Consider the following 57,671-nt stretch of genomic DNA (forward strand, 5'->3'; position numbering starts at 1 on the left):
TAACGCCGCTAAAGCATAAAGTTGCGCCGCTAACCGAAGGAAGAACGCCGCTAAAGCATAAAGTTGCGCCGCTAACCGAAGGAAGAACGCCGCTAAAGCATAAAGTTGCGCCGCTAACCGAAGGAAGAACGCCGCTAAACCATAAAATTGCGCCGCTAACCAAGAAAAGAACGCCGCAAATCCCGAATTTCCGCCGCTATTGATTTCACACACAGAAAACATTTGTTGCTGTTGCTACGTTACACTTCGCTTTCGCACCCCTTCTATACATGACACCTTAATTCCATTGAGGCAATAGTTATCACTAAAAAGTTGAAGCCAATATCATATTGGTTTCAATTTTTTTCATTAAAAAAATTTTTGACACTGACTAAACAAAAGTTTATAATATAAACAAATATAACAAAAGGTGATGCTATGAATGAAAGGGAACAGGCGGTCCTTGCATTAATTCGCCAGAATCCGTTTATGTCTCAACAAGAGATGGCCGATAAGATGAATCTGTCTCGACCAGTCCTTGCTAATTTAGTATCGAGCTTGACGAAACAGGGGAAAATTGTAGGCCGTGCGTATATTTTGCCTGAGGAAAATGAAATCATTTGTATCGGTGGAGCCAATCTTGACCGAAAATTTCATGTGAAGGGGAATGTCCAGTTCGGTACATCCAATCCTGTAAGCTCTTCATTTAGTGTAGGTGGTGTAGGACGAAACATTGCTGAAAACTTAGGCAGATTAAATCATCAAGTAACATTGCTGACTACTGCCGGCAAAGATGCTGATTGGCAAGTGATCCAAGAAGCTTCAGAGCCATTTATGAATTTACGTTATGTGGAGCAGTTACCAGACGCTTCAACTGGTTCCTATACTGCGATTATGGATGAGCAGGGCGAGCTAGCATTAGCGGTAGCAAATATGGAAGTATATGATCTTTTATTGCCAAGTTTGCTAAAAAAACATGAGGCAATGCTCATGAACGCAGGCTGCTTTATTATGGACTTGAACTGTCCAAAGGAAACAGTGGCTTACATACAGCAGGTTGCAATTGCCCGAGACATTCCGTTTGTCATCGTACCGGTATCTTCGCCAAAAATGAATCGATTACCTGATACGTTGCAAGGTGTAACATGGTTTATTTGTAACACAGATGAAGCAGAGACGATTGTTGGTCATAAAATCGAAAACTCTGTGCATTATGAAAAGGCTTTACAGCAACTTCTTACATTAGGTGCTGACCAGGTAATTATTACAGCGGGTAGCAAGGGTGTGTATGCAGCTTCCGTTACAACGAAGCCAAGTCATTACGCGGCGAAAGCTATAGAAAAAATTGAAGATGTAACAGGTGCCGGGGACGCCTTTGTAAGTGCTGTAATCCACAGCTGGCTTACTGGGCAATCCTTTGCAACATGTATTGATGCAGGCTTAATGAATGCCAAAAATACGCTTGCATCCCCATATACAGTAAGACCAGAGCTATCAGTTGATTTGTTAAACAATGAAATGGAGGAATAACAACATGAAAGAATTCATCGTATTATCAGAAGAAGTAAAAGCAGGACAAGCAAAAGGCTTACCAATCGTAGCATTAGAATCAACAATTATTTCTCACGGAATGCCATATCCACAAAATGTTCAAACAGCACGTGAAGTAGAACAAATTGTTCGTGATAATGGTGCAGTACCAGCAACAATTGCTTTAATCGATGGTAAAATTAAAATTGGTTTATCAGATGAAGAACTTGAAATGTTTGGTAATGCTCAAGGCGTAGCAAAAGCATCTCGTCGTGACTTAGGCTATCTTTTAGCAACAAAAAAATTAGGAGCGACAACTGTAGCAGCAACAATGATCTGTGCTGAGCTAGCTAATATTGAAATTTTTGTAACTGGCGGTATCGGTGGCGTACACCGTGGTGCAGAAACAACAATGGATATTTCAGCAGATTTAGAAGAATTAGCTCAAACAAATGTTGCTGTAATTTGTGCGGGTGCTAAGTCAATTTTAGATATTGGTTTAACTTTAGAATATCTTGAAACAAAAGGTGTACCAGTTGTTGGATACGGTACAGATGAGCTACCAGCATTCTATACACGCCAAAGTGGTTTTGATGTAAACTTCAAGATTGATACGCCAGAGGAAGTGGCAGAAATGCTACGTGCCAAATGGCAATTAGGCTTAAAAGGTGGAGCTGTCATTGCTAATCCAATTCCAGAGACTGAAGCGCTTGAGAATTCATTCATTACAGGAATCATTGAAAAAGCTTTAGTAGAAGCAGAAGAAAACGGTATTCACGGTAAAAACGTGACACCATTCTTACTTGGAAAAGTTAAAGAATTAACAGAAGGTAAAAGCCTTGATGCCAATATTGCATTAGTAAAAAATAATGCGATAGTTGGGTCAAAAATTGCTGTAGCGTATAATAAGTTAAGCTAAATAACTACGGATATAGAAAGAGACCCTTTGCGGAATATTGCATTCGCAAAGGGTCTTTTTATTCATTTCCTAGAATATATTTCCCATTTCTCACATTGTTCACGAGAATAACTAAACAAAATGACACAGTTACTTTACAATAGCCCATAATATTTTATACAATTAAGTTTATATCTAATCTGAAAAATTTGACGAGCAAGGTGGACATGTTATGGCGAAAGAGCAAATTTTGACTCCCGAGGACGTTTTTGAGTTAGTCAAATCCTACATGAATGAGGAAAATGTCGCATTCGTGAAAAAAGCATATGAATTAGCAAGGGATGCCCATATTGAGCAATTCCGAAGCTCAGGTGAGCCGTATATTATTCATCCTGTGCAAGTAGCTGGTATTTTAGCTGAATTGCAAATGGATCCTGCAACAGTTGCGGCTGGTTTTTTACATGATGTTGTCGAGGATACGGATTTTACGCGTGACGATTTGGTTCGTGAATTCGGCGAAGAGGTTGCGGTGCTTGTAGACGGTGTAACAAAGCTAGGGAAAATTAAATATTTATCTAAAGAAGCGCAACAAGCAGAAAATCATCGAAAAATGTTTGTAGCTATGGCGCAGGATATTCGTGTCATTTTGATTAAACTGGCAGACCGCCTACATAATATGCGCACGTTAAAGCATTTACCTGCCGAAAAACAACGCCGTATTTCTAAAGAAACGCTTGAAATTTTTGCACCACTTGCGCATCGTCTTGGAATTTCGACTGTTAAATGGGAGCTTGAGGATACGGCACTTCGTTATTTAAATCCACAGCAATATTATCGCATTGTCAGTCTTATGAAGAAAAAACGTGATGAGCGTGAGGCATATTTAGATAATGTAATGGGTGAGATGAAGTCACAGCTTACAGATGTTGAAATTGAAGCAGATGTTTATGGTCGCCCAAAACATATTTACAGTATTTATCGTAAGATGGTGTTACAAAAGAAACAATTCAACGAGATTTATGATTTATTAGCCATTCGTGTACTTGTCGATAGTATTAAAGATTGCTATGCCGTACTTGGGATTGTGCATACATTATGGAAGCCAATGCCAGGACGTTTTAAAGATTATATTGCAATGCCAAAACAAAACCTATATCAATCCCTGCATACAACAGTAATTGGTCCTTATGGTGACCCGCTAGAAGTTCAAATTCGTACGAAGGAAATGCATAAAATTGCCGAGTACGGGATTGCAGCGCATTGGGCGTATAAAGAAGGTAAAAAAGTTGATAATGAAAAACAAAATGTCGACCAAAAATTAACGTGGTTCCGAGAAATTTTAGAATTCCAAAATGAATCTTCTAATGCTGAAGAGTTTATGGAATCTTTAAAATTTGATTTATTCTCTGATATGGTCTATGTCTTCACACCGGAAGGAGATGTCATTGAATTACCAGCAGGCTCTGTACCTATCGACTTCGCATACCGTGTGCATTCAGAAGTTGGAAATCGTACAATTGGCGCGAAAATTAATGGTAAAATGGTGCCACTTGATACACCGTTAAAAACGGGAGATATTATTGAAATTTTAACGTCTAAGCAATCATTTGGTCCGAGTCGCGATTGGCTGAAAATAGCCCAATCCTCACAGGCGAAAAATAAAATAAAGCAGTTTTTCAAACGTCATCTTCGTGAGGAAAATATCATCAAAGGTAAAGAGATGATAGAAAAGGAAATCCGTGCTCAAGGTTTTGATGTAAAAGAAACAATGTCAGCAGACAATTTGAAGCGAGTTTGTGAAAAATTCAACTATACAAATGAAGAAGATTTATATGCAGCTGTTGGCATGAATGGAATTACAGCTCAGCAAGTTGTAAATCGCCTAGCTGAAAAACGTCGCAAAGAGCGTGAACAGGAAGAAGCGCTAGAGAAAATTGAACAAAAAATGAAAAACCCTATTCCACAAAAACGGACAGAATCGGGTGTTATCGTAAAAGATATCGACAATATGCTTATTCGACTTTCACGTTGTTGTACGCCAGTTCCTGGAGATGAAATTGTAGGCTTCATTACGAAAGGAAGAGGTGTTTCAGTACACCGTGCGGACTGTCCAAATATTCAAGTTGATGATGAGCAGGAGCGCTTAATAGAAGTTGAATGGGAACATGGACTTACTCCAGAGAAAAAAGAATACCCTGTCGATATTGAAGTTTCAGCCTTCGATAGACCAGGAATTTTAAATGAAATCATGCAAATTGTTAGCGAAACGAAAACGAATATTTTAGCAGTGAGTGGTCGTGCAGATCGTGATAAAATGGCAACGATTCATTTAACGATTTCGATTTCAAATATTTCGCATTTGCATAAAGTAGTGGAACGTATTAAGCAAACACCTGATATATATTCAGTACAACGTGTTATTAACTAATTGGATGGTTGGGCAGAAGCAACTTTGTTATGTACCGAAAATGGAACTTCTGGTGCATACAATAGGAGAATTGAGGTTTTAAAAAATGAAAGTAGTTTTACAACGTAGTAAAGCAGCCTCTGTTACGGTTGACGGAAAAGTAACGGGAGCTATTGATAGCGGTTATGTTCTTCTGGTTGGCATTACACACGAGGACACGCAAGAGGATGTTGAATATTTAGCGAAAAAAGTAGCAAATCTCCGCCTTTGGGAAGATGCTGATGGAAAAATGAATCATTCTATTTTAGAGCATGGAGGGGCTATTCTATCCGTCTCACAATTTACATTGTATGGAGATGCGAAAAAGGGGAATCGTCCAAGTTTTACAAGTGCCGCAAGACCAGAAGTTGCAGAACCGTTATGGGATGCTTTTAATAATGCCTTATGTGAACACAGTTTACATGTAGAAAAAGGAATATTTGGTGCGATGATGGATGTGGCGCTGACAAATGATGGCCCTATCACCATACTTCTTGAATCTAAATAAATGGTACATTTCCTATGATTCCTTCATACATTAAATAGTATGGTTAGTTTTGTAGGAAGGAAGTGTATTAAGGATGACGCAAATAGGAAGCATATCAAATCCATATTTATATGAAACTCTTAATATGATGATTGGTCAGGCAATTGTAGTGCAAACTAAGAAAAATAATATTCAGCAAGGAAAATTAATCTCTGTATTACCTGATGATATTGTTTTAGAGGCTAACCGTACGCCATTATTCATTAGTATGAAGGAAATTGTATGGGTTACGCTAGCAACAATGAAAAAATAAGCGCATAAAGGACCTCTATACACTTAGAATGTGAGTTGGAGGCCTTTTTTCGTTTTAGCAAGTGTAAGTACTTGACAGTGAGTACTGAAGGTAAACACCAAATACCATAACTTAGAATTGATTCAGTTCCATGGCTAATAACTTCTATCGAGGAAGAGTTATATAAAACAATCCCTTAATGAACTAGTAAAAAATAAATAAGCTGCAAGGGAAGTACTAGTCTACTGTCCTTTGCAGCTTATTATTAATTTATCAACCCATTATGCAGAGGTATAATGGATTTTTATTGATCTCCGTTAAAGTAATTTAAAATACCTTGGTAGATACCGAGAGTAGCTTGTTCACGGAATTTAGCGTTTGTAATAACACGTTCCTCACTACCATTACTTAAGTAGCCTAGCTCAATGAGGGCAGCTTGTTGACGATTTTCTCGTAGAACTAAATAATTTCCTTGTTGGGTACCACGATTCTTTAAATCGATTTTATGGGAAAGTCCTTTATTTATTGCCTCTGCAAGACCTTGTTGATTACTGTTCATATAATATGAGGTGAAGCCATTAATGGAGCTATCGTCTGTTGCATCATAATGAATACTGATAAAAGCATCTGCCTCATACTGGTGCGCAATTGATACGCGTTTACGGAGTGCAACATATTCATCAGATTCTCTAGTCATGACAACATTTGCCCCAGCAGCACTCAACTTTGAAGCAAGAAGAGATGCCGTTTTCAATGTAACTTCCTTCTCATTTGTGCCTCGTTGTCCGGTAGTGCCGTGATCATTTCCTCCATGTCCAGCATCTACGACAATCGTTAGCCCATTTAAAGTACCTTTCTTGCGTGGTTCAGATTTATCTTTTTTTATAGCAGTAGTAGCTTTGCTCGACGAAGTAGTAGTAACGACCCAGTTCGCTACAAATGCAGTTTTGTCATCTACTTGTATTTCATAAAAATCATTTTTAGCACCTACAATAGGGTAGGTTTCACCAGCATCTACACGTGCAACAACATCAGCAGTTGTTGTTGAATCTGTCCGTAGGTTTGTCCCATTATAAATGATTGTGACAGATTCAAGCTCTGAGGAAGAAGAAGCAGATTTTGATGTCGTTTTTTCTTTATTTGAAAAAGTACCATAAAAGCTATAAACCCAACCTGCTTTATTATCGTTATATTGAATTTTTACCCAGTTATGTTCTTGAGCCAGCACTTTAAAGGTTTGTCCATTTGAAGCTGTTCCTATTTTTTTAGCATTTAAGTCGTGATTTTGGCGCACATTAAGTGAATCCACTAAAACTGTAAATGTTGTATCTTTGTTGATTTTTTTTGTAGATACCTCAACTTTAGGTTCATCAGCCTCAGCCGTAACCTTTTTTTCAGGTAGGTCATTGATTGTAACATAGTCAGTAGATACCCACCCAACTAGTCCGTTCCAATCTATTTTTGCCCATTCGCCATTTTTTTCAATGAGTTTAGCTTGGCTGCCTATTGATAATTGTCCAAGAACTGCTGAAGATATGTCAGGCTCAGTACGAATATTTAGACGATCGACTTGTGAAATCAACGTTTTATCAACCGTTTGTTTATCATTTATTGAAGCTGTTAGCCAAGATGCTACCCAGCCTTCGTAATCGCCTGCTTTTACTTGAATCCAGTCACCCTCACGACTAATAGAAGTTAGCGAATCACCCTCATCTAATGTCGTAATGATTGGATAAGACAGTCCAGGTCCCTCACGTAAATGAAGAATCGTTCCAGTTACTTTTAAATCACTGGTGTCTGCTAGTGCTCTTTGAATATTATTCATACTTGGAATCGCGATCATTAACACTAGTACGAAGATGATACTAATATTTAAAAGTTTTGTCCTCATCAGATTCCTCCTATCTTGTGCTATTTTACCATGCTTTAGTAATAGAATTCGTGGGAAAAAGGTAATGGAATTTGTTATTTTATCGAATGTATTGTAAAAAAAATAAAAACAGTTGACATTGCCTTTTGTTGTGACTAACATAAAGGGTAATCAAAAAATGATTAACCGCTTATGACCAAGCAAGTAGCATATACCTCTATTGGAGAAGAGAGGGAAAGACCTAGGCTGAAATCTTTCCTACAAAAAAGTATATTGTGAATAACACTTGAGAGGCTTTTTTCTGAAAAGTAATGCTTAGTAGGAAAAAACGGAATCGGCCGTTATCCGATTAGGAGGAGGACGCATGAATTTGATGCGTCAACTAGGGTGGAACCGCGGAAGCTTGTACAGCTCTCGTCCCTTGCAAAACGCAAGGAGGCGAGGGCTTTTTTTGTGGACAAAAAACGAGGGAAGTCCAGAAGACAGCTTGCTCATAAGCAATTTATAAAGGAGGTTTTTCTATGAGTTTTAAAGTGCCACGAGGGACACAAGATATTTTGCCTGGTCAATCAGAAAAATGGCAAAAGATAGAAGCGGTTATCCGTGATATCTGTCGTGTCTATCGCTACAATGAAATTCGCACACCAATTTTTGAGCAAACAGATTTATTTGCACGTGGTGTCGGTGAAACAACAGATGTTGTTCAAAAAGAAATGTATACTTTTGAAGATCGCGGTGGCCGTTCGTTAACATTACGTCCGGAGAATACAGCTGGTGTAGTTCGTGCTTATGTTGAGCATAAAATGTTTGGTGCACCTGATCAACCAGTAAAGCTTTCATATTTAGGACCAATGTTCCGTTATGAACGTCAACAAGCAGGGCGCTACCGTCAATTTGTTCAATTTGGAGTAGAAGCAATTGGTTCAGCTGACCCAGCGATTGATGCAGAAGTTATTGCACTAGCAATGGATGTCTATGAATCAGCAGGTTTAAAGGATTTAAAATTAGTCATTAATTCACTTGGTGACAAAGAAACACGTGATACACACCGTACAGCACTGTTACAACACTTCGAACCACATATTCATGAGTTTTGTTCAGACTGCCAAAATCGTTTACAAAAAAATCCACTGCGTATTTTAGACTGTAAGGTAGACCGTGAGCACCCATTGATGCAATCTGCACCTGCATTAACTGATTTCCTAACAGAGGAGTCAGCAGCTTATTTCGCTCAAGTTAAAACATTTTTAGATGCATTAGGAATTTCGTATGAGGTCGATCCAAATCTTGTAAGAGGTCTTGATTATTACAATCATACGACTTTTGAAATTATGTCAACGGCTTCTGGCTTTGGAGCAATTACTACACTTTGTGGTGGGGGTCGCTATAATGGCCTTGTGCAAGAAATTGGTGGACCGGAAGTACCAGGCATCGGTTTCGCATTAAGTATTGAGCGTTTGTTACTTGCGCTTGAAGCTGAAGGTGTTGAATTAGACACAGCATCAGGACTCGACGTGTATATGATTGCTATGGACGAAGAAGCGAAGCTAAAAACTGTGGAATTAACAAGTACCTTCCGTGCTAAGGGCATTTCCACAGAAATGGATTATTTAGATCGCAAAATGAAAGCTCAAATGAAATCAGCAGACCGTTTAGGTGCAAAATATACGATTGTTTTAGGCGAAACGGAGCTTGAAGAGCAAGTAGCTACTGTTAAACATATGGAATCAGGTGAACAACAAAAAGTAGCGTTCTCAGAGTTAGTGAACTATCTATTAAAACAATAAGCGAATCTGTTAAAACATAAATCGTTTATAAATCAATACAGGATTATCTGTTCGTCATTTGGACAGATAATTCATCTAATGAACTGCTAATTTTCCTTGGCATCCATTCACTACTTAGTAGGAACTGTATGCTACATAAGTAAAACTAACGGTTCATCACCGAAAATGGGGGATGACATTTTATGAAAACGTATGTCATGTGGATAAATCAACCCTAAGTTATGGTGATGAGCCAAATAAATTTTGGAGGAATTAAATAATGGCAACAAGAACACATGCTAGTAATGAACTTTCAGAAGCATTAAAAGGCGAAAAAGTCGTACTAAAAGGTTGGGTACAACGTCGTCGCGACTTAGGTGGTTTAATTTTCATTGATTTACGTGATCGTACTGGAATCACTCAGGTAGTATTTAGTCCTGATGTTGCAGAAGCACATGCTCTAGCCGATAAAGTGCGTAGTGAGTACGTAATTGAAGTAGAAGGGACAGTTATTCTTCGCGCAGAAGATCAAATTAACCCAAATGTACCAAACGGCAAAATTGAAGTAGAAGCAACAAAATTAGTCGTTATTAATACGGCAAAAACAACACCATTCCAAATCGAAGATCGCACAGATGTATCCGAAGATTTACGTTTGAAATATCGTTATCTTGACTTGCGTCGTCCTGTGATGTTTGACACTTTCAAAATGCGTTCAGACGTTACTCGTACAATTCGTAACTTCTTACAAAACGAAGGCTTCTTAGAAGTAGAGACACCAATTTTAACTAAATCATCTCCAGAAGGAGCTCGTGACTATTTAGTACCATCACGTGTTCATGAAGGTGAATTTTATGCACTACCACAATCACCACAGCTATTTAAACAATTATTAATGGTGTCTGGTTTCGAAAAATACTTCCAAATCGCACGTTGTTTCCGTGATGAAGACTTACGTGCTGACCGTCAACCAGAGTTTACACAAGTTGATATTGAAACAAGCTTTTTAACGCAAGAAGAAATTATTGAAATGAACGAACGCTTAATCCAAGCAGTTATGAAAGAAGTAAAAGGTATTGATATCCCTGCTCCATTCCAACGCATGAAATATCAAGAAGCTATGGATCGTTACGGCTCAGATAAACCTGACGTACGTTTCGGCTTAGAACTAGTTGCTTTAAATGATATTTTTGATGGCTGTAATTTCAAAGTGTTTGCTGATACAGTAGCACAGGGCAAGCAAGTAAAGAGTATCAACATTAAAGGCGCGGCAGACAAATACTCTCGAAAAGACATGGACGAACTAACAAAATTCGTTGGTATTTACGGAGCAAAAGGTCTGGCTTGGTTAAAAGTAACGGAAGAAGGCTTAAACGGACCGATTGCAAAATTCTTTGACGAAGCTTTAGCAACTGCATTAATCGAACGAATGAAAGCTGAAGTGGGCGACATTTTAGTATTCGTTGCTGATAAAGCATCTGTTGTAGCAGCATCTTTAGGTGCACTTCGTACGAAATTAGGTCAAGATTTAGGCTTAATCGACGAATCAGAATTTGCATTCCTATGGATCACAGATTGGCCATTATTAGAGTACTCTGAAGAAGACGGTCGCTATTATGCAGCGCACCATCCATTCACACGTCCATTTGATGAAGATATTCCATTAATGGAAACTGATCCTTCAGCTGTCCGCGCGCAAGCATACGATATCGTATTAAACGGCTATGAGCTTGGTGGAGGCTCACTACGTATTTATGAACGTGAATTACAAGAAAAAATGTTTAATTTACTTGGTTTCACAGAAGAAGAAGCAAGAGCTCAATTTGGCTACTTATTAGAAGCATTTGAATATGGTGTACCGCCACATGGAGGTCTAGCATTTGGTCTTGACCGCTTCGTAATGCTACTTGCTGGCCGCACTAACTTACGTGACACAATTGCATTCCCGAAAACAGCAAGTGCAAGCTGCTTATTAACAAATGCACCAAGTGAAGTTTCTCCAGAACAATTGAATGAGCTAAATTTAGCAATTAAAACATTTAAAAGATAATGAATACTCCTAAATACCTAGATTCTCTAGCGAAATTTGCTGAGAATCTAGGTATTTTTTGCGTTTTCGCAAGGATGTAGATTTTTTTAAAGAAAATAGATTGAATTATCAGACAAAAGGTGCTATTATTACTGTAATACGAATCCTGATGTGTTTGTCTAATTGCTAGCTCTACTTAACAGTTTTGACCGAACACATTAGAAACGGGAGCCTTCATTTTGTAGTCGCAAACAAGCCCCACGCGGAGCGGGACGTTTAAAGCTGCAAAGCGGGCACCCCCCTGCGAATTGCGGGTTCAAGACGAATGTTTCTTGGCATAACGGCACAATCGGGATTCGTCATACATAGTAAATAACCACAAAGAGGAGCATAAAATTAGCTCCTTTTTTAGTGCGAAAAAATGGTTATTCAAAAAGACAACTGCATAGGATGATTTATAATAGAACAAATTTGTTAATTGTAGAGGACAAATGACAATGATTCTTGGCTTGAAAATGCATGAAGTGAAAATTGTGCCCTATGATAATGAATGGAAAAATGAATTTATACGGGTTCGTTCCGAGATTATAGAACGAATATCCAATTTGATCGTATTCAACATATTGGTAGGTCTCATCGGACGCCCCCAGGAAGCTTTGCTCGAAAGCGAAGCGTCAGCGACAATGTTTTATCCTGTGCGAAAGCGAAGCGACAGCGACAGCAACAAAGCGCCCAGTCGGAACAGAAATTAACCCCAAGTTATGGCGATAAAACTAAAAAATTTAGAAAATATAAAAAATACTTTTTATTTTTGTAAAAGTGTCATATAATTGGTATAGACAACTATACCAAGTTGAATGATAGCTTGGTAACTTCAGCAAGCTCCTCAAAAAAGATTAGGGGGTGATCTATTTGAAGCATACACTTTTAATTTCCAATGTTACGATAGTCAATCATGATGAAGCACCGTTTAAGGGCGATTTATTCATTGATAATGGTAAAATTATCAAAATAAGTCATAACTTATCTGATCAGGCTGAGCATTATATTGACGGCAAAGATAAAAATTGGTTACTACTACCTGGCTATATTGATATGCACATACATGGCTCTGCGGGGCATGATGTGATGGACGCTACACAATTAGCATTACATCAAATGGCACGTTCTTTAGTACAAGAAGGCGTTACGGGCTTCCTTGCAACTACAATGACGCAATCTATAGAAGCAATTGAAAGCGCTTTATCTAACGTTGCTCAATTTGAAAATAATGATGATGAGGCAAGCTTATTAGGTATACATGTAGAGGGGCCATATGTATCGAAAAAACGGGCAGGAGCTCAGCCAATAGAATACATTATTTTACCGTCTGCTGAGCAATTTACATTCTGGCAGAAAATAAGTAAGCAACGCATTAAACAAGTTACAATTGCGCCTGAGGTAGAGGGAGGCTTTACGTTTATTGAATCGTTAAAAGATTTAAATGTTATTGCTTCCATTGGCCATTCTGACGCATCAATTGAGGAAGTGGATAAGGCAGTAGCATTGGGAGTAAGGCAGGCTACACATTTATATAACCAAATGCGCCCTTTCCATCATCGCCAACCGGGTGTCGTTGGTGCAGTGCTATTAGAAGATCAGGTGAAGACTGAAATTATAGCTGATTTCGTGCATAGCCATCCTCAGGCTGTAAAGCTAGCGTATCGTATGAAAGGAGCGAATGGTATTATTTTAATTACAGATGCGATGCGGGCAAAAGGCTTACATTATGGTGATTATGATTTAGGTGGTCAAACCGTTCATGTTTCTAAGGATGGGGCTCATTTATCTAATGGGGCTTTAGCGGGCAGTGTGCTAACGATGGAGCAGGCAGTAAAAAATATGAAAGCAGTTACCGATTGCTCATTGCAGGAAATTGTCGCAATGTCCTCTACGAATGCTGCTAAGCAATTACAGCTTGCAACTAAAGGTCATATTGCAGAAGGATATGATGCAGATTTTGTATTACTTGATGAACATTTAAATGTACAAAAAACTATTTGTCGCGGTAAAGTTGTATTTGAGGAATGAAAGTAAAGAGGCGATAAGGATGGTGCAACACTTGTTAGATAAAAATTCTCATATACCTATCTATATACAAATAGAGGAAATCATTAAACAACGTATTTATTTAGAAGAATACAAAATCGGTGAAAATATACCTTCTGAGCGAGAGCTTTCTATGCAGTTTGATGTTAGTAGAATGACTGTTCGTCAATCAATTACAAATTTAGTGAATAGCGGATTACTGTATCGTGAAAAAGGGAGAGGTACATATGTAGCTAATCCAAAATTAGAACAACCACTAAAAGGATTAACAAGTTTCACAGAGGATATGCGGGCTAGAGGGATGGAACCAAGCAGTAAAGTTTTACGCTTTGAAAAAATCGTACCACCAGTTGATATTGCTAGAGATTTAATGTTAGAGCCGGGCGAAGAGGTATTCTTCGTTGTTCGAATCCGTAGTGCAGATTCCAAGCCAATGGCAATCGAAAGAACGTATATTCCTGTGAAAGTATATCCAGAATTAGATGAAAAGAAAATAATGGGGTCATTGTATGCGTTAATCGAAGCAAAATTCCATCAAAAAATTGGAAATGCTATTCAGCAAATGGAGGCAGCTATTGTTCCAAAAGAAGATAGTAAATTTTTGCAAATTAATCATACTGCACCTGTGTTAATTATTAAACGTACAAGTTATTTATCTGATGGAGTTCCGTTCGAGCTTGTGCGAAGTACTTATCGAGCTGATCGATACAAATTCATTAGTGAAATTAAAAGGTGATCCAATGGATGAATATTTTCTGAAAATTCAAAAGTTAATGCAGGTCGTGAGGGAGCAAGAATATGCCCAAATAAAAGAGGCAGCACAATTAATTGTCAAAAGGCTTCAATGCGGAGGAATTGTCCAATTATTTGGTTGTGGCCATTCTCATCTTTTAGCACAGGACGCATTTTATCGCGCGGGAGGACTTGTACCTGTACGTCCTATCATTATTGAACCTTTAACTTTACATGCAGGAGCAATGACATCATCTAAAAACGAGAAGGACCCGACTATCATTGAACGGTATAAAGATCATTTTGATTTTCATGAAAATGATGTTTGTATTGTTATTTCTACATCCGGAAGAAATCAAGCACCGTTAGATGTGGCTTTTTTAGCGAAAAAAACAGGAGTGCTGGTCATGTCCCTGCAATCTCTTGCCTATTGCGAACAGCCGACCCGTCATCAAAGTGGACAGCGCTTAGAGGATGTAGTAGATATAGTTATCGATACGCATATACCAATAGGAGATGGTTTGCTGCATCACCATGATATACAGTATGCACCATCCTCTACAGTGATCGGTTCATTTATTTTAAATGCATTATTTAGTGAAATCATTGAGAGTATGGCTTTATCTGACGAAATATTACCAGTTTTTAAAAGTAATAATGTTGACGCTGATTTGTCTCATAACGAGGCTATGATTACCAGTTATCAACATCGTATTAACTTTAAATGACATGCGGAGGGATATAGATGAAGAAAATGTTTAAAATAACTGCGCCAGAGGGACTACATGCTAGACCAGCAGCATTACTGGTAACGGCTGTAACACCGTTTGAGTGTGACGTTCAGTTAACGTATAAAGAGAAATCGGTCAATTTAAAATCGATTATGGGCGTTATGGCACAAGGGGTAGCACCTGGAAGCATTGTAGAAATTTCAGCAGAGGGATCTGATGTCGAGAAGCTTTTTCAAACAATAACAGAAGTAATGGTTTCAAAAGGAATTGGTGAGGAATGTTAGAAATACAAGGAATTGCTGTTTCTCGAGGCATTGCCTTTGCAAATGCATATTGTTTAAAGGAACCAGATCTAACTTTTGAAGAAGTTAAGATTACTGATGTCCATGCTGAACTAGAAAGATTTAAGGCAGCTATTGTAAAAACGAAAGTGGAGCTACAAGAAATCCATGAAATAGCTCAAGAGAAATTCGGTGCTGAAAAGGCGGCTATTTTTGCGGCACATCTATTAGTGCTAGAAGATCCTGAAATGCTTGCATCTATTGAAGCGAAAATTCAATCTGGGGTGAATGCCGAATTTGCATTAAACGAAGTAGCGAATTTGTTCATTGCAATGTTTGAAGGGCTTGATAATGTCTATATGCAGGAGCGAGTCGCAGATATTCGAGATGTATCTAAACGGGTATTAACCCATTTGTTAGGGGTTGAAATGGTGGATATGAATCGTTTAACCTCTGATGTTATTATCGTTGCTAAAGACTTAACACCGTCCATGACTGCGATGCTAGATACAACGTATGTAAAAGGGTTTATAACGGATATTGGTGGCAAAACATCTCATTCTGCCATTCTCGCACGAACGTTAGAGATTCCAGCGGTAGTTGGGACGAAAAATGCCACGGAAGGTATTCAACATGGAGCACCCATTATTTTAGATGGGACAAATGGCAAGATTTTTGTCAACGCTTCATCGGAAATAACTAGCTTTTATTTGCAGCAACAACATTTATACAATGAAGAGAATGAAGAACTTCTTCGCTATCGTTCATTACCAAGTTTGAGTGCGGATGGATTTTCAATAGAAATTGCAGGGAATATAGGAAACCCTGAAGATGCGGATATGGTCATCAATGCTTGTGGAGATGGTATCGGCCTGTTTCGAACAGAGTTTTTATATATGGAACGACAGGAGCTACCAACTGAGGAAGAGCAGTTTCAAGCATATAAAAGTGTACTTGAGAAAATGCAAGGCAAGCCAACGATTGTTCGAACACTAGATATTGGTGGCGATAAAAATCTACCATATTTAAAGCTTGCTGATGAGATGAACCCTTTTCTTGGCTATCGAGCAATTCGAATTAGTTTAACTCAACAAGAAATGTTTCGTGTACAGATTCGCGCATTACTAAAAGCAAGCGCTTACGGCAATTTGAAAATTATGTTTCCAATGATTGCTACATTGGACGAATTTAAAATGGCGAAGGCAATATTACTTGAAGAACAACAAAGTTTGAAGAGTGATGGATACCTTATATCTGAAAAGCTAGAAATAGGAATGATGATTGAAATTCCATCGGCAGCCATCATTGCAGATGTATTTGCAAAGGAAGTAGATTTTTTCTCAATCGGTACAAATGATTTAATCCAATACACGTTAGCAGCGGATCGCATGAACGAAAATGTTTCTTATTTATATCAACCGTATCATCCTGCTGTTTTAAGACTGATAAAAAATGTCATTGATGCAGCACAGCATCATGGAAAATGGGTAGGTATGTGTGGTGAAATGGCTGCAGATGAAATAGCGTTACCGATTTTACTAGGATTTGGATTAAATGAGTTTTCCATGAGTGCTTCCTCTATATTAAAGACTCGTGCACATCTCGCTAAGCTTTCTAAACAGCAGCTAACACCACATAATGAGCGCATTTTACTACTGTCTACGGCCTCAGAGGTCGAAGAATATGTCAAAAATAATCTATTAAGTTTATCTTGAATTGTACGAATATTCAGTACTGAAAAGGGGTGATCTAGCGTATGGAAATAAAAATAATACCTCCAAAAGATTATTTACAAATACATCAATTAAGAGATTATTGTTTTCCTAATAAGTATACGGGTGCGCGGCGCGATGATTTTCACTATTGGATTGAGCATAGCACAACATTGGGTGCTTACGATAAACAAAAAGTAGTTGGACAGCTATTCGTATTGCCACTAAATATGACAATTCATGGTGAAAATTATAAGATGGGCGGAATTGGTTTTGTTGCAACATATCCTGAGTATCGGCAACAAGGTATTATCAAAAAGCTTATGACAGAAACCCTGAAGAAAATGCGAGAGAATGGGCAGAGCATATCTGTGTTAGCACCATTTTCGGTATCCTTTTATCGTTACTTTGGCTGGGAATTATTTTTTGAAAAGCTATGTTACACCATTCCGCAATTGCTGTTTCCTTCTTTCGGGAAGCAGCTGGACGTAGTAAAACGTATGAGCTTTGAATGGCCAGATCGTGATCTTTTTCAGGCGATTAAGGATTTTCATAATGCACAGGCGCCTTTCAATAATGGAAGTATGCTGCGAGATGATGCTTGGTGGAAAAGGATAGAGAGAAGGATGCCTGATAGTCATTTTGCGGCATATTTTAAGGATGATAAAATTGCAGGTTATATTCGCTATATCATTCAGGATGGAACGTTTGAGATTCATGATTTTATAGCTGAAGATTTACTAGCAGAACAAGCGATTTGGCGTTTTATAACGTCTCATGCAGCGAGTGTGAGTAACATTAAAGGAGTTACTTCAAACAATCATCAATTTGGTTTTTATTTTAAAGAACCACAGTTTAAAAAGGAAGTCGTTCAGGATGTGATGGTAAGAATAGTAGATGCTTTGATGTTCATGCAACATTATCCGTGGGGCGATATTCAGGAGCCGTTATATATTCAAATTGAAGATATATTTTGTAGCTGGAATGAGCACGCATATAAAATAAATAAAAGTGGAGATGTCTCGATAATTGAGACAAATTCTAGCCCAAAAGTGCATATGTTAACATTACCAATTAATCTTTTTTCAGCGATGATGGTGGGCTATCTTTCTGTAAAGGATGCTGCCTTGTATGCAAATGAAGAATTGGCTGAAGACATTATTGATCGCTGGCAGCAAGCGTTACCCTCTAATAAACCCGCATTCTATGAATACTTTTAAGTCGTGTAAATGTTGAAAAAGTAGGTATGAATGTAGTTGGTTCTGAAAAATTAAATTTTTTTGAACTTTTTTCTGGACTATACCAGTAAGGTGAATCCATTCTGTAGTCTGTAACAGAGTTATAGCCCAATTTTTAAAGTCTTTCTATAAGGGAATAAATGGTGTAAAAAGTATATTGTGGTATATACCAATTGATGCTATTCTCATCATAAGAAAGCGATTTCATAGTTAAAAAATCATAAAAATAAAGTTAGTTAAAAAGACGATCTTATCATGAAAAGGAGTGCTTTTATGAAAAACATTATGCTAGTTTGCGTGGCGGGAATGAGTACTAGTTTATTAGTGTCAAAGATGCAAAAAGCTGCACAAGAACAAAATATTGAGGCAGATATTTATGCGATTGCTGAAGGTGAGGTTGACAAAGTATTAGCTACTAAAACGGTGGATGTGCTGCTACTGGGTCCACAAGTACGTTACTTAAAAGGAACATTTGAAAAAAAATACAAGGCAATGAATTTTCCGATTGATGTCATTAATATGGCGGATTACGGCATGATGAATGGCGAAAATGTTTTAAATCAAGCGTTACAGTTGATTGGTTAAGGGGGCAGCGACAATGGAAGAAACAGTTTTGATGGAATCCATTATGGGACTGATTGTGCATAGTGGTAATACGAGAAGTGAATGTATGGAGGCTATCCAGCTAGCAAAAAATGGCCAGATTCAAGAAGCAAAGGAAAAAATACAGTTAGCTAACGAAGCATTGATTGAAGCGCATCATTCTCAGACGGCTCTACTGTCACAAGAAGCAAGGGGAGAAAAAGTAGAAGTATCAATGTTGTTAATTCACGCACAGGATCATTTAATGAATGCCATCACGTTTCGTGATTTAGCAACTGAAATGATTGAGTTGTACGAACGAATCAAAGGGGAATAGCATCAAGCCTTGATGTCACAATAAAAACGTAAAGGGAGTGTGTGAAATGTTCCGTTTTTTAGAAGAAAAATTTGTACCAGTCGCAGCTAGAGTAGGGAATCAGCGTCATTTAGTTGCCATTCGAGATGGATTTATTACAATCATGCCATTGACAATTGTTGGGTCACTTGCGGTTCTTGTTAATAATTTGCCTATCAAATTCTATCAAAATGCGCTCGATGCCATCTGGAAGCATGAAACTTGGACACAGTGGGGCGGCAATGTTTGGGGAGCAACATTTGGAATTATATCTTTGTTATTAGCCTTTACAATTGCTTACCATCTTGCGAAAAGTTACGACAAGGATGGACTTTCTGCCGGTGTAATCAGCTTTTCAACTTATTTGACGTTCGGTACCTTTGGTGAAGGTGGATTAACAGGGTTAACGACAGGTACAGGTGGTATATTTATTGCCATTATTATTGCATTGTTGTCAACTGAATTATTTTGTAAATTGACTGGCAATCCTAAGTTACTAATTAAAATGCCGAATGGAGTACCACCGGCTGTTTCAAAATCTTTCGCCACATTATTACCTGCTATTATTACAATTGGTTTATTTGCTCTAGTTCGTACAATTATTTCGGCAGGCTTTGATATTCCTGATATTGTCGGTTCGTTCTACTCAGCCGTTCAAGAGCCGTTTATGGGCTTAACGAATTCATGGGTTGCGGCATTACTTTTAGCATTTATTCCTACGTTTTTATGGACATTAGGTGTTCATGGTGCTAACATTATCGAACCGTTTATGCAAACGATCAATTTACCAGCTATAGAAAAAAATGTTGAAGCAATTTCATCTGGGGAAATAGCGCCATACATCGTCAATAAACCATTCTTTGATGCCTTCATCAATATGGGTGGTTCCGGTACGACAATAGCACTTATTATCGCCATTTTCATTTTTGCTAGAAAGAATAAGCAATATAATACCGTCGGAAAGCTGTCCGCAGCACCAGGTCTTTTTAATATTAATGAACCATTACTTTTCGGTCTTCCAATTGTGTTAAACCCAGTATTATTCGTACCGTTTATTTTGACACCAATGGTGAACGTAACCATTGCTTTCTTTGCAACGAAGTGGGGCTTTGTGCCAGCAGCTACGGTGTCACCACCATGGACAACGCCACCGATTATTAATGGTTTCTTAGCAACTCAATCTTGGCAAGGAGCTGCCCTTAGTATTGTCTTAATTGTAGTCGCGGTATGTATCTATTTACCGTTCATTTCAATGGCCAACCGCATGGCAAAGCAGAATGAACTACGGGCTGCTGAAGCAGAGGCTCAAAAAGAACAGCAAGTTACAAAATTAGAGAGTCAAAAAGTAGAAGTGTAATTGTGAGCTAACGGAGGTATTTAAATTGAAAAGATTAGGGATTTCACTATATCCTCAGCATAGTACACTAGACGATATGAAGCGATATGTTCAGCTCGCTCATGACAATGGTTTTGATCGAATATTTACATGTCTTATGTCCTTAAATAACGATGAGGAACGACAAAAATTACAACAAATCAATAAATTTGGGCAGCAGCTTGGCTTTGAAATTTCTGCTGATATTGCACCAGCTGTTTTTGAAGATTTAGGCTTAACGTATAAAGATATCGGTTACTTTAAGGAGCATTATCATTTAGCGGCATTGCGCTTAGATATGGGTTTTTCTGGCCAGGAAGAAGCGTTTATGTCGCTCGATGCAAGTAATTTAAAAATAGAATTAAATATTAGTAACGGTACTAAATATGTAGAAAATATAGTATCCTATCAACCGAATAAAGATAATATTATTGGCTGTCATAATTTTTATCCGAGACGTTTCACAGGTTTATCACGTCAACATTTTTTACAAACATCTCAAAAATTTAAAGCAAATCATATTCGTACAGCAGCCATGATTTCATCACAGCATGCTATGTTCGGACCTTGGGAAGAAACGGAGCATGGATTGCCTACATTAGAAGAGCATCGTCATCTTCCAATTACTGTGCAAGCAAAGGATTTATGGCACACTGGTTTAATAGATGATTGTATTATCGGCAATATGTATGCTTCTGAGGAAGAAATACGTGCGTTAGGTCAATTAAATCGCCATAAGCTAGAGCTGAAGGTTGAGCAGTCAATTGAAACGTCTATTTTAGAAGAAGCCATCCTTTTTAAGGAGCCCCATTTTAATCGTGGTGATGTTTCGGATTATGTGATCCGTAGTACGCAATCTCGTGTTAAATATAAAAATGGTGACTTCCTTGTACATGATACCCACCTATTAAAATTGGGCGATGTGACAATCGATAATAATTTAGATGTACGTTATAAGGGTGAGCTCCAAATTGTTTTAAAGGAAATGCCGAATGCCGGATCGACAAATGTTGTGGCAAGAGTTGTAGAAGAAGAACAATTTTTATTAGCACATATTCAGCCTTGGGCATCATTTGGCTTTACGAAATGATGTTAGAAGAAGGGGTTAAGCCATTAGTAGATAGTGCTTAATCCCTTTTTATCGTTAGCAAGCAGTTGTTTTCTGAGCGATAGCTAAGGTGAAATTGACGAGAAAGGAGTAAGGATATGTTTGTATTAGCGATTGACGGTGGTGGAACGAAAACGTCAGCAGTAATTTGTGATGAACTGGGCAATGTTTATGCTAGAGTAGTAACGACTCGCAGTAACCCAACAGCTATGGGTATTCAAATTTTTAAGTCAACGATTCATGATATACTACAAAATTTGCAACAACAAAATCCGCAAGTATTTGCTGCTATCGATAGTTGTTTTGCTGGCATGGCTGGAGTTAAGGAGCTACAGGCTGAAGAAGTTGTAGAATCGATAGTACGTCAATACGTTCCTAAGACAGCTCATGTGATTGTTGATAATGATGCTCTAATTGCACTTTATGCAGGCACACTTGGGCAGGCAGGTATTGTGCAAATTGCAGGGACAGGCGCAATTACAATGGGCTACGATCGTGAGCAACGCTTTCATAGGGTTGGTGGCTGGGGTTATCTTTTTGATGATGAGGGCAGTGGCTATGATTTAGGTATTCAAGTGCTGAAGGCTATTTTTCAAAGCTATGATGGACGCGGAGACCCAACAGCTTTGACAGATGTAATATTGCGTTATTTTTCTGTAGAAAATGTACCACAATTAATAGAGTGTATATATGGAGAAGAGCATCCTCGGACAGCGATTTCACCGTTAAGTAAATATGCTTTTGATGCGGCAGAAGAAGGTGATCGTGTTGCTATTCAGATCATTGAGGATGCTTGTAAGAAATATTATGTGGCGATTAAAGCATGTTACTCTCATATGACTTGGGAGGAAGGGGACGTGCCTGTCGTATTAGTGGGTGGCGTTTTTAATAATGAAGCGTATTTTTTACCGAAATTACAGCAATTCGCACAGGCTGACGAGATACCATTGCAATTTATGGCACCAGTTTTACAACCGATCGGTGGGGCGGTAATTGCGGCTTTTAAGCAAATAAATGCCCAGCTCGGCTTAGATTTTGTGGCATGTTTCTCCAAAAATTATGAACAAGAATGATCGTGTTGAGACTAAAGGCAATTGGATGGCGATTTATTCAATTGCCTAAATTTTTTACTTTAAGCTGTAAACATTTAGATTTTTAGTGGCTTAATTCAAACTTTACATATTTAAAAAGTATTTTAACTTCTTTTAGTGGATGTCACGGAATCGGGAAGGGGTTACTAAAGGATGTTAGCCTAAAATCATTGCATTCATGTGATAACGGCTAATTGACCTGCATCACACCGCTACGCTTTCGCGCAAAAAACATCCGCAGGCTAAAGCACAAAGCCAATACCAGACGCATTGTTTATCTGTACGAAAGCGAAGCGACAGCAACGATTATGCCGAGGCATAATTGATTTAGTAGGAATACTTCATTTTTTTAGTTATAATTTTTACTTGATGAATATCGTAATAAAATGTAAGATAGGTTTGATTTTATCTTAGTATTTAACTAGGTTTACTAATAAAGTGATTAGTGGGTGTATTATCCATGATCACCAATCGGGCTTTAACGGGCAATGTATATTACTGCCAGTTAAAGCGTACTAAAAATTCAATAGACGGAGAGTGTAAGGATGTTACATCAATTTTCTCGTAATGAGCTCGCAATAGGAACAGAGGGACTCGAAAAATTAAAAAATACAACGGTAGCCATTCTTGGTGTAGGCGGTGTAGGTTCATTTGCTGCTGAGGCTTGTGCACGAAGTGGTATTGGCCGCATTATTTTAGTGGATAAGGATAATGTAGATATTACGAATGTTAATCGTCAATTAGTTGCCTATCTTTCAACGGTCGGAAAATCTAAGTCAGGTGTCATGAAAGAACGTATTGCTGATATTAATCCAGAATGTGAAGTAATTGATATGCATATGTTTTACACGGAGGAAACATATGAGGAATTTTTCGCACAGGGCATAGATTATGTCATTGATGCGAGTGACACTGTGATGTATAAAATTCATATTATGAAGGAATGTCTAAAGCGTAATATTCCGATGATATCTAGCATGGGTGCAGCCAATAAAATGGATCCAACTCGTTTTAAAATTGCAGATATTTCCAAAACGCATACGGACCCATTGGCTAAAGTAATCCGTACAAAATTACGTAAGGATGGTATTCATAAAGGAGTAACGGTTGTGTTCTCAGATGAGAGTCCTATTGTTGTTCGTCCAGATGTCGTAGAGCATGTCGGAAAACCGGATGCAGTTATCCGTAAAGCAAAAATGCCTCCATCTTCCAATGCCTTTGTTCCTTCAGTGGCAGGCTTAATTGCTGCCAGCTGGGTAGTGAATACAATCTTAAAAGATGTAAAAATTACACGTGTACAAGGCTAATACAACTTTGAAAAATCTGTTATGTCGATAAATATAACTTCTTTCAGCAATTATTTCTGTAGCGAAAGCGAAGCGTTAGCTACAAGTGTTTTTGTACCGAAAGAGTAGCGACAGGTCCAGAGAAGTATTCCACCTCTTTAGGTGGTGAGAGAATGCTGTTCTAAATCACTTTTCAGCGGGTACCCGAACATTCGCAGAAAGAAGTTAAGCCTCCGGCGGATGTCACTGAATAGGAAAGAAGTTACTGCGCTTTCGCACAAAAAACATCTTCTGGCCTAAGCACAATAGCCGATTTCGGACGCAATTATGCCGAGGCATAATTGCTTAAGTGAGGCGATAAATTCAAAAACTTTCATCGATAAATTAACAATAATTTTTTCGATAAGCTTAAATAATTTTTAGATAAAATAAAAGTGGAACGAAATCACCCTTAGTAATGGTGATTGGCCATTTTATGGAAGTAGCTGTCTCGTTTGAAGACAGCTACTTTTTCTATGTTACAATAGGAACGTTGTAAAAAAGGGATCTACGATATTTATTAGAATATCTATACAATTTATGTGGAAGAGACATATTACGACTCCTTCAACATTTGCTGTAGAACCTATAAAAGGAGGCGTTTTATTATGGAGCAAATCTATCAAATGGAATATAGGGGCTTAAATCTATTCGATGAAATTAGTACAGTAGAATTAGCTATTGATGAAGAAGGGCAAACAATTCACATTTTTGATGTTGGACAAGTTGTTAGTCCTATTTTTAATTTTGATGTTTCGGCCTACGAGCTATCAGATGGTTTTTATAAAATGGCGGATATACTTCGACATAAACGTATATTGACAAATCAACAGCCAGGTAATGAACTAACACTTAGTGAGTGGTTAATTACAAATACGGCCTATTTTTATATGCCACAAAAAAGAATAAAAAAATATGCTCAAGGAAGTATTATAGAAATTATTGATCGAACGAAAGAGCAATCTTTATTTGATGATTATGTACAAAAAATATAATTCTACCAAAATAGTTCGCATTCGGTGCTCAAAATGCTAATAATTCACTAAATTGTCTTATTTTTTTCATGTACCCACTTCTTTATTTAGTTTATTGCTATAATTTTAATAACTCCAATAGATAATAAAAAAGTTTGTTTGGATGTGCAGGACTGCCTAGGGGAGTAGGAATGACGTTTAGAAAACAAATGACAATATGGGAGAGTGGGAAAATGAAAATTCAAGTAATTCGTGATCATTTAGACATTGTAAAACTTCAAGAGAAAATGAATGATATTGTATTTGACTATTTGGATACATCTAATAATTATCCAAAGGCTATGAGAGAACTAAATCCTTTATATACACAAGCTACAACATTTTATAAAGAGTATTTAGACAATAGAGCGGGTGAATTACCAAATGCCAATACATATTGGCATTTGTTTATAGATTGCTGTGCAAAGCTATGCTACTTTTTAGCGGCATCAACGTATTATTCATCCAATGAGTTACAAAAAACACCTGAAAAAGTTGAGCAATTATTAACGATTGCTGCCTATTCTTTACCTAGCATTGACCAAGAAGAGAATGAACAATTATTATCGGCAATTTTTGCGCTTTATCGTGAAGTAGTAGGGGATGAAGAGAAAACATCATCATTACGAAATGCTGTGCTTGAACAAAAAGGTGCAGTCAAACAATGCTTACAACAATTAAAAGTATTTGTTGATAATGAAATGACGAAATAATTCAAGAGTGCTTGAACATTTTTTTAAAATAATATAGCAACTAGAATCTGCTTACTTTTTGCGGTTGATTCACCAATTCTTACAGTACTCTGCTTTGTGAGGGTGATTGGGTTTCAAGTTCTTAAAGTATTGCAGATTTTTTTTGTAAATGTTAATAGATTATTGTGCGAAGACCGTGAAGTCCGTTATTGTAGTGATAAAAAAGGACTTTTTACTTAAAAGGTATTTATAGATTTTTGTCGAAATATAGTTAAAAATTGCAAATCTATTTGCAAGCATAATGGCTCAAGCATCAATAGTAACGGAATTAACTATACGTTATGGTGATGATAAAGATTTATTCCATGCTGTATGAATTTATAGGAAAGGGGCAGTTCAATGTTAATAAACGGTATCGACATCGATTTGTCGAAATTAGAAAAACCGCTCTTATTAGTAAGTGAGAGTGAGGAACTTCTATTTCAACAGCTTATACAAGAAACACTTGAACATGAGCTTACCCAATATCAATTAGCCTTATCAACAAGGAAATCTATCTCATTAGTTAGGGATTTTTGGTTCGCTATGTATAAAGATCGAGAGAAATTATATATCAACAGCGGACATGCGCTCTTGTATCCAATTCGTTTAATCATATTCGAAGTTGTGACACAAGACGACTCCTTTAAACGTTTGTCGAAAAAATCTTTTGGAGATGAGTGTCTGTCACTTATTTATGCCATTGTCCTATTACAATTTGTCTTATTGTGGATAAAGGAACGTTTTAGTGATAACAAGGAAGTATATGAGTCATTAAAATTTTTATATAGAACAACTGATAATAATATAGATGATCAATCCTCTCCATCAAGAGAGCAATCAATTGGTCAAGCAATTGCTGTAAAAGCAATTCGTTCTGAAGTACGGGAGAACTCCCAGGAATTTGCTAGTCTACTCTATCAAACCTATAATTTTCTTCATTATTTACATGATATCGAAAAGGGCAAAGAGGAGAAAGAAACGACGAGACAGCCATCGATGAAAGATGTGGAAGATACATTGAACCGATTTTACGAAACACGCTACACAACAAATAAGGCAACCTTCACAGGATGATTGTTTAGTAGTCTGTCCTGTTTTTTTAGAGAAAGGGTAATAAGATAAAAAAATAAGGCGCTTCTTGTTAAAATTGAAGTGCCCTATTTTCATAAAAAAACGATCTTATATGTTTTTCAGTACTCTTATTACTTTTTATCCTTATGAAAAGATTTAAGCTTTTCGTAGATCCCTGCCATTCGTTTTTCTTCACCCGCAATAACAGGTTTATAAAATTCTGTGCCTACAAGCTCATCCGGTAAATATTGCTGGTCTATCCATCCACCAAATGTTCCGATGGGGCTGTTGTGGGGATATTGATAGCCTACATGACCTAAATCTTTTGCCCCTTCATAGTGAGCATCGCGTAGATGATGTGGAATATCGCCTGTTTTTCCTGCATGAATGCTGGCAATGGCGGCATCAATCGCTACAATTGCAGAATTGGATTTAGAAGCAAGGCACATTTCAATAATAGCACTTGCAAGCGGAATACGCGCCTCTGGTAGTCCTAGACGCTCTGCCGCTTGTACAGCCGCAAGCATATGCGGTCCTACTTCAGGGTTGGCAAGGCCTATATCTTCATAAGCCATAACTAGTAAGCGTCGACTAACAGCTACTAAATCACCTGTTTCCAATAAATGAGCTAAATAATACATTGCTGCATTCGTATCACTTCCACGAACTGATTTTTGTAACGCAGATAGCAAATTATAAAAATGGGATCCTTTTTTATCACCATAAACGCCAATTCTGCCAACAAGATGCTCAATGATATGATCAGCAGCGATTGTTTGACCGTCTACTTCATCACTTGCATAATAAATTGATTCAAGCAAAGTTAATGCCTTCCGTGCGTCACCATTAGCTGCTTCAGCAATTTGATTAATTTGATGATCTGTTAATATAAAGTGATATTTACCTAGCCCGCGTCTTTCATCAGAAAGTGCTTTTTTTATAAGCTCGATTATATTTTCGTTCGTTAAACGTTTTAGTTGATATATTTCTCCACAACGTGAGCGGATAGCGGGATTGACATCATGGTACGGATTTTCCGTTGTCGCTCCAATTAACACGATCGAGCCGTTTTCAACATGTGGCAACAAAGCATCCTGTTGTAATTTATTAAAACGATGAATCTCATCCAAAAAAAGAAGGACTTTTCCTGTGATTCTAGCTTCTTGTACAATATCCTCGACGTCTTTTTTACCAGCACGAGTAGCATTAAGCGCGAAAAAGGGGAGCCTCGAGCTTCCTGCTATGGCATTCGCTATTGACGTTTTGCCGATACCTGGCTCACCATATAGCAGCATGGATGGAACATGTTCATTTTGAATCATTTTATAAAGAGCGGTGTTAGGACCGATAAAATCCTGCTGTCCTTCAATTTCATCGAGGGTTAAAGGACGCATGCGATAAGCGAGTGGTTCATTATGCATTAAAATTCCCCCTTTCAACTGTTTTCAATGATTTTTGTTTTTTGTGCTTAGAATGAAGCGTTATATAGTATTTTACCTAATTATTTTAAGGTGCAATTAATAGTATATCATAACCTTCCGAGTGTATTTCCGAGTTCTTCGAGAGGAGATTATGATATACTGTTGGTAGTATTTTTGACTAGACTATTTGAGGGTGATAAAATGAAAATTTCTACAAAGGGCCGTTATGGTCTAACGATTATGATTGAATTAGCAAAGCATTATGGTGAAGGGCCTATCCCACTACGCAAAATTGCTGCTGAAAAGGATCTTTCTGAGGCATACTTAGAGCAGTTAGTTTCACCATTACGTAATTCAGGCTTAGTGAAAAGTGTACGCGGTGCATATGGTGGGTATATGCTAGCAAATCCACCAAGTGAAATTTCAGCGGCTAATGTTATTAGCGTGTTAGAGGGTCCAATTCAACCAGTAGAAGGTATTGAAAATGAAGAAGCACCTCAGCGAGAGTTATGGCTCCGCATTCGTGATGCTGTGAAAAATGTATTAGATACAACGACAATTGAGGATTTAGCTCAATATACTGAGGAAAATGTAGCGGAAGGCTATATGTTCTATATTTAAAATTAGGCTAAAGCACATCTCTCTACCCAAAGGTAGAGAGATGAGTCTTTAGCGCTTTTCGTACAAAGGAGTTTTCAACATGAATTCATATATTTATCTTGATCATGCAGCGTCATCACCAATGAATGACAAAGTAATAGACGCTATGACTACAGCAATGCAACAGGTTTATGGGAATGCATCAAGTATTCATGGGATAGGTCGAGAGGCACGTAAATATTTAGATAATGCACGTGAAATACTTGCCCAATCAATTGGTGCTCAGCCTGGAGAAATTATTATAACAAGTGGCGGAACAGAGGCGGATAATACGGCTATTTTTGGTACTGTTTATGCACGGGCTGCTGAAGGGAAGCATATCATTACCACACAAATTGAACATCACGCGGTGTTACATACTTGTGAAAAGCTTGAGCGAGATGGCTTTGATGTGACATATTTGCCGGTTGATGGGAATGGCCGTGTTTCTGTAGAAGATGTGCGAAATGCATTGCGAGAGGATACAATTTTAGTAACGATTATGTACGGCAATAATGAAGTTGGTACGATTCAACCGATTGCTGAAATTGGTGACTTGTTACGTAAACATAAGGCTATTTTTCATACAGATGCCGTTCAGGCATATGGTTTAGAGTCAATTAATGTTGCTGATCTCCATGTTGATTTACTAAGTGTTTCAGCTCATAAGATTAATGGTCCTAAAGGTATTGGTTTCCTATACCAAAAAGCTGGGACACCATACACTAGTTATGCATTTGGGGGAGCACACGAGAAAAAACGTCGTGCAGGTACTGAAAATGTGCCTGCAGTGATTGGTTTTGCGACTGCAGTGCAAATTGCAAATGAGTTGCGAGAAGAAAAGCGCGCACTATACAATCGCTTTAAGCAAATTTTGCTGGATGTTTTCACGAAAGAGAATCTAGCATTTCATATGAATGGAGATTTAGGTAATACGCTCCCACACGTTTTAAATGTAAGTTTTTCTGGTATGGAAGTAGAGTCATTCTTAGTAAATCTTGATATGGCGGGTATTTGCGTATCGAGTGGTTCTGCGTGTACTGCTGGTTCCATTGACCCATCACACGTTTTAGTTGCGATGTTTGGACAAGGGACAGAGGAATTACGTAACTCAATCCGCTTTAGCTTCGGTCAAGGTTTAACAGATGATGATGTACAACATGCCGCAGAAAAAACAGCAGCGATTGTAAAAAGATTAGCCAAAAAATAATTTATTAAAATTATACATTTAATGGAATTTGAATAAAAGAAAAGGTGACCAATTATGAAAGAAACACGTGACCCCTCACAAATTCGTGTTGTAGTCGGCATGTCGGGTGGGGTAGATTCTTCGGTTGCTGCATATTTGTTAAAACAACAAGGATATGAAGTAATCGGGATATTTATGAAAAACTGGGATGATACAGACGAAAATGGCGTTTGTACAGCTACAGAAGACTATGATGATGTTATTAAAGTATGTAATCAAATCGGGATTCCATACTATGCAGTGAATTTTGAAAAACAATATTGGGATAAGGTTTTCACATACTTTTTAGAAGAGTATAAAGCAGGACGCACGCCAAATCCTGATGTAATGTGTAATAAGGAAATTAAATTTAAAGCGTTTTTAGAGCATGCGATGAATCTGGGAGCTGATTATTTAGCGACAGGTCACTATGCTCGAGTTGATCGTAGTGGCGAAGGCGAAGTTAAAATGCTTCGAGGCATTGATAATAATAAAGATCAAACGTATTTCTTAAACCAATTATCGCAGGAACAATTATCGCATGTAATGTTCCCAATTGGACATATTGAGAAAAAAGAAGTCCGTAAAATTGCGGAGGAAGCTGGGTTAGCTACAGCGAAGAAAAAAGATTCAACAGGAATTTGCTTTATTGGAGAGCGTAATTTCAAAGAATTTTTAAGTCAATATTTACCGGCGCAACCTGGTAAGATGGAGACAATGGATGGTGTCGTAATGGGCCAGCATGATGGATTAATGTACTATACGCTTGGTCAACGTCATGGTCTTGGAATTGGTGGCGACGGTGAACCTTGGTTCGTGTTAGGGAAAGATTTGGAGCGCAATGTGTTACTAGTTGGTCAAGGCTTCAATAATGATTCGCTATTTTCAACTTCACTGACTGCTGTGAAAATGAGCTATAGTTCGACAAAAAAATTGCCCGGGAAATTTTCATGCACAGCAAAATTCCGTTATCGTCAAACAGACACACCAGTAGAAGTGGAAATTTTAGAGGACGGACGTACACATATTACGTTTGCTGAGCCAGTACGTGCGATTACACCTGGACAAGCTGTGGTACTATACGACGGTGAAGAATGTTTAGGTGGCGGTACAATCGACGAAGTATTTAAAAATAATGAAAAACTAACATATGTAGGTTAATTTGCAAAAAGATTGCTTATACTCTTTCCTAAAGCGTATAGAGTTTAGGCAGTCTTTCGCTACATAGAGATGAGGAATAACAATGGATTTTAACGAGCAGGGCATTCAAGCGTTTCAAGAAAAGCGCTACGAGGATGCTGCACAACTTTTTACACAAGCGATTGAAGCAGAGCCTGAAAACCCAATTGGTTATGTGAACTTCGGAAATCTTTTAGCGGTCTTAGAGGATACTGAACGTGCAGAACGTTTTTTTCAAAAAGCAATTACAGTTGATGAAACGGCAGCAACTGCTTATTATGGTTTAGCAAATTTATATTATAATGCGGAACGATATGCAGAAGCAGCAAAGCTTTATGAGCAAGCACTAAAACATAAAATTGAAGGCGCAGATGTGTATTATATGATGGGCAAATGTTTTGAGCGAATGGAAAATCCGAAGCTTGCACTGCCATACTTACAACGAGCTTCAGAGCTTGCACCAGAAGACACACAAATTCGTCTAGCATATGCCATCGTGCTATGTGCGCTAGAAATGTTCGAAGAAGGTAAAAAGGAATTAGACTATTTGATCGAACAGGATTGGAATAACGCAGATGCACATTATAATTTAGGTGTACTATATGCGGTATCTACTGAGCAAACAGAAGATGCTATGTACCACCTAAAACAAGCCTTTACATTACAGCCAGAATACGACCAAGCACGTTATATTTATGATATGATTGCTCAGCGATTTAACTAAAATAATTTGAAAGGATGCCGAAACTAGTTCAGCATCCTTATTTATTTTAGTCTTCGTCATCTTCTGAAAGATCATCAAATGGTAGTTGATATATATATTGTGCTAAATGTGCAATTGGAGTAGTTTCTAAAATTGATGATTCTGTGTCGTTCGCTTTTAGAATATTGATTTCTTTATTAAGTCGCTCCATTTTTCGATCCAACTCAGCTACTTGAATAGCAGCCTCCTTCAATTCAAAACGGATATGTTCAGGTACTTCCTTGTTGTATTTGTAATAGATTTTATGTTCAAGGCTGGCCCAAAAGTCCATTGCAATTGTACGAATTTGAATTTCGACATATACCTTTTCCATACGATCGGACATAAAAATAGGGATTTTTATAATAAGATGCAAGCTTTGATAGCCATTTCCCTTTGGATAGGCAATATAATCCTTTACATCCACAACTTCTATATCATTTTGTGCCTGTAGCATTGCACTCACTTTATATATGTCTTCTACAAAGGAGCAAGTGATTCGAACACCTGCAATATCACGAATATCTTCTCGAATCACTTCAATAGATGGCTCAAGGTTCTTTTTCTTGACCTTCAATAATATGCTTTTCGGTGATTTTACGCGAGTTGATAAATGCTCTATCGGGTTATATTCATGAATTAGCTTAAACTCTTCTTGTAAAATAGTTATTTTCGTCTCAATTTCCTGCAAGGCAAATTTATAGACTAAAAAGAAGCGTGTTAATTCTGTTTGTAAAGTTTGTAAAGTGGTTGCTTCAAGTTCATTTTTCATACTTCATAAAATCCTTTCTTTTAGTAGTAACTAAATTATTTAATATTCAATATTAGCTTAACAAAAATAGTTACTAAATAGAAATAAGGGCTCCGAATCTATGTATAATATTCTTGATTCATAAATTTACTTTGTAAAAACAAAAAAGGGGTATCTAGTCCCCTTAGTAATTAAACGACAATTTCAGCATTTAAGTTGTATTGTTTATTAAATTCAAATATTTTTAAATCGATATAAATACCAACATAAGGCTCTGTTTCTTGATTACATAAGAAGTCGCTTGTTGTTTTTATAGATGTTGAAAACGCAAGTAGCATTTGTTCATCATCTAGTTGTCTATGCAACGAAAGAGAATTATCCTTTGTAGTTACCTTGAAATTTTTACCCTCTATAATGCGTTCTAAATTTGTTTCTTGAAAAGGAAAAACATAATCCTTATATATTAACTTCACAATAACTCGCCTTTTTTGCAATAATTCACCACATCTGAATAAGGTAAATCTCCACCAAAAATTGAAAGAGCGCTACCGATTGTCACATGAAGTCTACCATTTGCGATATTTTCAAATTTTTTTAAGTCGTCCAAAGAACGAACCCCACCAGCATATGTTGTTGGAATTGTTGTCCAAGTGGCTAAATCATGCACTAAGCTTTCTTGCATACCGCCTTTTTTTCCTTCCACATCAACAGCGTGAATAAGTAGTTCATCACAGAAATTTTCGATAAATGCAATAGACTCGGCATTTACTTCAAAGTCACTAAACTTTGTCCATTTATCAGTAACAACAAACCATTTTCCATCGCGCAGACGGCAGCTTAAATCGATGACAAGATGTTGTTTACCAACAATCTGTACTAATTGCTTTAGTCGATCTAAATGAAGCTTACCATCATAGAAAATAAATGATGTGACAATAACATGGGTAGCTCCCGCATCAATATACTTATTTGCATTTTCCGTGGTGATGCCGCCACCAACCTGCAACCCTTGAGGATATGCTGCTAATGCTACTAATGCAGCTTCTTCGTTTCCATCACCTAGCATAATGATGTGACCACCTGTTAATTGATCTTTAGCAAACATTTTTGCATAATAACTAGAGTCATGATTTGAAATAAAGTTCTCGATAACTTCTTGATCTTTATGACCTAGTGTGCTGCCAACAATTTGTTTTACTTTGCCATCGTGTAAATCAATGCAAGGTCTAAATTCCAATAGTTTCACAATCCTTCCGTGCGACAAATTCACCTATATCATAGCATGGAAAGGATGATGAAAACCGTGAAATGTTTTTTATCAATACAAATTTAACTTCTTTCAGCAAATGTTTTATGTAGCGAAAGCAAAATGTCAGCTAAGAGAAGTCTCCCACCTCTATAAGTGGTGAAACAAGGGTTTTAATCCCTTTACAGCGGGTATTGAAACATCGCTGAAATAGAGGAATGCATGCTTAGAGCTTCACATCCTGTGAAAACGCCAGAATGACCAACATCTTGCCGCTGCCGCTTCGCTTTCGCGCAATAAACATTTGTTGTTTGTTGACCTAAAGTGAAGCGGATGTCACGAAATTATACCTAGGCATAATTGATTAAAATGGATTAATATTGATTGAAATTTATTGAATTCTCTTTTTAAACGATTTTTCACGTTATGGTGTGGTAAAATAATATGGTTGAAATGAACACGAAAGGACGAACCGAGAATGGCAGAAAACCTGGATTTATTTGAACTAAATAAATTTTTTATACTCGGACGCCCAATCGTCTCTATCTTCCATAATGCACAAAATATGTATTCGATTGTTCGTGTGAAAATTCAAGAGACCAACTTACAGTATGAAGATAAGGAAATAATAGTTGTTGGATATTTTCCGCCGTTACAGATGGATGAACAATATCGTTTTACTGGTTTATTGAAACAACATCCAAAATATGGTGTGCAATTTCAAATTGAGACATTTACAAAGGAAGTACCAGCAACAGAGCAGGGCATTATTCATTACTTATCGAGTGATTTGTTTGTTGGAATCGGAAAAAAAACTGCTGAAACAATCGTAGAGAAATTAGGAGCAAATGCGTTACGTCTTATTTTAGAGGACCCAAATGCTCTTGATGCTGTGCCTCGTTTATCTGCTGAAAAAAAAGAGGTTATCCATCGTACCATTGAACAAAATCTAGGCTTAGAACGAGTGATGATCCAACTTAATGAATGGGGTTTCGGACCACAGCTCGGCATGAAAATTTACCAAACATATCGAACAGAGGCCGTTGAATTATTAACTGAAAATCCATATCGCCTGATTGAAGATGTAGAAGGTGTTGGTTTCTTTCGTGCCGACGAGCTAGGTGCAAAATTAGGAATTACTGGCAATCATCCAGACCGTATTAAGGCGGCGATTTTACATACTCTAAATACAGCAGCTTTATCGGATGGGCATGTGTATTTAGATGCAGAAAATGTTTTACCACTAGTAAAAAATATGCTTGAGCAAAGCCAACGAGAGGAAATTCCCTTTGAGATCATTTCTAAAGCTTGCATCGAATTGCGCGAGGAAAGTAAAATTTGCGGGGAAGAAACAAGGCTATATTTACCATCTCTATATTTCTCAGAAGTAGGAATTGCATCAAAAATATTAGCTTTAATCGAACGTAACAATAAGGCTGAACATTTTAGTAAGGACGAAATACGTAAAGCGATTGGTGAAACAGAAGAATTTCTTAATGTCACATATGCTGAAACGCAAGCGAATGCGATTGAACAAGCACTAAATTCCGCCGTTATGATTTTAACTGGTGGACCTGGGACAGGTAAAACAACTGTTGTTCGGGGTGTGGTAGAAGTGTATGCAAAGCTACATGGATTATCAATGAACCCGAAGGAATATGCACAAAAAGAAGAACCTTTTCCGATTATTTTATGTGCTCCAACAGGACGTGCAGCCAAGCGTCTATCGGAATCGACAGAACTTCCAGCAATGACAATTCATCGGTTGCTAGGCTTTACAGGTCAGGAAAAAGAGGAAGAAACTGAGCGTGAGGTAACAGGAAAACTCATTATTGTAGACGAAATGTCGATGGTCGATACTTGGCTCGCGCATCAACTATTAAAATCCTTGCATGAGGATGTACAAGTCGTTTTTGTAGGAGATCAAGATCAGCTTCCACCAGTAGGACCAGGACAAGTGTTAAAGGATTTGTTGGCATCCGGGCAAATACCTACTGTGGAATTGACAGATGTTTATCGACAAGCAGAGGGCTCAACGATTATTGAGCTTGCTCATCAAATTAAACGTGGTAATATCACAAATGACCTAACATTAAAAACGTCTGACCGTTCATTTATTAAAGCCTCCCCAGATCAGGTAGCAAGCGTTGTCACTCAGGTTGTGAAAAGTGCGGTTGTGAAAGGTCAAGAAATCCGTAATATCCAAGTGTTAGCACCTATGTACAAAGGTCCAGCAGGAATAGACAATTTAAATAAAATGATTCAAGAACTTATTAATCCAAACGATACTGGTACTAGAAAAGAGCTCGTTTTTGGTGATGTCACATATCGCATAAAGGACAAAGTTTTACAGCTTGTCAATCAACCAGAAAGCAATGTTTTTAATGGTGATATGGGTGAGGTAATTAGTATTATTAAGGCAAAGGAAACAATTGAGAAACAAGATTTGCTTGTTGTGTCATTCGACGGTATTGAAGTAACTTATCAACGAAGTGATCTCAATCAATTGACACTTGCCTACTGTTGTTCTATTCATAAATCGCAAGGCTCTGAGTTCCAAACAGTTATTATGCCGGTTGTACGAGGTTATTCTAAAATGCTGCGTCGTAATTTGTTATATACAGGTATTACGCGTGCTAAAAATTTCTTAATTTTATGTGGCGAGCCGGATGTGCTAGCAGATGGCTTACAGCGTACGGATGATTTACAGCGCTTTACGTCTCTCCGTGCAAGACTCAATCCAATGGAAATTGTAGAGGTAGAAACGATTCCATTAAACGAAGATTTACAACAAGAAAAACAATCCATTGATTTCAAACTAACGGTAGAAACAGAACCATATATCCATCCATTGATTGGAATGGAGGGTGTCTCGCCGTATGATTATTTAGATAAATGAGTTAATATCATAAATTTAATCCCTTTAGCACCAAGAGTTCTGAAACAATAGATTGGGCACCTCCTCAATAAGATCTTGGAAAATATGATTTATGAAATTAATACCAATAAACTTTTATTGGTTGGAAAATCGTCTAATGATTGCAGTAAAAGATAATTAAAAATTTTTTGAGGTGAATAAATTGAAACGCTTATTATTATTGCTTCTATTCATGATGCTATTACCTTTTGCAGAAAAAGCATATGCAAAAAATACTGTCATCCAAATGAATGAGGAAGCAACTGTCTTTGATAATCGTTCAGGCTCACTAATTCAGGTGGGGACATTATCTGCAGGACAAACTTTTGAAGTAACAAAAGATTATGGAGCCAATTGGTGGCAAATTCGTTGGGCTGGTTATTATGGTTATGTTGAAAAACGTTATACAACCGTTGTTCCAGCAACAACTTATAAAAACACAGTCCCAACTGTTGCTAAAATAACGGATTATATTGTCGCAACAAAGGTTGCACCGATTTACGATAATACTGGCAGTAAACTTGTTCAATTTGCTACATTGTCAGAGGGAGTTCGCTTCCCTATATTTAGCGGAATGGGTAATTGGTATGGAATTGCTGTGAACGGACGCTTAGGCTACGTACATAGTAATTTTGTAGTGAAAGAAAAAGGTCAAAATTCAACAAATACAAATACAAATACAAATACAAATACCACAAAGCCTGTTGAAGGACCAACTACAACTCCTCCTCCTCCTAGTAAACAAAATGGCTATATAGAGGCGTTAGAAAACGTAATGCTTTATGATTTCCGCCGTGAAGAAGAGATGGCTATTGCTACGTTAATAAAAGGGCAACAGCTAGAAGTTGTAGATTCAATGGACCCAATATATGTTCAAGTTCGTTGGGGGAAATCATATGTTTATGCCGAAAAATCAAAGGTGAAATTTTTAAATACTCCTTCATATAAAAATGTTGGTAAGGACAATGACATGAAAAATGAGTATTTCATCCCTACTTCTGCAAACAGTGAGATTTATGATAATAAAACAAAAGCGATGCAGCCATTTGCTAAACTAGATACAAATCGCCGTTATCCGATATTGCGGAAAGAAGGGGCTTGGTACGTAACAGTACTTGGCGGCCGTGAAGGATATATCCATAGCTCTAAAGTAGCGATTGATCGTGGCGTTCCAGTAATGATGTATCATCATGTATTAAAAGAGCATGAGCTTGGGCGTTTCAAAAATTTAAGTACTACGGTAACAGATGTTCAATTTACAAAAGAAATGCAGTATTTAAAAAGTAAAAACTACGAAACCATTACTGTAGATGAATTATGGCGTTTTATGCGCAATGAAATTACACTGCCTGCCTATTCAATTGTTTTGACTTTTGATGATGGCCTATTGTCGACACGTGAATATGCGTATCCTGTACTTAAAAACAATGGCTTTAAAGCTACACAATTTTTAATTACGTCCCGTAATGAAAGTGCGAAAGATGGGCAAATTTTTAATTATAATGATTTACAGCCCCTTTCACGTCAAGATATAACAAATATGCAAGATGTTTTTGCGTTTGATTCACACACTTACAATTTACATGTTTTAGAAGGGAATAAAGGCAAAATGCTTCTAACCCCTTATCGTGAGGTTGTTCAGGATTTACAGCGTAGTATAGCAATTATTCCGAATGCTAAGGCTTTTGCTTATCCGTTTGGGCAATATAATGCGAATATCATTAATGCGGTAAAGGAAGTTGGATTCACAATGGCATTTTCAACGAAGCATGGCTATAACAATCCGTACGATGATGTCTATCAAATTAAACGCTTATCTAGTAATCAACAAACAACAAATGCGCAATTCCAAAAAATGGTTCTCCCATACGCGCAGTAAAATTTATAAAACCCGATCAATTCTGAATTGATCGGGTTTTTTGTGCGATTTTTTAACTTCTTCCAGCGGGTGTCCAAACATCTGCTGCTGACGCTTCGCTTTCGCGCAAAAAACATCTGCTGCTGCCGCTATGCTTTCGCGTGGCAATTGATTTAGTGAATACCAACTAAATGATGTTTAACGACTTCATATGCTTGGCAAACATTTTTAAATTGATCTTTTTCTTTGGCAATCATATCTGAAGCAATAGAAAATAAAAGATTTTCTTCATTATGATCCTCCATTTTATTCATTAAAGCAGCTTCCATTTCCGCAACATATGAGACGATTTGTTTATTCATATATATTCTCCTTTTATAAAAAGATGTTTTTGTTTTGGTTACGAAGCTATCTTACACCTACATATACAAAAAATCTAGCGAATCTGTACTAGTTGAAAAGGACTTTTTTGTGAATGTGTCGCAAAATTGAACTCGTTTAAAAAGTGCTAATTGAAATCGGTTTTATCTAAAGTAACTGAAAATCGTGCAATAATTGCAGACTTTTAACTGTATTTAAAAAGTAATACAGTATAGAGAAACTGAGGGTTTGCTATAATACAGTTGCCGTAATTGGAACCTAATATTAGGGAAATTCATATACTAATCAAGTATAAAAACATTTGTAACGTTTAGGGGTGACTGCATGCCAGTAATTACAGGAAAACAATATATTGACCGTATTGACGCTTTACAAACTTATATTTCGATTGATGGGAAAGTTGTCACAGGGAAGGTGTCTGAGCATCCAGCGTTTAAGGGAGTAATGCAGAGTCAGGCAAGGCTTTTTGATTTACAAAATGAAGAGGCATTGTTTGAAAAGATGACATATGTTTCACCAACAAGTAATAAGCGTGTAGGTATGTCTTTCCTTCAAGCGGTCACAGTCGATGATCTCGTGAAAAGACGTAATGCAATACGAGAGTGGGCATTATGCAATAATGGCCTTATGGGGAGAAGCCCGGATTACATGAATACGACATTAATGGCGCTAGCATCAGTAGCAGAATATTTGAAAGATAAGCCAAATTGCTTCCCGCAGCATTTGTTAAAATTTTATGAGTATGCTCGTGAGAACGATTTGACGATGACACATACATTTATCGAGCCACAAGTAAACCGTCAAAAATTTTATTTTGAAGATGAAGATGTAACAATTGCTGCTAAAATTGTAGATAAAACGAGCGAGGGATTAGTAATTAAAGGTGCGAGATTACTAGCGACACAGGGAGGAATTACAGATGAACTCCTTGTCATATCAACAAATGGTTTTGATGAAGGAAAAGGCTTTGCTTTCTCAATCCCAAGTAATACAAAAGGTTTAAAGTTTTTATGTAGGCAATCATTTGTCGGAGGGGAATCGGTTTTTGATTATCCATTAAGTAGTCGTTACGAGGAAATGGATGCAATCGTTGTGTTTGATAATGTTGTAGTGCCGTGGGAACGCGTCTTTTATTATGAGAATGTGGAAGTTGCCAATAATTTTTTGAACGTAAGTGGTTTTCAAACATATGGTTTACATCAAGTTCTGACACGTCAAATTGCTAAAACAGAATTTGTCTTAGGTGTTGTACAGTCAATTGTAAATACGATAAATATTGGCGGATATCAACATGTGCAGCAAAAGGTCGTGGATATCATCGTGACATTAGAAACGATGAAGGCCTTACTGATAAAGTCTGAAGTAGAAGCAAAAAGAGATGAATTTGGTTTTATAAGACCTGATCTTCCAACAGTACAAGTAGCTATTCAGATGTTCCCTAAAGTATATCCGACCTTTACAGAAATTATCCAGTTACTTGGCGCAAGCGGATTAATGTCCATTCCAAGTGAAAAAGCATTTACTGCGGATGACGGCGACCTTGAGCATTATTTACAGTCTTTTCAGGATGGTGGAAAGGAGCGCGTCAAAAAATTCCGCCTAGCTTGGGATTTAACGATGAGCAGCTTTGGTACAAGACAAACACTATATGAGCGCTTTTTCTTTGGGGACTCAGTTCGTTTAGCCAGCGCACTTTATAATTCTTATAATAGAGAAGAATTCGTTAATCGGGTAGAAAACTTTTTGAAAAATAATCATTAATTTTAGTGGGCAACTGTTTAAAGATTTTTAAAATTCGATGTTCCGTTTGACAGTTGTCACACTATGCATTATGATTTACAGGAACTATAAAAATAACAATCCCTTCGTTAGGTGAGGCTCCTATGCTGGAGATACGCTACTGCCCAAAAATGTCGAGAGACGCCAATGGGTCAACAGAAATCATCGAAATAAGGTGTTTTTTAACGTAGCTGGTGTAATCCCTATGCCGCATAGTGCTAAAACTCAACGTTTGAAGGAAGAAAGCAGAGTAGTTTTTTAACTATGCTGTTCTTTGATACGTGTATTCAACACGCCTTCATTCGTTGAAGGTGTGTTTTTGTTATTTAAGGAAGGTGATGAGAAATGGATAGTGGCCCTGAACCGAATACGAAAATGTTAGGTAGTAGTGAAGAATTAAGGATTGTCGATTTCTTATCGCCAAAAACGAATGGGTATTGATGAGAAACGCTTCTAAAACAAGCTAAATTATAATCAATAACGTCACCTATTTGTTTTCCTTAAATAATTAAACATGAGGTGAAGAACAATGATAAAAATCCATTATTTTAAAAAAGGAAATAGCGCAGTACAACATAATTTTGAGATTAAAGAATTTAATCATAACCTCCATGCTGAGGATTTGTTATGGGTTGATTTATATGCATACAATTACAACGACTTGAATGATATAGCTGAAATATTTGGTTTTCATCCATTAGCAGTTGAGGACTGTCTTAATGAAGGTTCACGTCCTAAAATGGATAATTATGGGGAATATAAATTTTTTGTTTTCCATGCACCAATTTATAATGAAAAAAGCAGCAATGAAATAACAACAGTAGAGTTAAACATTTTTATGGGTCCTAACTATGTTGTAACGGTTCATAAACAAAAACTTAAATGGCTAGGTCATATTGAGAATGTGTGTTTAAATAGTACAAAGTATTTAGATAAGGGTACCGATTTTCTATTGCATACAATTATCGATGGCATTACGGATGAATACTTCCCAGTTTTAGAGCGAATTAGAGCACGGATTGATGAGCTAGAAGAAGAAATATATGATTATGAACCAAAAGAAGTTACGGAAGAATTCCTTGCACTAAAAAGAACTATTATTTTAATTCGACAAGCAATTATGCCCCAAAAAAGAATTTTTTCAAATAGTAATGGACAGTGGAAATTTGAAATTCGTGAGGAAAATATACCTTTCTATAAAGATTTAAATGATCATCTAGAACGAATTGTAGAATCAACAGAAACTTATAGAGATTTAGTAAACAGTACTTTGGATACGTATTTTTCTATTATAAGTGGTAAATCAATAGAAAAGCTCAATTTATTAACGGTCATTTCAACTATTATGTTACCTTTATCAGTCATTACAAGCTTTTTCGGAATGAATGTTCCGTTACCATATCAAAATTCTCCAATAGCGACAATCATAATTACTGTGTTTCTAGTCGTTTTTACTTGGGGAATGTGGGCTTATTTTAAAAAAATGATTGCTTAGTTATGATTAGCAATTATAGTGCCAATTGACAGAAGAACATATTTTTTTTATAATTCTCGTTAGAAAATAGTAAAATACGATGATGGAAAAAGTACGTATTTGTGCGTGTAAAAGAAAGGGATTTCTTGGCTGAAAAAATCCTCACAATAGCAAATACCGAAAGCTACTCCAGAGTGCAGTTAATCCCTGCCGTTCACTTACGTTACAAGTGCTAAAGAGGTAAGTATACTTTTACTTACAACTAGGGTGGTACCGCGAGACAAATCACAAGTCCTCGTCCCTTTTTTGGGATGTGGGCTTTTTTATGTTTATCTGCGTGAAAGCTTACGCCAAGGCAAAATTGATTTGCGGATTCATTTCGTGATTTTACAAAACATATAGGGAGGAACTTTTCAAATGAAAGCAGTAGAAATTCGTCGCATGTATTTAGAATTCTTTAAAGAAAAAAGTCATCATCATGAACCATCAGCACCACTTGTGCCAATCAATGACCCATCATTACTTTGGATTAACTCAGGTGTCGCAACACTTAAACCATATTTCGATGGTCGTATCATTCCTGAAAATCCACGTATTACAAATGCACAAAAATCAATTCGTACAAATGATATTGAAAACGTAGGTAAAACGGCTCGACATCATACATTTTTCGAAATGCTAGGTAACTTCTCAATTGGGGATTACTTCAAAAAAGAAGCTATTCATTTCGCCTGGGAATTTTTAACGGACAAAAAATGGATGGGCTTTGACCCAGAGCTTTTATCTATTACGATCCATCCTGAAGATCAAGAGGCGTATGACGTTTGGCATAACGAAATTGGTATTCCTGAAGAGCGTTTAATCCGACTTGAGGGGAACTTCTGGGATATTGGTGAAGGTCCATCTGGTCCTAACTCAGAAATTTTTTATGACCGTGGGGAAGAATACGGTTCAGATGAAAATGATCCAGAAATGTACCCAGGTGGTGAAAATGAACGTTATCTTGAAATTTGGAACTTAGTGTTCTCTCAATTCAACCATAATCCTGATGGTACGTATACACCACTTCCAAAACAAAATATTGATACTGGTATGGGGCTAGAGCGTATCGTATCAGTTGTTCAAAATGTTCCAACGAACTTTGATACTGATTTATTCATGCCGATTATTGAAAAAATTGAGCAGTTAGCGAATCGCAAATACAAACGTCCAGGTGAAGTAGCACTAAGTGAAATCTTCGGTTCGGAAGAGGATATTAATACACCATTTAAAGTTATCGCTGACCATATCCGTACAGTGGCGTTTGCCATTGGTGACGGTGCTCTTCCTTCAAATGAAGGTCGTGGTTATGTATTACGTCGTTTACTACGTCGTGCAGTGCGCTATGCAAAACAAATCGGCATTGAAAAGCCATTTATGTTTGAATTAGTACCGACTGTTGGTGAAATTATGAATGATTTCTACCCAGAAGTAACGGAAAAATGTGAGTTTATCCAACGTGTTATTAAAAATGAAGAAATTCGCTTCCATGAAACATTAGACGGTGGTCTTGCTATCTTTAACGAAGTAGTAGAAGCTCAAAAAGCAGCTGGCCATGACTATATTCCAGGTGCAGATGCATTCCGATTATATGATACTTATGGTTTCCCAATCGAATTAACAGAAGAGTATGCAGAAGAAGTAGACATGAAGGTAGATCATGAAGGCTTTGAAGCAGCAATGGAAGAACAACGTGAACGCGCACGTGCAGCTCGTCAAGATGTGGATTCTATGCAAGTACAAAACGAAGTGTTAGCAAACTTGACGGTTGCGAGTGAATTTGTTGGTTATGATACATTAACGACAAATACAGAAATTGCAGCGATCATTGTCAACGGGCAAGTGTCAAAGGTAGCATCTGAAGGGCAAGAAGCATTAGTTATTTTAGCTAAAACACCATTCTATGCTGAAATGGGTGGTCAAATAGCGGATAGCGGTGTTATTTCTAATGATAACTTTACTGCTATTGTAAAAGATGTACAAAAAGCTCCAAATGGTCAGCCGCTTCATACTGTACTTGTAGAATCTGGCGAAATGCAAGTTGAAGATGCAGTGAAAGCAGTAGTTAGCCGTGAAGAACGTAATTTAATTATTAAAAACCATACAGCAACACATATTATGCAACGTGCGCTAAAAGATGTACTGGGCGACCATGTTAGCCAAGCAGGATCATATGTAGGACCTGATCGCTTACGCTTTGACTTCTCTCACTTCGGACAAGTGACAAAAGAGGAATTACAACAAATTGAACGTATTGTAAATGAAAAAGTGTGGGATGATATAGAGGTTGTTATTGAAGAAAAAGGCATCGATGAAGCGAAAGCTATGGGAGCAATGGCGCTATTCGGTGAGAAATATGGCGATATCGTTCGCGTTGTTTCAATTGGTGACTACTCTATTGAGCTTTGCGGTGGTATTCACGTAAAACGTTCTTCTGAAATTGGTTTCTTCAAAATTGTTTCAGAAGGTGGTATCGGTGCAGGTACACGTCGTATCGAGGCTGTGACGGGTAAAGTTGCTTATGAAGCAGTAAAAGAGGAAGAAGCTCTATTAAACGATGCTGCAGCATTATTAAAAGCAAATTCAAAAGATATTGTGACAAAAGTACAAGCGTTACAAGCTGACTACAAAGATTTACAACGTGAAAATGAGGCATTATCACAAAAAATCGCGAATGCACAAGCAGGCGCAATTGTGGATGCAGCGCAAACTTTTGGGGATGTAACTGTTTTATCTACTAAAGTTGAGGCGAAGGACAATAATCAACTTCGTCAAATGATGGACGACTTGAAAGCAAAAATGCCTAAAGCTGTTATCGTTCTTGGTGCTGTCGATGGCGAAAAAGTTATGCTATGTGCTGGTGTAACAAAAGATTTAGTTGGTGGTAATTACCACGCAGGAAATATCGTAAAAATGGTAGCTGAAGCATGTGGTGGTAAAGGTGGCGGTCGTCCAGATATGGCGATGGCAGGTGCGAAAGAAGGGTCAAAACTTGATGAAGCACTACTTTCTGTGTATGATTATGTTAAATCCATTTAATTAATCCGCCAAAACATGTTATAATAAAGAGAAATTGGAGATGAGCTTTTGCACATCTCCTTATTTCTGAAAGCGAGGTGCTGGTCATGAGTTCATTTGATCAAACTATGAAATTTAATTTTCCAGAAGAATCAATGGAACAGGAAGTCAAGCAGGTAATGTTGAAAGTACATTCTTCATTAGAGGAAAAGGGATATAACCCTATCAATCAGATTGTCGGTTATTTACTTTCTGGTGATCCGGCGTATATTCCTCGCCATCAGGATGCTCGTAATTTAATTCGCAAGCTTGAGCGTGACGAAATTCTAGAAGAGCTTGTTAAGTTTTATATTAAAAAGAACAACGAGGACTAGAAATGAGAATTATGGGATTAGACGTTGGGTCAAAAACCGTTGGCGTTGCTGTTAGTGATGCTTTAGGGTGGACGGCCCAAGGTATTGAAACCGTAAAAATTGATGAAGCTAACGGCGAGTTCGGCATTGATCGTATAGCCGAGTTAGTAAAGGAGTATGCTATAACAGAATTTGTAGTAGGATACCCGAAAAACATGAATAATACGGTGGGACCTCGTGGTGAGGCTTCTGAAAACTATAAAAAGCTTTTAGAAGAAACATTTTCACTACCGGTCAAGCTTTGGGATGAGCGTTTAACGACGATGGCTGCAGAGCGTATGCTAATCGAAGCAGATGTGAGTCGCAAAAAGCGTAAGCAAGTCATTGATAAAATGGCTGCTGTGATGATTTTACAAGGCTACTTAGATAGCAAAAATTAATTGATGAGGTGACAACTACATGGCACACGAGCATAACCATGAAGAAGAATTACACGTACAACACATTACAGTGATTGACGAGAACGGAAATGAACAGCTTTGTGAAGTAATCCACGTACATGAATCAGCTGAATTTGGCAAATCATACGTATTTTACTCTATGGTAGGCGCAGAAGAAGATGAGGATGGCTCTGTAGAAATCTTCGTATCTTCATTCGTTCCATCTGAAAATGGTGAAGATGGTGAATTAACACCAATCGAAACTGAAGCAGAGTGGGATTTGGTAGAAGACGTATTAAACGCTTTAGAGGATGAAGACGAAGAATAATCATCGTTCTTTATAAGTGTGGAACAAGGATGGCACCAAGCACTCCTTGTTCCTTTTTTACTTTAGGAAGAATGAAGCTATGAGGTTGTAAGACGAGTTGGTGAGAATTATATCTTTTTAAGGACTCGCTTCAAAATTTGAACCATAGTTAAAAGGAGGACATTGAATGAACGAGGAAACGCAAGAATTTCTTATAGTAGGGGAAAATGGTAAGGAGCAAAAGTGTCGTGTTGTCTTCACCTTCGATGCAGATGAAAAATCATATGTATTGTTTTCGTTAATCGACGAAAATGGTAATGAAATTCCTGGAGACATTTCTGCTATGACATTTGATTATGATGATAACAATGGAGAAATGACAAATTTACAGCCTGTAGAAACAGATGCAGAATGGGAAATGATTAATGAGGTAGTCCTGACACTTCTAGACGAATTCGAAGAAGAGCCGCAACTATTTACAATAACAGATGAGGATGGGGCAGATCAGGTCTGTGAGGTTATTCATACATTTTCATCAGAACAATTTGGTAAATCCTACGTACTTTATGTTCTGGCAATGGACGAGCCAATAGAGGAAAGAGATATTTTTGCTTCACAATATGTATCTGGAAATGACGGAACGATTGATGAATTATTACCGATTGAAACAGATGAAGAATGGGCATTTGTTGAAGATGTATTAAATGAATTATAATTAGAACTCTCCGAGTGGTAAAATACTGCTCGGAGTTTTTTTTATGACAAAGCTTGTAGAGTATTAATAAAGAATTTCTATCTCGTATGTAAAAATATTCTATCTGGAAACTGAATTCATGTAACTTCGAGCTAATTTAGTTGTTCTTGTAGATAAAACGGAAATTTATGCTTTTTGTATTATCTGAATTTTTAAATATTAAGCATTGACCAATTACGAGTAAACAGATAAGATTTGTTTTAAATTAAAACAAGTCAATTAATTCGAAAAGGGGGAAATCGAATGAGGACAATATGGGGACTACTAGTTGGTGTATTCATAATAGGCTTGCTGGTAGGTTGCACAAACAAAGGAGAAGCGAGCAAAGATGAAACAGTAACGTTAAAGGTGGGGGCAGCCAATGTGCCACATGCGGAAGTACTAGAGTATTTAGCAAAGGATCTTGAGAAAGATGGTGTGAGATTAGACATTACCATTTTAAAAGATGCTGTTCAAACAAATCAGCAAACGGCAGATGGTGAACTACATTTTAACTTTTTTCAACACATTCCATTTTTAGAACAAACGAATAAAGAAAGCCATTTAGATTTAGTGAGTGTAAAAGGAATTCATATTGAACCATTTGGTGTGTACGCCAAAAAAATTAAAAATATTAATGAATTACCGCAAAACGCAAAGGTTTCCGTCCCAAATGATGTCGTCAATTTCTCTCGAGCTTTACTACTATTTAAAAATAATGGACTAATTGAATTAGATAAAACAAAGGAAAACGATTATACAGTTGAGGATATTACAAAAAATGAAAAAAATATTCAATTTATCGGTGTTGAATCTCAGTTACTGACCCGTTCATTAGATGATGTAGACGCATCGGCTATTAATACGAACTACGCCTTAGAAGGGGGCTGTAATCCTATGAAGGATGCTCTTATTATAGAAGGTCCTGAATCGCCATATGTCAATATTATTGCGACGACAAAAGAAATACAAAATGATCCAGCGATTCAAAAAGTCGTTAAACGGCTAACAAGCGAAAAGGCGCGTACCTTTTTTGAAGATCAGTATAAGGGGGCTGTCGTCCCAGCATTTTAACTTTTTTCAGCAATTGAAAACGGCAGTTACCATTTTTTTCCGTAGAGAAAGCGAAGCGTCACTACATCCCTGAAATAGAGGAACTCGGTCTAAGAACGCCACGTCCTGTGGCAATTTATCTACAAAAACATTTGTTGGCCTAAAGCTCCGGCGGATGTCACGGAATTATGTCGAGGCATATTTGATCTTAAAGTCGAGAGTAGTCTAAATGAAATGCTTAGGAGGTAGACGTGAAATGATTGAATTTATCGAAATGACAAAGGAATTTCAGGTAGGAACAACCGTTGTAACGGCATTAAATAACATTAATTTAACGATTCAAAAGGGTGATGTTTTTGGTGTTATAGGCTTTAGCGGTGCTGGCAAAAGTACATTAATACGGACAGTAAATTTATTGGAGGAACCAACATTTGGTCGCGTTTTTGTGAATGGCAAAGAGCTGACAACATTAAGCAAAAAGCAGCTGCGCGAGGAAAAGAAAAATATCGGTATGATTTTCCAACATTTCAATCTTCTTCGCTCAAAAACTGTCTTTGAAAATGTTGCGATGCCTTTAGTATTAAGTGGCGTAAAAAAATCAAACATTGAAGGTCAAGTAAGGGAGGTTTTGTCGTTTGTCGGTTTACAGGACAAAGCCGAACGCTATATCGATGAGCTGTCAGGTGGACAAAAGCAGAGAGTGGGCATTGCTCGTGCACTTGTCACAAAGCCAGCGATACTATTGTGTGATGAGGCGACCTCTGCTCTTGACCCGCAAACGACTAAATCTATATTAGAGCTACTAAAGCGAGTAAATATTGAGTATGGTATTACCATTTTAATGATTACGCATGAGATGGAAGTCATAAGGGATATTTGCAATCGTGTAGCTGTTATGGAAAACGGAAGAGTTATTGAAACAGGCAATGTACTTGAAATTTTTTCTGCACCGCAAGAGGAGACGACTAAAAACTTTGTACAATCGGTAGTTCGAGATGACATTCCACAATCTGTCTACGAGCAATTAAAAACGATAGATCAATCAAAAAAGATTTATAACCTGAAATTTATAGGTGTAGACGTTAGGCAACCAGTTATCTCACAAGTAGCGAAAAAATTTGATGTCGATGTCAATGTACTGTTTGGCAATATTACAGAGCTACAAGGGATTCCCTTTGGTAATTTAATCGTTGAGCTAGTTGGCTCAGACAAAGAAATAGAAAAGGCACATCAATTTATTCAAACGAAAGATATTCAAACAGAGGAGGTTGTTGCACATGAAGGTGAGCTCGCAAATCATTATCGACGCAGTGCTAGATACGCTGTACATGGTTAGTATTTCGTTATTTTTTGGAGCTGTTTTGGGCTTTATTTTAGGGATAACTTTAGTTGTGACGAGAAAAGGGCATATTCTTGAAAATAAAATAATCTTCTCAATCATCAATCCAATCGTCAACACCCTGCGCTCCATTCCGTTCATTATTTTGCTAGTTGCTATCATTCCATTTACACGCTTGCTCGTTGGCACAGCAATAGGAACAACAGCTGCTATTGTACCGCTTGTCTTGCATATTGGCCCATATATATCAAGATTAATAGAAAATTCATTACTGGAAGTAGATGAAGGCATTCTTGAAGCAGCGAAGGCAATGGGTGCCTCTCCGCTTCAAATTATTCAAAAGTTTTTGCTACCTGAAGCCTTCCCCTCTTTAATATTAAGTGTTACGACTGCAACAATTGGGCTTATTGGAGCTACTGCAATGGCAGGGGCAGTTGGGGGCGGTGGCCTTGGTGATGTAGCCATTACTTACGGCTATCAACGCTTTGACAATGTAACGATTTTAGTAACAGTGGTGATTTTAGTAGTACTAGTACAAATCATTCAAAGTATAGGAAATAGTCTTGAGAAAAAATTACGCAGAGTGTCATAAAAGGAGAAATTTAAGATGAGGAAACTAAATTATATATTAGGATTAATGGCATTACTGTTCCTACTAGTTGCTTGTGCAAAAGCAAATGAAAAAGAGACTGTGAAGGTTGGTATCCGTAGCTCGGAATTTGAAACATGGGAGTATATAAAAGAACAGGCTGCTAAGGAAGATATTAGCCTCGACTTAGTGACATTCTCAGCACAATATGACCCGAACCAAGCATTGGCGGAGGGAGAGGTTGATATCAATGCGTTTCAGCATGTCGCTTACTTAAATTTATTTAATACGAATAACAAAACAGATTTGCAGGCAATTGGCACAACAATTATGGCTCCGATAGGCTTATACTCAAAAAAATATAAAACCTTGGATGAGATGAAAGAGGGAGCGAAAATTGCTGTACCAAAAGATCCTTCTAACTGGGGTAGAGCTTTATTGCTGTTACAAGAATACGGGTTGTTGACGGTTACTGATAGTTTTGATGGCAATGGTGGAGAGGATCGGATTAAGGACAATCCGAAAAAATTAAACATTTTACCGGTAGATGGTGCGACTACACCGAGGGTTATGGAGGATGCCGATTTTGCGGTCATTAATAATGGGATTGCTGTTGAAGCAGGCTTACTATTGAAAGATGCCATTATTCATGAGAATGAAACGGCGAAGCCATTTCTTAATGTCATCGTGGCAAGGCCTGGAGATAAGGACAACAAAACATTGAAAAAAATTGTTGACATCTATCAGCGTGAAGAAACAGCGAATTTCATTAAAGATATTTCTAATGGAAATTATATTCCTGTAAAAATGCCATTAGATGAATTAGCTACATGGAAAGAGTTTTATCTTCATTGATCAACAATAAATTGGCTCAATGCCTCCTAACGTACTGTTAATCTATGTGAAGGCAAAGCGACAGAGAAATTTAGGGAGATGAGAGAAAATGACTAAGAAAAAGGAGTTAAAGCTTGCGTTATATTTAATTGGGGCAGGAATGCATGTGGCAGCTTGGAAACATCCGTCTGCAAAAGTTAATGCAAGCATCGATATTAATGCATTGCAAAAGGCGGCGCAAATTGCTGAAAAGGGCAAGTTTGATATTGCCTTTGTTGCGGATAGTTTAGCGATCAATCATGAATCACATCCACATATTTTAAATCGCTTTGATCCTCTTATACAGATTACAGCTTTGGCAGCTGCGACAACCAAAATTGGGCTTGGGGCAACTGCATCAACCACATATAGTGAGCCATATGTGTTAGCAAGGCAACTAATGTCCGTTGATCATATTAGTAATGGTAGAGTCGGTTGGAATCTAGTAACAACAGCAGATGCCACAGGAGAGACGGCTTTAAACTTCAGCCGTGACAAGCATTGGGAGCATGATCATCGCTATGAACGTGCGGAGGAATTTACCGATGTAGTGCAGTCATTATGGGATTCATGGGAGGATGATGCTTTTGTCTACGACCGTGATAATAATATTTTTTATGATCGCAATAAAGTACATGAGACAGCTTTTAAAGGCAAATATTTATCAGTAAAAGGTCCTTTGAATATAGCACGTTCCGTTCAGGGTCAGCCTGTTATAGTGCAGGCTGGTGCTTCAAAACCAGGGCAAACATTAGCAGCACGAACAGCGGAGGTCGTTTTTGTTCATTGGAACGATATTGAAAAGTCCAAGGAGCATTATCGCCACTTAAAGGCACAGCTTGCTCCATTTGGGCGCACCGATGAGGAGTTACTTATGTTTCAGGGGATATCGCCAATTGTGGGTGATACGGAGGAAGAGGCCATCCGTAAGTATAATGAATTACAGGCGTTGATTGACCCATATGAGAGCTTGAAATTTGTTTCGGGTTATATGGGAAATGTTGATTTCACAAAGTACTCGTTAGATACACCTGCAATCGAAGTGGATTTTCCTAAGGTCAATAGTATTCAAAGTCATTTCTATGAGCATTTAGAGATTATCAAAAAAGAAAATTTAAAAGTCGGTGAATTATATGCACGCCTTTTTGGTCCTGCGAAGCGCGATGCTTTTGTAGGGACACCAACGCAAATTGCCGATGAGATGGAACGTTGGCTTACAGAAGAAGCGGCAGATGGCTTTATGCTACAGTTTCCGTTATTGCCACGTGATTTGGAGGATTTTGTGAACAAGGTTGTGCCAATTTTACAAGAGCGTGGTATTTATCGTAAAGAATATACAGGCTCCACACTTAGGGAACATTTAGGGCTGAAAAAACCACAAAATAGATTTACTAAAAGCAAGGTGACTCATTGATGAGTGATGTTTATATTCGAAATGAACGTGAGCAGCAATTAGTTCAAAATGCGCTTAAATTGGCACAACAAATTGACAAGACAGCTGGTAAATATGATGAGAGTAGGGAGCTTCCGTTTGAGCATTTTAACATCTTAGAGGGTGCGGGCTATTTTAAATTAACGGTGACGAAAAAATGGCGGTGAGGAAATTTCCCTTTATGAAATGTTATTAGTACAGGAACAATTAGCAAAAGGATATGCTTCTACCGCTTTGTCTGTAGGGTGGCACTTATTAACTTTTTTAAATGTTCGTGGGGCGAAGAGGTAGCCTGAGCCGATATTTGCGGAATTGTGCCATAAAGCAGTTAAAGAAGGTTCTCTCTTAAATATTATAAATAGCGGGCGAGGGAGGGGTAAAGGATTATGCAATAGATTTTGCTAAAAATACCTATTCATACAGCCTAAATACAATCGCTCACGCAAGCCATGTCCAACAAAAAATGGGTGAAATAGAAGTGCTTTATCACACAGCACGGCGAACATTATATAGTATTGCAGCGCAAGTAGAACAAAATCCTGCGATTAAGAATCACCTTTCTGAAGATGTAAGTATTGCAAAGTATGTTATTTGTAACAATGCGATTGACATCGTAACAAAAGCAATGCAAGTTGTTGGGGGACGAAGCCTATCTAAAGCTAGTAAATTTACAGCGATTTTTTCGAGACGTTCAATGTAGTCGTTTTAATCCTCCAGCTGATGATGTGGTTATTGCACAGCTTGCAAATGGTTTATTAGTCGATGTCAAACAAGAAGCTTTTCAATTTTAGGTATCACTTTAACCTCATTCAGCAATTATTTTCTGTAGCGATGAAGAGAATATTATTGAATCTGCTAATGATATAGTTAGCAGATTTTTGCTTTTCTCCTGAAGGGCTTTCCGTTCCTAATATGCCATTCTCTAGTATTTTAGTTCGTTGATTGTAACTCAACTTTGATTTATTACATTTATTCTTTTGTCGGAATCTCTTTTTATGTGATCTATTTTTACTGATTTTCTATTTCTGTTTGTCGTAAAAGTTGATTTCTAGTATGATAATGGAGTGATAGGGGGGAAACCCGTGAATAACGGTTCGAAAAAACAAGAAATGCTTGCAAAAATGCAAGAAAGAAAATCCGAGGTAAAAATTGTGAGAAAAATCGTTGCTATTGTAGCAATTGCTTTTGTTTTAATATCAGGGATTGTCGGTTTACTTGGTTATAGTTATGTGAAGAGTGCCTTAAAACCAGTGGATCCAGATGCAACTAAAACAATAGCAGTTGAAGTGCCGATAGGCTCAACTTTAAGCTCTATTTCAACTCTATTAGAGAAAAAAGGGGTTATTAAAGATGCTCGTGTTTTTAAATATTATGCTAAATTTAAAAATGAATCCCAGTTCCAAGCAGGAAACTATGATTTAACACAAGCAATGACATTGGATGAGCTAATCGAAAGTTTAAAAACCGGGAAGGTTTATCGTACGCCAGTCTTTACAATGACAATTCCTGAAGGTTTAACACTTGAACAAATTGGTAATATAGTGGAAAAGAAAACGCCTTACACTCAAAAAGAATTTATGGACTTAGTAACAAGCGATGCGTTTGTACAACAAATGAAGGATAAATACCCTGAGCTTGTGACGGATGCGGTTTTAGCTGATAAAATTCGATATGATTTAGAGGGTTATTTATTCCCTGCAACTTATTCTTATTTTGAAGAAAAACCATCATTAGAATCTATTGTAGACGAAATGGTAGGAGCAATGGACAAGGTTGTGAAAAATTACAACGATGCTCTAACTGAAAAGAAAATGTCAGTACATCAATTATTAACATTTTCTTCATTATTGGAAAGAGAAGCTACTGCCCAAACAGATCGAGAAACGATTGCGAGCGTATTCTATAACCGTATCGAACAAGGGATGCCATTACAAACAGATCCAACTGTTTTATATGCACTTGGTTCCCATAAAGATCGTGTCCTTTATAAAGATTTAGAAGTAGATAATGCCTATAATACTTACAAAAATAAAGGCTTACCACCAGGTCCGATTGCGGGTGCAGGAAAAACTTCGATTGAAGCAGTGCTTAATCCAAGTAAAACGGACTATTTATACTTCTTAGCGGATAAAAAAGGTGTCAACCACTTCTCGAAAACGTATGATGAACATTTACTGAAAGTAGATAAATATATAAAAAAAGCTGAGTAAGTACTTTAAATAGAAAAAATAAATAGCAATAATGTGGATAGAAGGAAAGAAAAATAGCTTTCCTTCTATTTTCGTGCTATTATAAATTGTGATTTTTAATCAATCCGCATGGAAAAAATTCAAATCAGTCCGTTAATGCGGAATAATATACGTGGTGGCAATTGTTTTGAGCTTATAAAAACAATTGCTCATTTTTGTATGACGAAGTACCAAGACATCACGTTTGGTCTTTTTCTTTTTGTTGCTAAATGATGAAGTACAGACAACGAGTATTGCTCGTTACGCCTCCGGCGAATGTCACGGAATCGGAGTGGAGTTCTTAAAGGATGTTAGCCTAAAATCATCGCATCCATGCGAGAACGGCTAACTGACCTGCATCGGTAAAAACGTCACGTCCTGTGGCATTACCGAAATGTCCGACATCGTGTCGGCCCTCATGCAGGCCTAAGCACAAAGCTGATTCCGGAAGCATTGTTTATCTGCGCAAAAGCGTAGCGACAGCGGCAATTATGCCGAGGCATAATTGATATGAGGGTGAACTAAAAAATGGAATTATCAGATGCATATATACAATCATTTATTCAACCACGTAATGAATTGCTTTTAGAAATGGAAGCATTTGCGGAGGAGAATCATGTACCGATTATGCAACTTTCAGGCATTGATGCACTAAATCAATTGCTACGTATTCAAAATCCGTCGAAAATTTTAGAGATTGGTACTGCAATTGGTTATTCTGCAATAAGAATGGCAGAGGCTATACCAAATGTGCAAATCGTTACAATCGAACGTGATCCAGAGCGTGTTGCAAGAGCAAAGGCTTATATTGAACGTTCTACAGTATCAGATCGTATTACAGTCATTGAAGGTGACGCCTTAGAAGTGAATGATGAAGCAATTCAAACGACCTTCGATGCTGTTTTTATCGATGCTGCAAAGGGACAATATCAACGCTTTTTTGAAAAGTATGCGCCTCTTGTAAAATCTGGCGGAGTTCTGTATATCGATAATATGTATATGCATGGCCTATCAGATTTGGATTTAAAAGATGTACCGCGTCGTAAGCGTACAATGATTCGCAATTTAAAAAACTTCACCGAATGGATTATGCAGCACCCTGATTATACAAGTGCATTTTTACCAGTTGGTGATGGTTTATTATTATGTTTGAAGAGGTGACTATTATGAAAAAACCTGAATTGCTTGTTACACCGCAATCGGTGGACCATGTTAAAGCACTTTTACAGGCTGGAGCAGATGCTTTTGTCATTGGTGAACAACAATTTGGTCTGCGCCTAGCAGGAGAATTTTCTGTGAGTGAAGTGGAAGAAGCTACAAAGCTAATTCATGCAGCGGGTAAAAAGGTTTATGTTGCGGTAAATGGGCTATTCCATAATGAAAAATTGGATGCGCTTGCCGAATATTTAAAAGAAATGCAACGTATTGGTGTCGACCGTTTAATTTATGGTGATCCAGCAGTATTAATCATCCGTCGTGAGCAAGGTGTAACAATACCGCTACACTGGAATCCGGAAACGACTGCAACGAACTGGTTTACTGCAAATTATTGGGGAAAACGCGGAGCAACTCGCGCAGTGCTTTCACGTGAACTTTCTTTAGATGAAGTGCTAGAAATTAAAGAAAATACAGAAGTAGAGATTGAGGTTCAAGTACATGGAATGACATGTATGTTCCAATCAAAACGTCCATTACTAGGCCATTATTTCTTATATCAGGATAAAGTAATGGAAATTGAAAATCGTAAGGAAAATCGCAATATGTTCCTTCATGATGATGAACGAAATAATAAATATCCAATTTATGAGGATGCTAACGGTACGCATATTTTTAGCCCAAACGATATGTGCATTATCGATGAACTTGGCGAATTATTCGAAGGTAACATCGATGCATTGAAAATTGAGGGTGTTCTTCAAACGCCAGAATATGTGATCACAGTAACAGAAGCTTATCGTCAAGCAATTGACACATATTTTGACGAATCAGAAGATGCGTATGAAGATATTAAAGATGATTTATTAGCTAAAATTGAAGATATTCAGCCTGCCATCAGACCTCTTGATACTGGCTTTATCTTCAAGGAAACAGTTTACTAGGAGGTGGCAAGAACATGGCATTAGTATTAGAGCAAAATGACAAAATCCGTGAAATTGTAGACGGTAAACGTGTCATTACAAAAAAACCAGAGCTACTTGCCCCTGCAGGTAGTTTAGAAAAATTAAAAGTAGCAGTTCATTATGGAGCGGATGCTGTATTTATTGGTGGACGAGAGTTCGGTCTACGTTCAAACGCAGATAACTTCTCAATTGAAGAAATGCGCGAAGGTGTTGAATTCGCCAATAAATATGGTGCAAAAATATATGTTACGACAAATATCTTCGCCCACAATGAAAATATGGACGGCTTAGAGCAATATTTACAAGATATTGAATCTGCGGGTGTTACAGGCATTATTGTAGCGGATCCACTAATCATTGAAACATGCCGTACAGCTGCACCAAAGCTTGAAATTCACCTTTCTACACAGCAATCTTTATCGAACTGGAAGGCAGTACAGTATTGGAAAGAAGAAGGCTTACATCGTGTAGTATTAGCACGTGAAGTAGGCGGCGAAGAAATGAAGCTGATGAAGGAAAAAGTCGATATTGAAATTGAGGCATTCGTTCATGGAGCAATGTGTATCGCCTATTCTGGTCGCTGTGTACTTTCAAATCACATGACTGCTCGCGACTCTAACCGTGGTGGTTGCTGTCAATCTTGCCGCTGGGACTATGATTTATATGAGCTAGAAGATGGCGAAGAAAAGGCACTTTTCGATGATAATCACGCATCTTTTGCAATGAGTCCGAAAGACTTAAAGCTGATTGAAGCAATTCCACATATGATTGAGCTTGGTATTGATTCATTAAAAGTAGA

Annotated in this window: 53 protein-coding genes, 1 other RNA gene, 1 riboswitch and 2 other annotated features (1 of these 57 only partly in view); of the genes, 48 read left to right on the forward strand and 6 right to left on the reverse strand. The window is 37.5% G+C overall.

The features are described from left to right. The 6 genes from ACIPKN_RS02285 to ACIPKN_RS02310 form a co-directional block, all read left to right on the forward strand. Positions 1–203, forward strand: a 203-nt coding sequence (locus ACIPKN_RS02285) for a hypothetical protein (protein WP_400932986.1), incomplete at its 5' end; no start/stop codon positions are given. Between the two features lie 214 nt (positions 204–417). Then, positions 418–1,509, forward strand: coding sequence for a carbohydrate kinase (locus ACIPKN_RS02290; RefSeq protein ID WP_400932988.1), 1,092 nt, complete (start codon positions 418–420; stop codon positions 1,507–1,509). A gap of 4 nt (positions 1,510–1,513) precedes the next feature. Continuing rightward, complete coding sequence (locus ACIPKN_RS02295) at positions 1,514–2,428, forward strand: pseudouridine-5'-phosphate glycosidase (protein WP_142508978.1); 915 nt, start codon at positions 1,514–1,516, stop codon at positions 2,426–2,428. Positions 2,429–2,639: 211 nt separating this feature from the next. Beyond that, positions 2,640–4,835: a RelA/SpoT family protein gene (locus ACIPKN_RS02300; protein WP_400932991.1), complete on the forward strand. Its 2,196-nt coding sequence runs from the start codon at positions 2,640–2,642 to the stop codon at positions 4,833–4,835. 85 nt (positions 4,836–4,920) lie between these two features. Next, positions 4,921–5,361, forward strand: coding sequence for a D-aminoacyl-tRNA deacylase (gene dtd / locus ACIPKN_RS02305; RefSeq protein ID WP_400932993.1), 441 nt, complete (start codon positions 4,921–4,923; stop codon positions 5,359–5,361). Positions 5,362–5,434: 73 nt separating this feature from the next. After that, entirely contained in the window at positions 5,435–5,653 is a 219-nt protein-coding gene (locus ACIPKN_RS02310; protein WP_400932995.1) for a DUF2642 domain-containing protein, read from the forward strand. A 283-nt stretch (positions 5,654–5,936) separates the two neighbouring features. Here ACIPKN_RS02310 and ACIPKN_RS02315 read toward each other — a convergent pair whose 3' ends face one another. Then, a complete protein-coding gene (locus ACIPKN_RS02315) occupies positions 5,937–7,523 on the reverse strand; it encodes an N-acetylmuramoyl-L-alanine amidase family protein (RefSeq protein WP_400932997.1) in 1,587 nt (528 codons plus the stop codon). 162 nt (positions 7,524–7,685) lie between these two features. Continuing rightward, positions 7,686–7,927, forward strand: a binding site (T-box leader). Between the two features lie 96 nt (positions 7,928–8,023). Between ACIPKN_RS02315 and hisS the strand changes: the two genes are divergently transcribed. The 18 genes from hisS (at position 8,024) to ACIPKN_RS02405 (ending at position 26,736) form a co-directional block, all read left to right on the forward strand. Further along, positions 8,024–9,289: a histidine--tRNA ligase gene (hisS, locus tag ACIPKN_RS02320; RefSeq protein ID WP_400932999.1), complete on the forward strand. Its 1,266-nt coding sequence runs from the start codon at positions 8,024–8,026 to the stop codon at positions 9,287–9,289. Between the two features lie 259 nt (positions 9,290–9,548). Beyond that, the gene (aspS, locus tag ACIPKN_RS02325; protein WP_400933000.1) at positions 9,549–11,318 is read left to right on the forward strand and encodes an aspartate--tRNA ligase; all 1,770 of its coding nucleotides are present in this window, start codon (positions 9,549–9,551) and stop codon (positions 11,316–11,318) included. Between the two features lie 139 nt (positions 11,319–11,457). Further along, a non-coding RNA gene (gene ssrS, locus ACIPKN_RS02330) (6S RNA) lies at positions 11,458–11,657 on the forward strand. Positions 11,658–12,209: 552 nt separating this feature from the next. Continuing rightward, the gene (gene nagA, locus ACIPKN_RS02335; protein WP_400933001.1) at positions 12,210–13,367 is read left to right on the forward strand and encodes an N-acetylglucosamine-6-phosphate deacetylase; all 1,158 of its coding nucleotides are present in this window, start codon (positions 12,210–12,212) and stop codon (positions 13,365–13,367) included. A 31-nt stretch (positions 13,368–13,398) separates the two neighbouring features. Beyond that, positions 13,399–14,121: a GntR family transcriptional regulator gene (locus tag ACIPKN_RS02340; RefSeq protein WP_400933181.1), complete on the forward strand. Its 723-nt coding sequence runs from the start codon at positions 13,399–13,401 to the stop codon at positions 14,119–14,121. Positions 14,122–14,125: 4 nt separating this feature from the next. Then, positions 14,126–14,845, forward strand: coding sequence for a sugar isomerase domain-containing protein (locus ACIPKN_RS02345; RefSeq protein ID WP_427495688.1), 720 nt, complete (start codon positions 14,126–14,128; stop codon positions 14,843–14,845). A 17-nt stretch (positions 14,846–14,862) separates the two neighbouring features. Next, the gene (locus tag ACIPKN_RS02350) at positions 14,863–15,132 is read left to right on the forward strand and encodes an HPr family phosphocarrier protein (RefSeq protein WP_132356948.1); all 270 of its coding nucleotides are present in this window, start codon (positions 14,863–14,865) and stop codon (positions 15,130–15,132) included. Continuing rightward, complete coding sequence (gene ptsP, locus ACIPKN_RS02355) at positions 15,126–16,844, forward strand: phosphoenolpyruvate--protein phosphotransferase (RefSeq protein ID WP_400933005.1); 1,719 nt, start codon at positions 15,126–15,128, stop codon at positions 16,842–16,844. The genes ACIPKN_RS02350 and ptsP overlap by 7 nt, the downstream gene beginning before the upstream one ends. A gap of 41 nt (positions 16,845–16,885) precedes the next feature. After that, positions 16,886–18,061 carry a GNAT family N-acetyltransferase gene (locus ACIPKN_RS02360; RefSeq protein WP_400933007.1) on the forward strand — a complete coding sequence of 392 codons (1,176 nt, stop codon included), beginning with the start codon at positions 16,886–16,888 and terminating at the stop codon, positions 18,059–18,061. Positions 18,062–18,352: 291 nt separating this feature from the next. Then, positions 18,353–18,664: a PTS sugar transporter subunit IIB gene (locus tag ACIPKN_RS02365; RefSeq protein WP_132356945.1), complete on the forward strand. Its 312-nt coding sequence runs from the start codon at positions 18,353–18,355 to the stop codon at positions 18,662–18,664. A 13-nt stretch (positions 18,665–18,677) separates the two neighbouring features. After that, positions 18,678–18,998 carry a PTS lactose/cellobiose transporter subunit IIA gene (locus ACIPKN_RS02370; RefSeq protein ID WP_400933010.1) on the forward strand — a complete coding sequence of 107 codons (321 nt, stop codon included), beginning with the start codon at positions 18,678–18,680 and terminating at the stop codon, positions 18,996–18,998. 46 nt (positions 18,999–19,044) lie between these two features. Beyond that, on the forward strand, positions 19,045–20,373 hold the full coding sequence (locus tag ACIPKN_RS02375) for a PTS sugar transporter subunit IIC (protein ID WP_400933012.1): 1,329 nt from the start codon (positions 19,045–19,047) through the stop codon (positions 20,371–20,373). Positions 20,374–20,398: 25 nt separating this feature from the next. Then, complete coding sequence (locus ACIPKN_RS02380; protein WP_400933014.1) at positions 20,399–21,481, forward strand: DUF871 domain-containing protein; 1,083 nt, start codon at positions 20,399–20,401, stop codon at positions 21,479–21,481. Positions 21,482–21,597: 116 nt separating this feature from the next. Beyond that, on the forward strand, positions 21,598–22,572 hold the full coding sequence (locus tag ACIPKN_RS02385; RefSeq protein WP_400933016.1) for an N-acetylglucosamine kinase: 975 nt from the start codon (positions 21,598–21,600) through the stop codon (positions 22,570–22,572). 563 nt (positions 22,573–23,135) lie between these two features. Next, positions 23,136–23,897, forward strand: coding sequence for a tRNA threonylcarbamoyladenosine dehydratase (locus ACIPKN_RS02390; protein WP_400933018.1), 762 nt, complete (start codon positions 23,136–23,138; stop codon positions 23,895–23,897). Between the two features lie 626 nt (positions 23,898–24,523). Beyond that, positions 24,524–24,910: a hypothetical protein gene (locus tag ACIPKN_RS02395; protein ID WP_142508964.1), complete on the forward strand. Its 387-nt coding sequence runs from the start codon at positions 24,524–24,526 to the stop codon at positions 24,908–24,910. A 212-nt stretch (positions 24,911–25,122) separates the two neighbouring features. Continuing rightward, positions 25,123–25,641: a hypothetical protein gene (locus tag ACIPKN_RS02400; RefSeq protein ID WP_400933020.1), complete on the forward strand. Its 519-nt coding sequence runs from the start codon at positions 25,123–25,125 to the stop codon at positions 25,639–25,641. A gap of 378 nt (positions 25,642–26,019) precedes the next feature. Then, positions 26,020–26,736: a hypothetical protein gene (locus tag ACIPKN_RS02405; protein ID WP_400933022.1), complete on the forward strand. Its 717-nt coding sequence runs from the start codon at positions 26,020–26,022 to the stop codon at positions 26,734–26,736. A gap of 128 nt (positions 26,737–26,864) precedes the next feature. Here the strand turns inward: ACIPKN_RS02405 and ACIPKN_RS02410 are convergent, their stop codons facing one another. Then, positions 26,865–28,154 carry a replication-associated recombination protein A gene (locus ACIPKN_RS02410; protein WP_400933024.1) on the reverse strand — a complete coding sequence of 430 codons (1,290 nt, stop codon included), beginning with the start codon at positions 28,152–28,154 and terminating at the stop codon, positions 26,865–26,867. A 201-nt stretch (positions 28,155–28,355) separates the two neighbouring features. Between ACIPKN_RS02410 and cymR the strand changes: the two genes are divergently transcribed. The 4 genes from cymR to ACIPKN_RS02430 all read left to right on the forward strand — a co-directional run bounded on the left by cymR (position 28,356) and on the right by ACIPKN_RS02430 (position 31,924). After that, positions 28,356–28,775 (forward strand): cysteine metabolism transcriptional regulator CymR, encoded by a 420-nt coding sequence (gene cymR, locus ACIPKN_RS02415; RefSeq protein ID WP_132356936.1) that lies wholly within the window; start codon positions 28,356–28,358, stop codon positions 28,773–28,775. Positions 28,776–28,854: 79 nt separating this feature from the next. Beyond that, entirely contained in the window at positions 28,855–30,003 is a 1,149-nt protein-coding gene (locus tag ACIPKN_RS02420) for a cysteine desulfurase family protein (protein ID WP_400933027.1), read from the forward strand. 54 nt (positions 30,004–30,057) lie between these two features. Next, positions 30,058–31,182: a tRNA 2-thiouridine(34) synthase MnmA gene (gene mnmA, locus ACIPKN_RS02425; RefSeq protein ID WP_142508960.1), complete on the forward strand. Its 1,125-nt coding sequence runs from the start codon at positions 30,058–30,060 to the stop codon at positions 31,180–31,182. A gap of 82 nt (positions 31,183–31,264) precedes the next feature. Further along, entirely contained in the window at positions 31,265–31,924 is a 660-nt protein-coding gene (locus tag ACIPKN_RS02430; protein WP_400933029.1) for a tetratricopeptide repeat protein, read from the forward strand. Between the two features lie 46 nt (positions 31,925–31,970). Here the strand turns inward: ACIPKN_RS02430 and ACIPKN_RS02435 are convergent, their stop codons facing one another. The 3 genes from ACIPKN_RS02435 to hisA form a co-directional block, all read right to left on the reverse strand. Further along, positions 31,971–32,714 carry a GTP pyrophosphokinase gene (locus ACIPKN_RS02435; protein ID WP_400933031.1) on the reverse strand — a complete coding sequence of 248 codons (744 nt, stop codon included), beginning with the start codon at positions 32,712–32,714 and terminating at the stop codon, positions 31,971–31,973. A gap of 170 nt (positions 32,715–32,884) precedes the next feature. Then, positions 32,885–33,166 (reverse strand): hypothetical protein, encoded by a 282-nt coding sequence (locus ACIPKN_RS02440; protein WP_400933033.1) that lies wholly within the window; start codon positions 33,164–33,166, stop codon positions 32,885–32,887. After that, entirely contained in the window at positions 33,163–33,930 is a 768-nt protein-coding gene (gene hisA, locus ACIPKN_RS02445; protein ID WP_400933035.1) for a phosphoribosylformimino-5-aminoimidazole carboxamide ribotide isomerase, read from the reverse strand. The genes ACIPKN_RS02440 and hisA overlap by 4 nt, the downstream gene beginning before the upstream one ends. A gap of 487 nt (positions 33,931–34,417) precedes the next feature. On the opposite strand from hisA, the gene recD2 reads away from it, so the two are divergent. Together recD2 and ACIPKN_RS02455 are read left to right on the forward strand one after the other, a co-directional pair. Continuing rightward, a complete protein-coding gene (gene recD2, locus ACIPKN_RS02450) occupies positions 34,418–36,838 on the forward strand; it encodes an SF1B family DNA helicase RecD2 (protein WP_400933037.1) in 2,421 nt (806 codons plus the stop codon). A gap of 181 nt (positions 36,839–37,019) precedes the next feature. Beyond that, positions 37,020–38,735, forward strand: coding sequence for a polysaccharide deacetylase family protein (locus ACIPKN_RS02455; RefSeq protein ID WP_400933039.1), 1,716 nt, complete (start codon positions 37,020–37,022; stop codon positions 38,733–38,735). 152 nt (positions 38,736–38,887) lie between these two features. On the opposite strand, the gene ACIPKN_RS02460 is transcribed toward ACIPKN_RS02455, so the two are convergent. Then, a complete protein-coding gene (locus ACIPKN_RS02460) occupies positions 38,888–39,076 on the reverse strand; it encodes a hypothetical protein (protein ID WP_370075369.1) in 189 nt (62 codons plus the stop codon). Between the two features lie 343 nt (positions 39,077–39,419). Between ACIPKN_RS02460 and hpaB the strand changes: the two genes are divergently transcribed. The 18 genes from hpaB to ACIPKN_RS02550 all read left to right on the forward strand — a co-directional run. Next, on the forward strand, positions 39,420–40,856 hold the full coding sequence (gene hpaB, locus ACIPKN_RS02465) for a 4-hydroxyphenylacetate 3-monooxygenase, oxygenase component (protein ID WP_400933042.1): 1,437 nt from the start codon (positions 39,420–39,422) through the stop codon (positions 40,854–40,856). Positions 40,857–40,952: 96 nt separating this feature from the next. Continuing rightward, positions 40,953–41,118: riboswitch (M-box (ykoK) riboswitch) on the forward strand. A gap of 285 nt (positions 41,119–41,403) precedes the next feature. Further along, positions 41,404–42,369 carry a magnesium transporter CorA family protein gene (locus tag ACIPKN_RS02470; RefSeq protein ID WP_400933044.1) on the forward strand — a complete coding sequence of 322 codons (966 nt, stop codon included), beginning with the start codon at positions 41,404–41,406 and terminating at the stop codon, positions 42,367–42,369. Positions 42,370–42,439: 70 nt separating this feature from the next. Beyond that, positions 42,440–42,654 (forward strand) — a binding site (T-box leader). Between the two features lie 111 nt (positions 42,655–42,765). Next, positions 42,766–45,426 carry an alanine--tRNA ligase gene (gene alaS / locus ACIPKN_RS02475; RefSeq protein WP_400933046.1) on the forward strand — a complete coding sequence of 887 codons (2,661 nt, stop codon included), beginning with the start codon at positions 42,766–42,768 and terminating at the stop codon, positions 45,424–45,426. An 86-nt stretch (positions 45,427–45,512) separates the two neighbouring features. Then, entirely contained in the window at positions 45,513–45,779 is a 267-nt protein-coding gene (locus ACIPKN_RS02480) for an IreB family regulatory phosphoprotein (RefSeq protein ID WP_004226839.1), read from the forward strand. A gap of 2 nt (positions 45,780–45,781) precedes the next feature. Then, a complete protein-coding gene (gene ruvX, locus ACIPKN_RS02485) occupies positions 45,782–46,198 on the forward strand; it encodes a Holliday junction resolvase RuvX (RefSeq protein ID WP_142508949.1) in 417 nt (138 codons plus the stop codon). 19 nt (positions 46,199–46,217) lie between these two features. Next, entirely contained in the window at positions 46,218–46,526 is a 309-nt protein-coding gene (locus ACIPKN_RS02490; RefSeq protein WP_400933049.1) for a DUF1292 domain-containing protein, read from the forward strand. A gap of 166 nt (positions 46,527–46,692) precedes the next feature. Continuing rightward, positions 46,693–47,220 (forward strand): DUF1292 domain-containing protein, encoded by a 528-nt coding sequence (locus tag ACIPKN_RS02495; RefSeq protein ID WP_400933051.1) that lies wholly within the window; start codon positions 46,693–46,695, stop codon positions 47,218–47,220. Between the two features lie 282 nt (positions 47,221–47,502). Beyond that, positions 47,503–48,312 (forward strand): MetQ/NlpA family ABC transporter substrate-binding protein, encoded by an 810-nt coding sequence (locus tag ACIPKN_RS02500; RefSeq protein WP_400933052.1) that lies wholly within the window; start codon positions 47,503–47,505, stop codon positions 48,310–48,312. A 235-nt stretch (positions 48,313–48,547) separates the two neighbouring features. Further along, the gene (locus ACIPKN_RS02505) at positions 48,548–49,627 is read left to right on the forward strand and encodes a methionine ABC transporter ATP-binding protein (protein ID WP_400933054.1); all 1,080 of its coding nucleotides are present in this window, start codon (positions 48,548–48,550) and stop codon (positions 49,625–49,627) included. Further along, positions 49,569–50,222 carry a methionine ABC transporter permease gene (locus tag ACIPKN_RS02510; RefSeq protein ID WP_400933056.1) on the forward strand — a complete coding sequence of 218 codons (654 nt, stop codon included), beginning with the start codon at positions 49,569–49,571 and terminating at the stop codon, positions 50,220–50,222. The genes ACIPKN_RS02505 and ACIPKN_RS02510 overlap by 59 nt, the downstream gene beginning before the upstream one ends. Positions 50,223–50,237: 15 nt before the next feature. Further along, positions 50,238–51,074, forward strand: coding sequence for a MetQ/NlpA family ABC transporter substrate-binding protein (locus ACIPKN_RS02515; RefSeq protein ID WP_400933059.1), 837 nt, complete (start codon positions 50,238–50,240; stop codon positions 51,072–51,074). Between the two features lie 88 nt (positions 51,075–51,162). Next, on the forward strand, positions 51,163–52,506 hold the full coding sequence (locus ACIPKN_RS02520) for an LLM class flavin-dependent oxidoreductase (RefSeq protein WP_400933061.1): 1,344 nt from the start codon (positions 51,163–51,165) through the stop codon (positions 52,504–52,506). After that, positions 52,506–52,691 (forward strand): hypothetical protein, encoded by a 186-nt coding sequence (locus ACIPKN_RS02525; protein ID WP_400933063.1) that lies wholly within the window; start codon positions 52,506–52,508, stop codon positions 52,689–52,691. Before ACIPKN_RS02520 ends, ACIPKN_RS02525 begins: the two co-directional genes overlap by 1 nt. Before the next feature lie 266 nt (positions 52,692–52,957). Then, positions 52,958–53,224 carry an acyl-CoA dehydrogenase family protein gene (locus tag ACIPKN_RS02530; protein WP_400933183.1) on the forward strand — a complete coding sequence of 89 codons (267 nt, stop codon included), beginning with the start codon at positions 52,958–52,960 and terminating at the stop codon, positions 53,222–53,224. 382 nt (positions 53,225–53,606) lie between these two features. Further along, complete coding sequence (gene mltG / locus ACIPKN_RS02535) at positions 53,607–54,734, forward strand: endolytic transglycosylase MltG (protein ID WP_400933065.1); 1,128 nt, start codon at positions 53,607–53,609, stop codon at positions 54,732–54,734. Positions 54,735–55,280: 546 nt separating this feature from the next. Continuing rightward, positions 55,281–55,913 (forward strand): O-methyltransferase, encoded by a 633-nt coding sequence (locus ACIPKN_RS02540; protein ID WP_400933067.1) that lies wholly within the window; start codon positions 55,281–55,283, stop codon positions 55,911–55,913. 5 nt (positions 55,914–55,918) lie between these two features. Continuing rightward, positions 55,919–56,851: a peptidase U32 family protein gene (locus ACIPKN_RS02545; RefSeq protein ID WP_400933069.1), complete on the forward strand. Its 933-nt coding sequence runs from the start codon at positions 55,919–55,921 to the stop codon at positions 56,849–56,851. Between the two features lie 14 nt (positions 56,852–56,865). Continuing rightward, positions 56,866–57,671: the 5' portion of a peptidase U32 family protein gene (locus tag ACIPKN_RS02550; protein WP_134018575.1), read on the forward strand. 475 nt of this gene lie beyond the right edge of the window; the window shows 806 of its 1,281 coding nt (coding positions 1–806); the start codon lies at positions 56,866–56,868; the stop codon falls past the right edge of the window.

It is taken from the genome of Lysinibacillus sp. NPDC086135 (assembly GCF_044746345.1).
Classification (GTDB): Bacteria; Bacillota; Bacilli; order Bacillales_A; family Planococcaceae; genus Lysinibacillus.

What these genes read in the sequence shown, in the direction of transcription:
- ACIPKN_RS02360 (WP_400933007.1), top strand. Translation starts at nt 16,886, where the DNA reads ATGGAAATAAAAATAATACCTCCAAAAGATTATTTACAAATACATCAA.
- ACIPKN_RS02480 (WP_004226839.1), top strand. Translation starts at nt 45,513, where the DNA reads ATGAGTTCATTTGATCAAACTATGAAATTTAATTTTCCAGAAGAATCA.
- recD2 (WP_400933037.1), top strand. Translation starts at nt 34,418, where the DNA reads ATGGCAGAAAACCTGGATTTATTTGAACTAAATAAATTTTTTATACTC.
- ACIPKN_RS02420 (WP_400933027.1), top strand. Translation starts at nt 28,855, where the DNA reads ATGAATTCATATATTTATCTTGATCATGCAGCGTCATCACCAATGAAT.
- ACIPKN_RS02410 (WP_400933024.1), bottom strand. Translation starts at nt 28,154, where the DNA reads ATGCATAATGAACCACTCGCTTATCGCATGCGTCCTTTAACCCTCGAT.
- ACIPKN_RS02515 (WP_400933059.1), top strand. Translation starts at nt 50,238, where the DNA reads ATGAGGAAACTAAATTATATATTAGGATTAATGGCATTACTGTTCCTA.
- dtd (WP_400932993.1), top strand. Translation starts at nt 4,921, where the DNA reads ATGAAAGTAGTTTTACAACGTAGTAAAGCAGCCTCTGTTACGGTTGAC.
- ACIPKN_RS02540 (WP_400933067.1), top strand. Translation starts at nt 55,281, where the DNA reads ATGGAATTATCAGATGCATATATACAATCATTTATTCAACCACGTAAT.
- ACIPKN_RS02525 (WP_400933063.1), top strand. Translation starts at nt 52,506, where the DNA reads ATGAGTGATGTTTATATTCGAAATGAACGTGAGCAGCAATTAGTTCAA.
- hpaB (WP_400933042.1), top strand. Translation starts at nt 39,420, where the DNA reads ATGCCAGTAATTACAGGAAAACAATATATTGACCGTATTGACGCTTTA.
- ptsP (WP_400933005.1), top strand. Translation starts at nt 15,126, where the DNA reads ATGTTAGAAATACAAGGAATTGCTGTTTCTCGAGGCATTGCCTTTGCA.
- aspS (WP_400933000.1), top strand. Translation starts at nt 9,549, where the DNA reads ATGGCAACAAGAACACATGCTAGTAATGAACTTTCAGAAGCATTAAAA.
- ACIPKN_RS02430 (WP_400933029.1), top strand. Translation starts at nt 31,265, where the DNA reads ATGGATTTTAACGAGCAGGGCATTCAAGCGTTTCAAGAAAAGCGCTAC.
- ACIPKN_RS02400 (WP_400933020.1), top strand. Translation starts at nt 25,123, where the DNA reads ATGAAAATTCAAGTAATTCGTGATCATTTAGACATTGTAAAACTTCAA.
- ACIPKN_RS02345 (WP_427495688.1), top strand. Translation starts at nt 14,126, where the DNA reads ATGGATGAATATTTTCTGAAAATTCAAAAGTTAATGCAGGTCGTGAGG.
- ACIPKN_RS02405 (WP_400933022.1), top strand. Translation starts at nt 26,020, where the DNA reads ATGTTAATAAACGGTATCGACATCGATTTGTCGAAATTAGAAAAACCG.
- ACIPKN_RS02315 (WP_400932997.1), bottom strand. Translation starts at nt 7,523, where the DNA reads ATGAGGACAAAACTTTTAAATATTAGTATCATCTTCGTACTAGTGTTA.
- mnmA (WP_142508960.1), top strand. Translation starts at nt 30,058, where the DNA reads ATGAAAGAAACACGTGACCCCTCACAAATTCGTGTTGTAGTCGGCATG.
- ACIPKN_RS02505 (WP_400933054.1), top strand. Translation starts at nt 48,548, where the DNA reads ATGATTGAATTTATCGAAATGACAAAGGAATTTCAGGTAGGAACAACC.
- ACIPKN_RS02295 (WP_142508978.1), top strand. Translation starts at nt 1,514, where the DNA reads ATGAAAGAATTCATCGTATTATCAGAAGAAGTAAAAGCAGGACAAGCA.
- ACIPKN_RS02510 (WP_400933056.1), top strand. Translation starts at nt 49,569, where the DNA reads ATGAAGGTGAGCTCGCAAATCATTATCGACGCAGTGCTAGATACGCTG.
- ACIPKN_RS02460 (WP_370075369.1), bottom strand. Translation starts at nt 39,076, where the DNA reads ATGAATAAACAAATCGTCTCATATGTTGCGGAAATGGAAGCTGCTTTA.
- ACIPKN_RS02385 (WP_400933016.1), top strand. Translation starts at nt 21,598, where the DNA reads ATGTTTGTATTAGCGATTGACGGTGGTGGAACGAAAACGTCAGCAGTA.
- ACIPKN_RS02495 (WP_400933051.1), top strand. Translation starts at nt 46,693, where the DNA reads ATGAACGAGGAAACGCAAGAATTTCTTATAGTAGGGGAAAATGGTAAG.
- cymR (WP_132356936.1), top strand. Translation starts at nt 28,356, where the DNA reads ATGAAAATTTCTACAAAGGGCCGTTATGGTCTAACGATTATGATTGAA.
- ACIPKN_RS02395 (WP_142508964.1), top strand. Translation starts at nt 24,524, where the DNA reads ATGGAGCAAATCTATCAAATGGAATATAGGGGCTTAAATCTATTCGAT.
- ACIPKN_RS02435 (WP_400933031.1), bottom strand. Translation starts at nt 32,714, where the DNA reads ATGAAAAATGAACTTGAAGCAACCACTTTACAAACTTTACAAACAGAA.
- ACIPKN_RS02300 (WP_400932991.1), top strand. Translation starts at nt 2,640, where the DNA reads ATGGCGAAAGAGCAAATTTTGACTCCCGAGGACGTTTTTGAGTTAGTC.
- ACIPKN_RS02490 (WP_400933049.1), top strand. Translation starts at nt 46,218, where the DNA reads ATGGCACACGAGCATAACCATGAAGAAGAATTACACGTACAACACATT.
- ACIPKN_RS02390 (WP_400933018.1), top strand. Translation starts at nt 23,136, where the DNA reads ATGTTACATCAATTTTCTCGTAATGAGCTCGCAATAGGAACAGAGGGA.
- ACIPKN_RS02290 (WP_400932988.1), top strand. Translation starts at nt 418, where the DNA reads ATGAATGAAAGGGAACAGGCGGTCCTTGCATTAATTCGCCAGAATCCG.
- ACIPKN_RS02310 (WP_400932995.1), top strand. Translation starts at nt 5,435, where the DNA reads ATGACGCAAATAGGAAGCATATCAAATCCATATTTATATGAAACTCTT.
- ACIPKN_RS02365 (WP_132356945.1), top strand. Translation starts at nt 18,353, where the DNA reads ATGAAAAACATTATGCTAGTTTGCGTGGCGGGAATGAGTACTAGTTTA.
- ACIPKN_RS02350 (WP_132356948.1), top strand. Translation starts at nt 14,863, where the DNA reads ATGAAGAAAATGTTTAAAATAACTGCGCCAGAGGGACTACATGCTAGA.
- hisS (WP_400932999.1), top strand. Translation starts at nt 8,024, where the DNA reads ATGAGTTTTAAAGTGCCACGAGGGACACAAGATATTTTGCCTGGTCAA.
- ACIPKN_RS02370 (WP_400933010.1), top strand. Translation starts at nt 18,678, where the DNA reads ATGGAAGAAACAGTTTTGATGGAATCCATTATGGGACTGATTGTGCAT.
- alaS (WP_400933046.1), top strand. Translation starts at nt 42,766, where the DNA reads ATGAAAGCAGTAGAAATTCGTCGCATGTATTTAGAATTCTTTAAAGAA.
- ACIPKN_RS02470 (WP_400933044.1), top strand. Translation starts at nt 41,404, where the DNA reads ATGATAAAAATCCATTATTTTAAAAAAGGAAATAGCGCAGTACAACAT.
- ACIPKN_RS02545 (WP_400933069.1), top strand. Translation starts at nt 55,919, where the DNA reads ATGAAAAAACCTGAATTGCTTGTTACACCGCAATCGGTGGACCATGTT.
- ACIPKN_RS02375 (WP_400933012.1), top strand. Translation starts at nt 19,045, where the DNA reads ATGTTCCGTTTTTTAGAAGAAAAATTTGTACCAGTCGCAGCTAGAGTA.
- ACIPKN_RS02520 (WP_400933061.1), top strand. Translation starts at nt 51,163, where the DNA reads ATGACTAAGAAAAAGGAGTTAAAGCTTGCGTTATATTTAATTGGGGCA.
- ruvX (WP_142508949.1), top strand. Translation starts at nt 45,782, where the DNA reads ATGAGAATTATGGGATTAGACGTTGGGTCAAAAACCGTTGGCGTTGCT.
- ACIPKN_RS02500 (WP_400933052.1), top strand. Translation starts at nt 47,503, where the DNA reads ATGAGGACAATATGGGGACTACTAGTTGGTGTATTCATAATAGGCTTG.